Genomic DNA, 57,671 nt, shown 5'->3' with positions numbered 1-57,671 from the left:
TGTGGCAACCGTAAGTTTGAATACCAATAATGGGCAAATTACTGCAACTAAAGTATCCAATGGTACTTTTACGCTTTCTATAGTCCTACAAAATGCTTGTTCGCAACCGACTACTAAAACAAAAACTATCCAAGCCGGAGAGAACGCTAATGTGGATATTACAGGTCTTGAAAATGGAATCAATGCAGGTAGCTCTGTTAGTATTAGCCTAACAAACACTAATGGATGTGGTACAATATATTATACGAGCGCTTCAAGCGGACTAACATTTGATTATGTAGGACCGGATTATGCGGTTTTAAGTTCCACATCTTCAAATTCGGGTACAGGTTGGGTTTATATAAGCATAACAGGTGGAACGAGTATTTACAAAGAGTTTCCAATAAATGTGATACCACCACCTGTCTTGCCAAATGCAAATTATATTTCCGTAGCAAGAATTGCAAATAACTATAATGTTTACCCCTATAACCAATGGAAAATGGTAAAAGCCTATTATTACGGAAATAGCAGTGATGTGACCTATTGGGAATGGAACATTGGGAATAGTTATTATGCCAAACCGAACGACACCAGTGTTATTTTCTTGCCATCAACAAGCAGTAATGTAACTGTGAATGTGCGTGCTTGTAACAATAATGGTTGTAGTTCTTATGTTTCCACAGTCATTAATTGAATATAACATTGAGCCGATAGGAACAAAGGGTAGCTTACAACAATGTATATAAAAAATAGCAGTTAAGAGCTAAACTCAAAGTTTGGTTCTTTTCTGCTGTCTTTTGTTTTAAACTGAAAAATGGCACATATCTATCTGATACTTTTCATATACCAAAACGATAATGCGTTAAAAAGCGGTTCACAAAAAACCTTCAAAAATAATCAACAGGCAATGGTTGCAATTGCCATTAGTTTAAAAATTTAGGTTTTAGTACCAACATGGCCCACGCCCAGTTTTGGGTATTGGATGCGTTGGCTTTGGTTACACCTTTTAGCTCATACATACCATCGGCAGCAAATAGTTGCGAATACCCTAAAGCCAAACTATAACCTTTGAATTTTTTAGAGTACACCAAATCTACTTCAGTGGCCAACGATTTCTCGCCACTTGGCAATTCTTTTTGTCCGCTAAAATTTAAAGCCGTTACTGCTAAGCTAGAGGTTTCAGACAAGGTAAAATTGGCACTTACATGCACATCGAACAAGCCAATATTATTTACGTGGTTGCCCACATAGAAATAATCCATAAACCCGTTGAATTTATGATTTGTTCCAAATAAAGGGAAAAAGGCTTCGCTTTTTGCCGTTGACGTATCATTACCGCTAATAATTTCAAAACCTGCACCTACACCAACTTTTTGAGATGCTTTGTAGGTAACATCCAATCCTAAAAGATAAGCACTTTTAACTTGATCGCCCATTTGTAGATATGCATTTGCGGCCACACCAAAACTGTCTTTTTTATAATCTAAATGGGTGCCTAAGGTTTGCAAGCTATTTACGCCATCGGGTGTTACTGTGTCGGTTTCAAATTTTTGAAATCCATTGTTCAGCAATAAAAGGCTTCCTGTTACACTTTCCCATGCTTGTTTTAAATAGATATATTGCATGGTTTTATAGGTAAAAAAGCCCGTAGTATTGTAGCCTGTTCCTATGGAACGAAATCCTGTTGGATCTGAATAATCCTGACTAAAAGCAAGGCCCAAATCGAGCATAAACTTGTCTTTTTTGTACTGAAGCAATGCAGCATCGTGGTTACGGCCTTGTTGTGCCCAATCTAAACCACCGAAAATGCGCTGGTCATCATAAGAAATGACTTGACGCCCTAATTTTGTTGAAAATCCAGAGCCTAAATTAACATCGGCCCAGGCTTCAAAAATAGCGAACGAATTGTTTTGGTCGTAAGGCAAAATTTGTCTGTTTTCACCCCATACCATCACGTCCTGAAGGCTTAGGTAAAATTTGTACGTTTCGGTAGTGTATCCTGCATTTAACCGTGCCCGTGTTGAGATGCCAAATCCAGCATCGGCAGCATCGGGTATAATGCTTCCAAAGCCATTTCTATACTCTGCCCTTGGTCGAAATTCGCCATCTAAAGTAAATTGCGCATGTGCAAACTGAACCATTAAGGCCACAATAGCCACAAATACATAATGATTTTTCATAGTATTAAATTTCAAATTATGTTTAAATATTTTAGTTTTATCCGAACAAATATAAATGGGCTTGACTTATCAGTTTATGATAATTCTCATATAATGATATTTAAAATCGCTATATAAACCTGCATAAAAAAAACAATGGAAAAAAAACATTTTTAGTAAACTGTGGCCAATAATTTATAAATTTTGTTGGTTTTTATTCCTTAAAGCAGCCATAACGGCAATTATTACCATAAACGCTGCAAGCACGTACACAAAAGTTGGAATTGGCAACGGATCGCCAGCCGCATAACTATGCAAACCGGCCAAATAATAATTGACCCCAAAAGAAGTCATGATAATAGACCAAAACGCAAACATACTGGCCACATTAAGCACAAAAGGATTGTTTAATTTAGGTATAAAGCGCAAATGCAGTACGATGGCATATACTATAATACTAATTAGTGCCCAGGTTTCCTTTGGGTCCCATGCCCAATAACGCCCCCAAGATTCATTGGCCCACACACCTCCTAAAAAAGTGCCTACTGCCAGCACAAACAAACCTATGGTCATGGCAATTTCATTTATATAAGTTAGTTCTTTAATTTTAATTTCAATGATGCTTTTGTTTTTTGGTGTTTTAAATATATAAAGCAACAAAGCCATAATGCCCAGTATGGCCGACAAAGCTAATGGTGCATAACTACTTACTATGGTTGCAACATGTATTTTTAACCAATACGATTTTAAGACAGGCATTAAATTGGTGATTTCAGGACTTAACCAATCTAAATAACTTACAAACAACAGCGCGCCTGAGAACAGAGTGGCCAGTGGCAGCGAAAAATCAGATTTTCTAAATGTTAACAACCCGCACAAAACCAGCACCCAAGCCACAAAAATAAGCATTTCATACCCGTTGCTCCATGGTGCATGTTGTGCTACATACCACCGCAGTATTATGTTTCCCGCAAAACACAAAAAGAAAATTAAGGTTAATATGATGAATAGGTTGTTTAGTATTTCTACCCATTTTTTTTGTGAAAACATTTTAACAATGGCTAAAACCAAAAGTGCCAACCCAAGCATTAAAAAAACTTGGAACAGCCAAAAATTGATGTTAGCCTTATTATACCAAATTTCAGCTTCAATACGCTCGGGTGTTGGTATAATTTCAGCCCCTAAAACTTCTTGGTATTTTTTGATGTATAAAAGTTTTTCATGGGCATTTTCGTAATTATTACTGGCTATATCGTTAAAATATGAAGGTATCACTGTTTTTGCAAACTGTCCGTCTTCAGTAGGAAAATCATTAAAATTGTGGGTATAGCTAAACCAAGTGTTGTTTGTATCGTTTTTGTTTGGGAATATTTTTAAGTAATTCCCAATAAAAACATTGTACAGGATATTAAAGCGCTCATCAATTTTCAATATTTCCTTATCAAACTCGTTTCTTTCGGCGGGTTTCTTTTTATTGGCCTGTTCCACTTGGTTTGTTAAAAGGTAGTCCCCATTGGCCTCCAACAAATCTGTAAAGGCATATAAATTGTTTTTACCTTTTTGGATCGTATCAAATAGTTTGCCCGTTTTATCCGTATCCACTTTTATTATTGGAATACGTTGCCATACCTGAGGCATGATATGCATGGATAAAAAGGTTTGATTGGCATCGTAAACGACGGTCTCATTGTTTATTGGGTAAGTGAATTTCGATTTTCTTGAAATTTTTCTAAGAAATTCCGAAGCCAACGTATTGATGGGCTTGATGCGTCCGTCAATATCTTGCACTAAAAGCCTTCCGAATTCATCGGCATGGTTTTTATCAATCTGAAGGTTTTTGATTGCCGTTTCAATAGTACTTTGAGGCACTTTGTTGGGTTGCGTTTGCGCATAGCCTATTGATGTGCCCATTAGCAAAAAGGCCAAAGGTAAAACAGCTTTTTTCTTAATTTGATTTAGTTTTTTATTGATAACTGTAAAACGCGATGTTTTTCCAAAAAGCGTAAAAAACATGCCTACCGTCATTAATAAATAGCCCAAATAGGTTACCAAAGTGCCCATGCTATCATGATTTACGGAAAGCACGGTGCCTTTTTCATCGGTATCGTAACTGGCCTGAAAAAAACGATAGCCTTTGTAATCCAGTACATTGTTCATGTAAATTTTAAAGGGTATTTTATCCGTGTTATCTAAAATTGTTACTTCGCTTGCATAAGCCGAAGGACTTGAAGAACCGGGATACCTTTCCAACTGAAAATCGTTCAACTTAATAGAGAATGGGGTTTTTATGGCACCTGCACCATAAGATAATATTACTTTAACACCTTGTATTTCAACGTTATGGTGTGTTGGTAAAAATCCTTCCCTATACAATATATTTACAGGTTGTTCTTTTCCGTTCACGGATACGTTTACAATCAAGGCATCGTCCTTGGTTTTGTCGTTGTCCTTTAATTTTTCCGAGCTGCTTTTAAGTTCAAATTTCCCTTTTTCATAATAAGCCAAGGGCACGAACGAAATATCTCCTGCTCTATATAAAGTTCTTAAGGTAATGGCTTGCAAACTATCTTTATGCACTTTTCCTGCTTGTTGAGAGGACATGATGAAAAAATCCAGGTCGTGTGGTGCAAGGATGTTAAATAGGCCATCTTTTTCAATAATATTTATGATGCCCTTTTTATCAGAATTGAATCCTATTTCGTGTTGATGGTCTCCTATTTTTTCTATTTCACCCTTTTTAAGGTAAACGGTATTCCTGCCATCGCCATGGGTTACCACCATTTCTAATAATGGTTCGCCCGATACGGCATCATTCACCACTTTGGGAACAGCATCGGCTATATTACAGCTATTAAAAACACAGCGGTGGTGCGCCATCTTGATTTTTTATCGGGTAATATGTTTCTACTTAATTTCAATCTAAAGAATATTTTTTATTGGTTTACATTATATTTTGAACACAAAAATCTTTTAATTCTTGAATAAATAAACTGATATTTGTCATAATTAAGCAAATATAAATATTTATCCTTGCGAAAAAAATCAATAATTGTACTGATAAAAACTCAAAAAAATAAAAATTTAGGACGCGAGAAGAAATAAAAAAGTGGCCATTCCATAAAATTGAACAGCCACTTGCGGTAACCTACTTTATTAAGGTTGGGTTATTTTTTAAAGGTATATGAAATTCCTAGCATAACCATAGAAGTTGTCATATCATAAGACACGTTACTGCCAGAAATAGCGCCATAAGGCGGGTTGCTTGCCACAAACATGGGGTTTAACAACTTACCCGATGTTTTGCCGTCGCTTGCCCCATAATGATAAACTGCATCCATTTTCCAATGGTCGTTAGCTTCATAACTAAAACCAGCTTGATATGCATTTTTTATGATGGCCGTTGCGGGAATATTAAAAAATGCCACATCACTACTTATAGGGTTTGAGCTGTAGGTATAACCTATTCGCAGCGGCAATTTATTTATGGCCTTATACTGAAGACCTGCTGATAGAATACTGATATTTTTCCATCCAAACCCAGAAACGGATGCGGTTTGTGTCCATCCTGTTTTTGAAAACCCATCGGTGTTCTCATAATCAACCCTTCTAAAATCGAGCGCTAAATCCAATGCGTCGGTTGAATACCCAAATCCAAGTGAGAAAATCGCCGGATAATCCATTTGGAATTTATTTTTACTGGTGGCATTATCTAAATAGGTGTTATCGAATTCAAATTCGCTAAACTTCTGCGTCGTTTTGTATGAAGCACCCAGTTTTAGTCCGAAACCAGAATCATAAAACAACCCAAACTGTGCACCCAGACCCAAGGCGGTAGCCTTATCGGTTGAAGGATACCCAGCCATAGACGGATTTGCGGTAGGATTGGGCGCTAACTGTAAAGTAGCGTAATTGAAGGTTGGTTCAATACCTATTGAAATATTATCGGTAAGTTCATAAGCCCAGGTTAACCCTATTTGCATTAAAATATAATCGGATTCAATACGGCCAAAACCACCATTGCTTTGTGGCATATTGATAGGGTTTGTCATACTTTCTGGAAACGTAACCCCAAAACCACTAATTCCAAACGCCGAGGCACCAAAGGTACTCTTGCTACCTTCTTTACCCCAAACCATCGCTAGTGCTGGCATGGGCGAAACCCCTCGATCATCCTTGGTATTGCCACTAAATAGGCCACTAGGAGTAGGTGCGGTTGAATACAATTCGGGCGACGAATAAAACAACCCAATATCAAATTTCAAAATTTTATCATTGAACGTTGAAAGTGCTGCAGGATTCCATTGTAAAGCACCCGATATGTCGAGCGGTTGTGCAGTAGATGCGCCACCCATAGACATATTTACGGCTCCAACGCCCTGCATGATGTGTCCTGCTTGCGAAAAAACAGAAGTTGTAAAAAACAAAAACAAAAATTTAAAAAGGTTGGTTTTCATAATTAGATTTTTTATGCATCCGTTTATAGATGCCGATTAAAAAAATGAATAATACCAAATTAACTTTTAATGAGACACTTATCTATGACTTTTGTTAGGTTTTAAAAAAATAAAACCGCTGTAACCCCTTATGTAACCTATGTTACACAAGCATTTGGCTTTCTTGTTTATGTACTCTTTGAAGTTGGCTTTTAGAAGTTTTTTACATTGCATTTATGTAAGAAACAGCATTTAAGATGCATCAATAAGATGGCAATACACAAGATTTACTTATTTTTTTTAACATTGGGTTAATTCCTTGTTGTAGTGTATGGTTCATTACCTTAGAATCCTCTTTATGGCATTGTAAACAAGCGCCCACCAAAAGCATTTTCTTCTGCTCTTCTATATTGAAAGGCCTGTAATCTGTTCTTGTAGATTTTATTATGGATTTATGTTCTTTTTTCAAAAACGGTATCCATGCATCCTCAGGCAACCTATCATGCATGTTTAAGGCATATTCTGGAGTAAAGACCCATTTGCCTATATTGTTTTTAATATCATAAATTAAAGTGCCGTTTCCATACCCCATGGAAGCTGCATCTGCATGGCACGACTTACAATTACGAACGTTTTTTGTGGTGGTATGTGGCGCATTGGGTGCATACAACCGGTGAAACAACACGTCCTGCCCTACTTTTTTAGTTGAATAACTGCCTTTAGCGATGGTTAAAATCATACCGGGAATGGCGGGCTCTATCTTTTTGCCGTCTTCATTTTCCCGAACGCCCATGGCTGGTTGCGATGATGAAAATTCAGCAACATACTCTTTCCATTGGCCTTTTACAAATTTTTTATCCAACAAATCAAACCCTTGTGCTTCTTTATCAAATTGATTATGGCAACCAATACAACGCGGCGCCCATGAAGAATGACAGGCCGAACAACTCACGTTTTTATGGGCATTATCCCTAGAACACACCTCCGATTGTGGGTTTAATGGATGAAGTTTTCCATCCTTTTTTCCTATTAAATAGGCATTCCCTTTGGTGTCAACAAAAGTATTCACTAAAGGATTTTTGTCTTTTTTGGTGACTATAATTTCTTTATCGGTATGTTTATAATTTCGATGCAGAAATACTAATTTACTCTCAGTATCTAAATTTTTATAAGGAATGGTGTTTGGTTTTCCATTTACATGGCAATCTATACATTGTATTTTAACCGCTTGTTCTGCATGCGAATAGTTTTTTCCATCTCCCATAGCCTCATGCGACGAATGGCAGTCTATACATAACATCCCTTTGGTATGGTGCACATCTTCTTCAATAAATTTATAAACCCGACCATCTTCCATAACATTGTAATCGCTATTGTTTTTAACACTTTCTTCATCTAGCAAAGTTTCCTGCAACCCCATATAATTCGTTGAAATTCTACTGGAACGACTGTGGCAGCCAAAACAGTGGGTATCATTTACGAATATATTTGTTGAAGGATGAAATTTTGGAAGCATCTTTTTATTTGAAGCCAGATAGTTGTTTAAATCGGTTTTCGATTGCTTGGAATAGTTCAAATGGCAGGCATTACAACCTCCTCCCCTACTTAACTGATTAATTTCTCCGTATTGAGTTTTTTCGGCCCCTAAATGGCAATTGGCGCATAAATCGCGAAGATGTTTTTCAGAGGGCGAATTTTTTATATCCTTGATATGATAATGATAATTTGGGCTATCGGCTTCACCAAAAACAAATTTATCAACCGCCACAATGCCACTATTGGTGGTCATTAACGATTTATTTATTTTGTTCAATTCGTTTGGGTGGCAAGTGCCGCATGTTTCCTTGGCATCGGATAAATTTCCGGGAATTAAAACCATGCCATTATGGGCTCCATTTTTATCAAACGAATCCGTATTTCCTAAATGGCAACTCGCACAACCTATAAGCTCTGGATTGTGGTAATTTGAAAAACCCTTCATGTTGCTATGGCATGCAAAACAAGATTCAGACTGGGCGACTTCTGAACTTAATGCCCCATTTTCATAAATGTCTTCTGAAGTAAAATGAACCTTATTTCTAAAAACGAACAACAAAACGAATACCACGAAAAGTAATACCAAAATTCCTTTAAAATTGTTGCTGTGCTTCATGGTTTTAATCGTTGTTCAAAATTACATTATTTTCAAATGTTTTGGCATTATAAAACACAAATAAAAAAAACCTTATGTAACATTTGTTACATATAAAATGTTGATTACATGATATTTATCATATCATCACACGTTGATTTTAGATATTTTTAGTTCCGAAAAACAACGACATATATGACGACTTCAAGAAGAAAATTTATTAAAATTTCTGCCTTAGGTGTTGGAGGGTTGGCTACTGCTTCTGCCGCTTATAACATGTTTGGAACTACCTCATTTTTAAACACTTTTAGTGCACCAAATAATTCCAAAGCCCTTAAAAGAACAGCTACCTATTGCGAAGTTTGCTTTTGGAAATGTGCCGCTTGGGCCTATTCGGATGGCGAAGGGCATATCCAAAAAATAATTGGAAATGACGACGATCCGCACTGTAACGGCAGACTTTGCCCCCGCGGGACTGGTGGCGTAGGAATGTATAACGATGAAGACCGCTTAAAAACCCCTTTAATTAGAACAACCATAAACGGTGAACAAACCTTTCGGGAAGCCAGTTGGGACGAAGCATTGAATGTTGTGGCCTCAAAATTAAAAACTATTAAAGATAACCATGGAGCAGAATCCATTGCGTTGTTAAAACACGGGTGTCCCGGTTGGCATTTTGAGCACTTATTTAGAGCCTTTGGTTCAGACACTACTGCCGAACCTGCTTTTGCACAATGCCGTGGCCCACGGGAAACGGCTTTTGCCCTAACCTTTGGTTCGTGGGTAGGTTCTCCCGAGCCAACCGATATACGCGATACTAAATGTTTGGTACTTATTGGTTCGCATATTGGCGAAAACATGCACAATTCGCAAGTTCAAGAAATGTCCGATGCCATTGATAACGGTGCTACCATAATTACGGTGGACCCCCGTTTTTCAACGGCAGCTAGTAAATCACAACATTGGTTGGCCATTAAACCTGCAACTGATATTGCGCTGTTGCTTTCGTGGATGCACGTTTTAATTGAAGAAGAATTGTATGACAAAGCGTATGTTGAAAAATATGTTTATGGCTTTGATGAATTAAAAGCGCACGTGCGTGAATTTACCCCAGAATGGGCTTATGGTATAACCACCATAAAACCTGAAGAAATACGAAAAACGGCCAGGGCCATGGCGCATGCGGCTCCCGCTGTGATTGTGCACCCGGGGCGCCATGTAGTTTGGTACGGTGATGATACCCAACGTGAAAGAGCCATAGCCATTTTAAATGGATTATTGGGTTCGTGGGGGCGTCGTGGTGGTTTCTATCTTAAAGATAGCATTGCAATTCCCGATTTTCCGCATCCTGAATATCCAAAACCAAAATGGGACTGGAGAGACATTGGTGAAAATTACCCATTGGCCCAAATGGGACTTACCAATGAAATCATCAAAGCTTCCATACCAAGTGAAAATGCTAAATATCCCGTTAAGGCGTGGATGGTTGCGGGCACTAACCTTATAAAGTCCATTCCAGATACCATACAATTACAAAAAGCACTGGAAGCCCTCGAATTTTTAGTGGTGGTCGATACCATGCCTATGGATATTACGGGATATGCCGATGTAATTTTGCCCGAGTGCACCTATTTGGAACGTACCGATATTGTGCGTTCTGCCACCAACAGAGAACCTTCCATTGCTGTTAGGTTTGCAGCGGTACCACCCAAATACCAAACCAAACCGGGCGCTTGGATAGCTAAGGAAATTGGGATGCGCTTAGGGTTGGAAGCTTATTACCAGTATGATGATTTTGATGAGGTTGTTAATTGGCAGCTCAAGGAAATGGGCACCTCAAGAGAAGAAATGGAAAAAATAGGGGTGAAAAAATACCCACGACAATCGGGGTCTTTGTATTTGAATGAAGATGAAGTGCATCACTTTGGAACGGCTAGCGGGAAAATTGAGTTTTATTCGCACGAGTTGAAGGATTTAGGCTTTGATCCGATGCCAAAATATACCCCACATCCAGAACCTCCGCAAGGTTTCTATAGATTGAATTATGGCCGTTCGCCCATGCACACCTTTAGCAGAACTTCCAACAACCCCAATTTAACCGATTTAAAAAAGGAAAACGACCTTTGGGTAAACCCTAAGGTAGCGAGAATTATTGGTTTAAAGACCGGACAACGCGTTTGGTTGAAAAATCAAGATGATATTATCTCCACTTTTTCAATAAAAGTTAGGGTTACCGAACGCGTCCGTTGGGACTCGGTTTATATGGTTCATGGGTTTGGTAACGACAATAAAAAACTAACCCGTTCGTATGGCAAAGGTATTGACGATACCCAGATGATTTCAAGAGTATTTACAGACCCCATAATGGGCGGTACCGGTATGAGAGGCAATTATGTGTCCATAGTAACCGAAAACCCACATAAAAACGAAGCGATATGAGATACGCCATGGTAATAGACACCTTAAAATGTGTTGGATGTAGCGATTGCGTTGTTGCCTGCCAAACAGAAAACAACGTTCCCATTGGATATTGCAGGGACTGGATAACCGAAACAGTTGATGGCACTTACCCAAACATTGTTTTAGAATTAAAATCGGAACGTTGCAACCATTGCGATAATGCACCTTGTGTACGCTGTTGCCCAACGGGAGCCAGCCATATTGTTGAAGGTGGCATTGTTTTGGTTACAGCAAATGAATGTATTGGTTGTGGTGCCTGTATAGAATCTTGCCCGTATGATGCCCGTTACCAACATCCCGATGGGTATGTTGATAAATGCACCTTCTGCCATCACCGGTTACAAAAAGGCCAACTGCCCGCTTGTGTTTCGGTGTGCCCCACCAAGTGTATGTATTTTGGCGATTTGGACAACCCAAATAGCGAAGTTTCCCAATTATTAAAAAATAGAAAACACAAAACATTGGCGCCAGAGGCCGGCACAAATCCCCATGTGTTTTATCTCATTTAAAACAACCATCATGCAAGAAGAATTATTTACTAGCGGAAGAAACATTCCAAATATAGATCCTTCACTACAAATTTGGCATTGGCCCATATCATTATACTTGTTTTTAGGCGGACTCGCAGCAGGCATCCTGTTTTTTGCAGCTTTATTTTATATATTGAACAAGGAAAAAACCTACCCCACTGCCGTTAAGATAATTTCCGTTGTGCCGCCCATTGCATTGTCGTTGGGGCTTTTGGCACTGGTTTACGACTTGAACCACAAACTTTATACATGGCAACTCTATACAACCTTCAGGATAGAATCGCCTATGTCGTGGGGCGCATGGGTTTTATTGATTGTTACGCCATTATCGTTTATATGGACCTTTAGTTATTACAGAGAAGTGTATCCGGGGTTGGAATCTAAATTAAAATTATTCCAAAAGTTTAAATTCTTAAATACATTCGAGCATTTCATCATAAAAAACAGAAGGCATATCGCCTATGCCTTAATTCCATTAGCGTTGATATTGGGCGTTTATACCGGAATCCTATTATCTGCATTTAATGCCAGACCACTTTGGAACAATGCTATTTTAGGCCCCTTATTTTTAACTTCAGGACTTTCAACCGGGGCAGCGGCCATCATTTTACTTTCAAAAAACACCGCCGAACGCCACCTATTCGGAAAAATAGATTTAGCATTGATTGTTATTGAACTAGCATTAATAGCACACATGCTCATGGGCTATTATGCGGGCTCACAGGTTCAATTGGAAGCCATGCAATTATTGGTGGGTGGCGATTTTACCGTCATGTTCTTCGGTTTTGTGGTCATTCTTGGGCTTATTGTGCCGGCGGTTCTTGAGCTGATGGAACTTAAAGGCTATAAAGTGCCCGTAATCGTACCTGCCATGTTGGTATTGATTGGCGGACTCATCTTTAGGTTCGTTATGGTTGAAGCAGGACAACTAACGCGTTTTCTTTATTAAAAACTTTAAATTATGGATATAAAAAATCAAACAAATAGTCATGTTTACTGGAACCCGTATTTCGGCGGATTCATTTTAGGCATCATCATCATTTTTACTTTTTATGTTACAGGAAGAGGTTTAGGGGCCAGTGGCGCCATGAAAAGCAGCGTGGTTACCCTGGTTGATACCGTTGCCCCTACGCATGCCGAAAACAATGCCTATTACAGTACGTTTATAAGTGAAGACGATTCACCAATGAACACCTGGTTGGTTTATGAAGCTTTGGGCGTATTGATTGGGGCGTTCATTTCGGGCGGTTTAAACGGAAGGATACGTTGGCGCATACAACATTCGCCAAAAATTACCAGTCAACGCCGATTGGTTTTTGCCCTATTGGGCGGTATTTTGTTTGGTTTGGGTGCCCAAATAGCCCGTGGTTGTACCAGTGGTGCTGCTTTAAGTGGTATGGCAGTACTCTCAACCGGAGGTTTTATAACCATGCTTGCCATATTCGGTTCTGCCTATGCAACGGCTTATTTTTTTAGAAAAAATTGGATTTAATCAATAAAAAAACAACACTATGGGACCATTAATTCCTAATCATTTAATTCCAATTGAATGGAATAGTATCATCGCCATTATAATTGGTATTGCCTTTGGTTTTGTGCTCGAAGCTTCCGGCTTTTCTTCTTCCAGAAAACTTGCAGGCGTATTTTATGGCTATGATTTTGCAGTACTTAAAGTATTTTTTACCGCCGCCATAGTTTCGGTAATAGGCCTTTATTATATGGATTATTTAGGGTATTTGGATATTACACAGCTCTACGTGCACCCTACTTACTTATGGGCCGCCATTATAGGGGGCGTTATTATGGGCGTGGGGTTTGTTGCGGGCGGTTTTTGCCCCGGTACCAGTTTGTGCGCTGTGGCCATTGGTAAACTGGACGCTTGGGTGTATGTAGGCGGCATCTTGCTTGGTATTTTCATGTTTTCTGAGCTTTTCAATGTTATCGAGCCTATATACGATGGCTATTTTTTAGGAAATATAACGCTCATCGATTCCTTTGATTGGAACCCTTATTGGTTCATTTTTATATTTTCAATTATTGCCATTGTTGCTTTTGCAGTGGCAGACATGGTTCGGAAAAAAGTAAAAAAAGTGTTTTATTAATTAAACAGCCCATAAAATGATTAAAAAACAAACGGCAAAAATTCTAGCCTTCAGATATAAAATATTGGCACTTATACTCGTCATTCTTGCTGGCGGATTGGTTTTATTGCCAAAATACCAAAAGAATGAAGGCATTAAACCCGAGCAATTGCTTGCCAATGCCATAAGTTTGGAACGCTATATAGCAACCGATCAAATTGCCCATAAATTAATAAACCAAGATCCTTCGTTTATTTTAGTGGATGTTCGGGAGGAGGCCAGCTTCAAAAAGTATTCGTTGCCTAACGCTATAAATATTCCGTTAAAAAAAATATTGGATGCGGAATCTGGCGCGTTTCTTAACCAAAATCAATTTGATGTGGTGTTTTTCTCAAACGACAATTTTGAAGCAGATCAAGCGTGGATGCTATGCAATCGTTTAGATTATAAAAATCTGCGCGTTTTAAAAGGTGGCATCAATAGTTGGTTCAAAACCATCATCAATCCACCAAAACCAACCGAAGATATGCCCGAAGAAGCCCATAATTTATATACTGCCAGAAAAGCCGCAAGTATGTTTTTTGGTGTTGCATACCCCGACCAAGTGCAAACAGACCCTTTGGAAAAAACACAAACAGCCCCAAAACAAATAATTACGGTTAAAAAGAAAAAGAAAGCTGCAGAAGGCGGTTGCTAATTTTATAATAATGGTTTAAAAGTGTTCAATAAAAAATAAAACGTATGAAAGAATTAGAAAAAATACAGAACATATCGGTTGCTTCCACCCTATTTATACTGATGGTCATTATTGGACTTTTAACCTACAAAAAACCTAAAAACACTTTTAAGCTCAACACCAAAACAACCCTAGAGAACATAACAACTGGTCGTTTTTTTGTAAACCAAAACAATTTGGACCATCCCAACTATGCGCTTATAGATATACGAAGTCCTTATGAATTTCAAAAAGGCCATCTAAAAAACGCTAAAAACATCTATACGCCAGAGCTATTGAACGACACGCATTTGGACTATTTCAACAGTTTAAAAAACCAAGGAAAAACAGCCGTTTTATATGGTAATAACCCAGAGGAAGCCAATGCCCCTTTTTTGGTGCTTTACCAATTGGGCTACAACAACCTAAAGCTACTAAAGGCAGAACAGCACTATTTTCAAAATAAATTGATAACAACGCCCGTTGAAGTTGAATCATCGCAGGCCGATGTTGCTGCATTTATTAAAGAATCGGTAAAAAACAGCGATGCTAACGCCGAAATTAATGTGATTTCACCTATTAAAAAAGTTATTACCGTACAACCTAAAAAGAAAAAACACGCCGAAGGAGGCTGCTAAATGAAAGGGTTGCTCTTGAAAAGTTGACTAAATATTAAACAACGCATTGGTTGTTCCAAAGTTCTTTCGGCAAAAGTTAACTGGTATGTTTTCATTGCAATAATTGAATAGAAACTGATAATTGTCATACCCTTCAATCTTAAAATTTCGTTATATTTACAAATACATAACGACAGGTAAATGATAACCATTTCAGAAGCCATTCAAATAGTAGAAACCCATTGTGTCCCGCTTTTTAAAAGCAGCCTTAAACCTATTGAAAAAGCAGGTGGCTACCAATTGTTTTCAGATGTGATGTCGCCAATATCCATGCCTCCCTTCCGGCAATCGGCCATGGATGGTTATGCCGTTTGCCTGCACGATGGCCTTACCTACCGGCTTATTGGTGAAATTAAGGCGGGCGATTCACACCAAATCATTTTAAAAAAAGGGGAAGCCGTAAGAATATTTACGGGGGCTCCCGTTCCTGATACTGCAAATGCGGTAATTATGCAGGAAAAAGTTACGGTAAAAAATTTGCAGATAACACTTGCATCAAAAACCACTATAAACCATAACATTAGGCCTGTTGGCGAACAAGTAAAAAAAGGGGAATTAGCTTTAAAAAAAGGCACAAAATTAACTCCTGCCGCCATTGGGTATGCATGTTCGTTGGGCATTCAAAACGTGTCGGTTGTTAAAAAGCCCCATATCGCCATTGTAACAACGGGCAACGAGTTGGTAGAAGCTGGCAACCCATTATCGTATGGAAAAATATACGAGAGCAATTCCAAAATGCTTCAAAATGCGCTTTACAATCTGAAATTCTACGATGTAACCATTCATAAAGTGGAAGATGATTATGCAAAAACTCGGGATAAATTAGAAGAAGTCATTAACGAAAATGATTTGGTTATTATTTCAGGTGGCATTTCGGTGGGCGATTACGATTTTGTTGGAAAAGCCTTGGAAGCACTTAACGTTGAAACCCTTTTTTATCAAGTAAAACAAAAACCCGGAAAACCTTTGTTCTTCGGAAAAAAAGAAGATACCGTTGTTTTTGCGCTTCCAGGAAATCCTGCTGCGGCCCTTACCTGTTTTTATATTTATGTTTATATCGCATTGCAAAAAATGATGGGTAAAAATGAAGTGGAATTACCTAGGACAAAAGCTAAGTCGTTATCGAATTTCATTAAAAATGGCGACAGACCACAGTTTTTAAAAGCCATTTATCACCATGGAAACGTTGAAATTTTAGAAGGTCAAAGTTCGGCCATGTTGCAAACGTATGCATTAGCGAACGCCTTGGTATATATGCCAGAAAACGTTTCAAAAATAGAAATGGGCAACCCTGTTGAAGTTATTTTATTACCTGCATAAATAAGTGATGGATTAAAAATTATGAGCTATAAAATTAAAAGTCGGGTGTGGATTGAATACAACAATCATGTGTTTTTGGGCGAAGGGCGCGTGCAATTATTGAAAGCCATTAATGAAACCGGCTCACTATCAAAAGCTGCACAATCGTTAAACCTATCCTATAAAAAAGCATGGCATTTATTAAACTCGATAAACAAATCGGCTAAAAAACCAGTTACCATAAATAGTACTGGCGGCAAAGGTGGCGGTGGCACCCTATTAACCGATTATGGCAAATCATTAATCGATGTTTTTAACGACATCAACCAAAACTGTTGGAGATTTTTGGATGAACAACTTCAAAAAATTGACAATTTATAGATATGTAAAATACGCTAGACACTTATAAAATGTTACAAATTGAAAACCTATATCTATTCCTATTCATTTTACCCATCATCTCGTTTTTGTATGCTAGTGTAGGGCATGGTGGCGCCAGTGGGTATTTAGCGCTTATGGCATTATTTTCGTTTGCACCAGAAACCATGAAACCCACGGCCCTATTGCTTAATTTGTTTGTGGCGGGCATTTCGTTTTACTATTATTTTAAAGAAGGATTTTTCAATAAAAAATTATTTCTTTCATTTGCTGTCACTTCCATTCCCTTGGCTTTTCTTGGTGGCACTATTGAAATTGACGCCGCCATATATAAAAAAACATTGGCCGTTTTATTGGTGTTTGCCATCTTAAAAATGCTGAATGTATTTGGTAAGGAATCTGAAAACATAAACCAGGTAAAACTTTGGCACGGACTTCTGGCTGGGGGCATCATCGGGTTCTTTTCCGGATTAATCGGTATTGGTGGCGGCATTATTTTAACCCCGTTAATTTTACTGCTTCATTGGGGAAACATGAAAGAAGCGGCGGCCGTTTCAGCCTTATTTATCTGGGTAAACTCTGCAGCAGGATTGGTTGGTCAACTAAGTAGTGGTGTTACCTTGCAAACAGATATGTTTGTTTTAGTGGCCATTGCCTTAATTGGCGGTGTATTAGGAGGGTATTTAGGAAGCAAAAAACTTAACAACCGCAGTTTGCGTTACCTATTGGCCCTTGTTTTGGCAATAGCCTGCTCAAAATTATTTTTCACATAGCGATGATTGACAAAAAAAACATAACAGGTATTATACTTTCGGGTGGAAAAAGTTCGCGCATGGGCACCGATAAAGGGTTTTTATTGTTTAAGGGGAAACCGTTTATACATTACAGCATTGAGGCGTTAAAACCTTTTGTGTGCAATACAATCATCGTTTCTAACAATAAAGAGTACGACGTTTTTGGATTAAATCGTATTGAAGACATTTTTGAAAATGCGGGTCCGTTAGCAGGCATCTATTCCGGTTTGAAGCATGCTTCAACCGCCTACAATCTCGTTTTAAGTTGCGACATTCCGTTAATAAACAGTACCATTTTACAAAAACTGATAAATGCCGTAGATGCGGTTTCCAACGTCATTCAAATTCAAAGCCAAGGCAACAACATGCCACTTATTGCACTATACAAAAAACCGTGTGAGCACCAATTTTTAAAACTTTTAAATGAAGGCGAACGCCGATTGCAATTTGCGGTAAATCAATGCCAAGTTAAAAACGTGGTTTTGAGCAGCGAAGAAGAATTGTTTACAATGAATATCAATACTCCAGAAGCATTAAAAACTATTATAAAATGAGAATACCCATAAAATATTTTGGATTAATTGCAGAAATTACGAAATGCCAAGAGGAAACCATCTCTTTTTCCGGAAGCTTTATTTTTGAACTTTTGGAAACATTGCATTCAAAATATCCAGAACTAAAAAACAACGGTTTTCAAGTAGCTCAAGATCGGGCATTGGTTACGGTTGAAACCAGATTAACAGGAGAAGAAATAGCGTTATTGCCGCCTTTTTCGGGAGGTTAAAACAACCCGTAAGGTCTTTGAGACCTTGTAGTTTTAAAACAAATAATCATAATACCACAAGTTATTGAAAACCTTGCAGGCGTAAAACCAATAAATAGCAGGATGAAATTCCTGCCTTCATAGAGATTATGAGATACAACAGACAAATCATCCTTTCAGAAATCGGGCCATTGGGTCAGGAAAAAATTTCCAAAGCCAAGGTTCTGGTGGTTGGTGCAGGCGGTTTAGGTTGCCCAATTTTGCAATATCTAACAGCCGCAGGTATTGGAACGATTGGGATTATAGATTTTGATGTGGTTGAAGCATCCAATTTACAGCGTCAGGTTTTATTTGGCACTTCCAGCTTAGGGCAAAATAAAGCCGAAGCCGCAAAAAAACGCTTGGAAGATTTAAACAACACCATCAAAATCCAAGCATATCCGTATAAATTAAATTACCAAAATGCACTTGATTTGTTCCATCAATACGATATCATTGTAGATGGTTCCGACAATTTTGAAACACGCTATTTGGTAAACGATGCCTGTATTTTAACCAACAAACCACTAGTTTATGGTGCTATTTTTAAGTTTGAGGGTCAGGTATCGGTTTTTAATTATCAAAATGGGGCGAGTTATCGGTGCTTGTTTCCAAATATGCCAAAAAAAGAGGCGGTTCCCAATTGCTCACAACTGGGCGTTTTAGGGGTTTTACCCGGTATTATTGGAAGCATGCAAGCCAATGAGGTTTTAAAAATTATTTTAGGCATTGGAACGGTGCTTTCCGGAAAACTGCTATGCTTCAACGCTTTAACTAATGAAACATTAATTTTAAGAATTACAAAATCTGAAAAAACCATATTTGCGATATTAAACGCTAAAGATGAATTTCATAAAACACATTTGAATGTCGATTGTAAAACGGCACCCACTTCAATTTCCATAAATGATGTTTTCAACAAAAAAAACATTCAATTTATTGATGTTCGCGAAGCAGATGAGTTGCCAAAAATAGACCTTTTTGATGTTGTTGAAATTCCTTTAGGCGAATTGGAACATCGTTTGGATAAAATCAGTTTAGAAAAAGAAACATATTGTTTCTGCCAATCGGGAACGCGAAGCGAGCAAGCTGTTGCTGTTTTAAGGAAACATAACATTACCAATTGTTACAACATTCAAGAAGGTGCTTCGGAAATAATACAATCCTTGAAGGTCTAATTAAAATCATCATTATGGAAACCAGAACACCAAAAAACGTATTCAAACAAGGGGCTATTTCTTCAGGATTTATTGGAGATTCCATCGCAAAACACCAAGCCAAAACAAGCATTGGTGCCCACAACATTTTTTTAGGACAAGTAAGAGCAGATGTTATTGGTGGCAAAATAGTTTCGGCCATAGAATTCACCGCTTACGAAGCCATGGCAAACCAAAAGTTCGATGAAATTCGAGAAGCTGCTTTTCAAAAATTTGAACTCACTTGCATGCACATTTTTCATAGTTTGGGTACTGTAAAAGCAGGTGAAATTTGTTTGTTTGTGTTTGTTTCGGCACCACGGCGAAAAGTGGTTTATAAAGCGTTGGAACATATTGTGGAAGAAATTAAGGCCAACGTACCCGTGTTTGGAAAGGAAATTTTTGAAGATGAGACGCATCAATGGAAGAAAAACTAATGATTCGACATAAAGTATTTGCCCAAAACATTCAATACATACGAAACAATAAAAAACAATAAAAATCAATTTATAATCAATCCCGAAAATGGTCGATATTACACATAAAACCAGCACATTACGAACCGCCGTGGCCCAAGCGCTTGTAAAAGTGAGCAAACCCGAAACCATACTTGCCATTCAAACGGACACGGTTCCAAAAGGCAACGTATTTGCCATGAGTAAAGCTGCAGGGTTATTGGGCGTTAAGCGCACACCCGATATTTTACCCGATTGCCACCCCATACCCATTGAATTTACTGGGGTTGAATACGAAATAAACGGATTGGAAATTGCCATTTTGTTTACCGTAAAAACCATTTATAAAACGGGTGTCGAGGTTGAAGCAATGCACGGCGCCAGCGTAGTGGCCTTAAATATGTACGATATGCTTAAACCCATCGATAAAGGCATCGAAATTCAACATATTAAATTATTGAACAAAAAAGGGGGAAAATCAGACTTTAAGCACCGTTTTGTTAAAGATGTATCGGCGGCCGTTATTGTGTGTAGTGATAGCATATCGGGTGGCCATAAAGAAGACAAAGCGGGAAAAGCCATTATTAAAAAACTGGAAGCTTGTGAAGTAAAAATTGAAGCTTATGAAATTATTCCTGATGAGTTGGAGGTAATTCAATCGAAAACAAAGCAGTATCAAGAAAATGGCATTGACCTTATTATTTTTACGGGAGGCACCGGACTTTCGGGGCGCGATGTAACTCCAGAAGCACTTCTGCCATTGCTTGATAGACGCATTCCGGGTATTGAAGAAGCCATTCGTAATTACGGACAAGCACGCACGCCCTACTCCATGCTTTCAAGAAGTGTTGCGGGTACCATAAAAAACTCCCTAGTATTGGCATTACCGGGTTCCACAAACGGAGCAGGTGAATCGATGGATGCTATTTTTCCGTCTGTATTGCATATTTTCGGAATTTTAAAGGGCGCAAGACATGATTAATTTTTGTCGCTCAAAGACACAAAGTAATAGCATTGAATCGATAAAAAGCATGGCCCACAACAAAAACATATTACAAGATTCACACGGCAGAACCCATACCTACTTGCGCATCTCGTTAATTGAACGTTGCAATTTACGGTGTTCGTACTGCATGCCCGAAAAAGGTGTGCAACTCTCGCCCAAGAGTCATTTAATGACCTACGAGGAAATTTTTGAAATCGCGAAAACCTTTGTAAAACATGGGGTTAACAAAATAAGACTCACTGGCGGCGAACCCTTCATTAGAAAAGACATTCCCGTTATTTTAGAAAAGCTCGCATCGCTTCCTGCGGAGCTTTCCATTACTACAAACGCCATTATTATTGATAAATTTATGGATGTTCTAAAGTTGCATGGCGTAAAAAAAATCAATATCAGTTTAGATTCATTAAACCGTGAAAAGTTCAAACATATAACCCGTCGCGATCAATTCGACATTGTTTATAAAAACCTACTCCTTTTAGTTGAAGAAAATTTTAACGTAAAAGTAAATGTGGTATTAATAAAAGGGTTTAATGATGATGAAATCGTTCAGTTTATAAACCTTACCCAAAACCTGCCCATTACTGTTCGTTTTATTGAATTTATGCCCTTCGATGGCAACAAATGGGATATGGGTAAACTGGTGTCGTATGAAAAAATTATGGATTATGTTAACGTTTCATTTCCCAAAGAGAACATTCAACGGTTACAGGATGCACCAAACGACACCTCAAAAAACTATAAAATATCGGGTTACAAAGGCAGCTTTGCCATTATCAATTCGGTTACCAATCCGTTTTGCGATTCTTGCAACCGCCTGCGTTTAACAGCCAATGGGCAACTAAAAAACTGTTTGTTTTCTTCCACAGAATCAAATTTATTGGCCACTTTACGCGAAGGGAAATCCATAGAACCCATTATTCATAAAGCAGTCCAAACGAAACTTAAAATGCGCGGTGGCATGGACACTTTGGAAAAGCTTCAAGAACCAAAACGACATAACAACAACAGAAGTATGATTACTATTGGAGGGTAATATGTTCAACCCGACAGTTGTAAACCCTCTATAACACTTATGCGCACGAGCTTCTTACAGTACAATATAATTTTATATTAATTAGGATAAATTTGTCCGAAATAAAATTAAACCTTATATTTATACCCAATTAAAAATAAGGAGCATGCTTTTAAAATGAACTATGTAGTTAACATTGTTACGAGTGATAACCAATTATTTTCCATACCATTTAAACGCTTTGAATATCCCAATTTAATGGAATTGATTGTTGAAAACAACTTTGAAGATATTGGCGAATGTTTGGGACGTGGATTATGCGGTACTTGCCATGTAGTGTTAACTGAAGGCGCGTTAAATGACTTTATGGAACCCATTGAAAAAGAAACCATTAAAACACTAAACAACACACAACCAAACAGTCGTTTAGCTTGCCAAATAATGCTCGATGAAAAAATAAACAACCGCACATTTAAAATTATTACCGATAACAAAATAAACCCCTAGAAATATGAATACAGCATCATTGGTTGAAAACATAACCTACGAAGAAAACAAACCAGCAGTCACCGTTTTGCTCAAAACAAAAACCTCCAAAGAAATAAGGATTGTCATGAAACAAGGCCAAAGCATGAAAGAGCACAAAGCGCCCTACCCCATTGTAATAGAACTTTTTGAAGGCAGTATCGATTTTGGCGTTAATGGCGAAAAACAACTTTTAAAGAAAGGCGATTTAATAGCCTTGGATGAAAACGTTCCGCACGATTTAACCTGCGTTACCGATTGCATCATACGTTTATCGCTTTCAAACTACGATAGTGTGGAACGTGTTAAAAATGTAAATGACTGAGTAATTTGTTAAATCGGTTCTAAATAATGCCGAATGGAACAAAAAGAAACACCACTAATTTTTTAGTTAATGTACTGAAAAATAGTTGTTAAAATTTTGTTGTCATCTATTCTTAGCTTTATTCATATTTTCGTGGCAAAAATGTTTTTGAAATAAAAAGTATGATTTTGCCCTGGCCTATTGCCCCAAAAACCTCTTATTCCTTCATATCCTTCAACAAGCCCATTGCAAAATATCCAATCACACCAATACCTATGATGATGCATCCCCACATAAAAGCGTTGGTTTGCCAAAAGGCTTTTTTGGTCGCTGCTTGTGCTGTGCTTTCAAGTTGTATGAAGTTAGAAATGCTTGCCTCGGGAACATTGCTGGTAGTTGGCGATACAAAATTTACCAAATCGTAAGATGGTTTGCCGTAAGTACTATCAACTACCACGTGATACGGTTCGTTTGCTTTTAAGTTGGCAATTACATACAACGGTTTTTGCAATAAGGTAATGGAACTGATATCTAAGGGTTGATTATCTTGGTTTTGAATGTCGATAAAGAATGTTTTCTGTGAAAAATTATTCAGATCAATCGTACTTGATTGGGTTGAATTTAACTGAAAGTATAAATACACATCATCATATATAACTGTTTGTTTTTTAATTTTTTGCGATTTTTTTACAATCAATTGGGCATTGCGTAAATAATTGGGAGTTTTAATATTGAAAGCGATGGCATCTATGTGTTGGCTGTTTGCAGAGGTAAAAGCGATGGTGGTCACTTTTCGCTTGCTATCCTCACTTATTTTGTAGTTAAAACCAGTAAGCGGCATGGGTTGCTGCGTCTCGAATTTACTGGTGTACCTGCCAACCGCCAGTACATTTATGGGTAAGGATTTTTTGTTATTAATAGCAATTCGTAAAAATGCATATTGGTTTGAAGGGAACCTAATGGTTTTTTCTACAAACGTGCTGTCCGGATTATTTAAGTCGTTTAAAACAGCGTTAGAAATGAGCCCGAACCACTGTTTTTGGTCGTTGCTGCCACTTACATCAAACTGTTTGTTAACCGCCGTATTGGCAATTTGCAGGGTTAGATGGTCCAATAATTGTTTTGAAACGTTTGCAATAACCAAGGAGGTTACGGAATCCTTAATAACATCTGTTGAAAGTATGGTAAAGGGGTTAAATACCGAAAATTGGCGGTCGTTTACATCTAAAACCACATACGGTACTTCCTTGTTTTGGGCATTAAAAATTCGGAAACGCCCCATATCCTCCTTGCTTGCCGATCGTATCTCGGGCGAAAGTAATAGTTTGTGCAATCCGCTTTCTGAAATAGTATTTATGTTGCCTTTATAGCTTTGTGCTAAACCCAACTGCACAACGATCATGCAAATAAGGATGGGAAATTTAGTTTTCATGGGGTTCAATATTTTTAGGCATTTCATCAACCACCAATTTCTTTATTTTTTGGTAAACAAACGATATAATCAAAATCAATACCCCCAACAAAATAAAGGCAATGATTTTTCCGGTTTCAGAAACATTATTAATGTCGTACACAAAAAGCTTTACAATGGTTAATCCTAATAAAGATAATGCTATAATCCTCAAAGATTTCCACTGGCGCTTAATGCCGATAATTAGAAACACAAAGGCGAAAACGCCCCATAAAATGGGGTAACCAATTTTTATAATTTGCCTTTTAAAGGATGAAAATTGAACTTCAACAAAGTCTGTTTTGTCATAATTAAAATAATAATCAGTAGCATTTTCAACAGGAAAACGCTCTGCAAGTTCGGTTTTGTCCACTATTTGGGGTGCAAAATGCAAACTATGTACCATCACTTCATTGCTTAGCACATAAACAATGGCAAAAACAAACAGCCAAGGCATTATTTTCAAATGCAATAGGCGTCGTTTTGGTTCATTTTGGGTGCGTTTGTATAGTTGAAGGCCCGTAAAGACCAAACACGCCAAGATTAAATAATGGAAATAAAAGGCAAACGTTGTTGAGGTGTTTTCTACGATGTTCTCAACCAATTCGGTAGTCGGCAATTTATAGAAATACACAATATATAGTACCAAATTGAAGATGCCAACGGCGAGTAAAATATCCATCAAAACGATATTTTTTTGCTTGGAAATGAACCATAATACCACAGATGAAAATAAAAAATGGTAAGCAACAGAAAAGGACAATGCCGAAGCACTATTGCTTAAGTATTGGTTGGCCTGATAGCCTGTTTCTAAAAGGCCTGTAACATAACCGACTAAAACAGCACCAATCCATAAGATTTTTGAATAAGAGGACGGATGGAACGTGATGCCCAAAATTTTTGAAGGTGCCGACTCTTTTTTAAGAATGAATGTTGTTAAAACCAAAGATGCGCAAACCACAATGCCCGCAATAAACAACGGATTAAGAATGACGTTTAGAGGGTTTATTGGAAAATCATATTGGGTCCAATCCATTAACAAACTGAACAGGGTTAGTCCCTGAACAATAATAGCGCCCATTTTAAAGGAGTTTATTTTCGATTTTAGCGATAACCAAAACAACAGTACTGCTTCTGCTGCCCAAAACAAGGTTATTTGGTTGCCCTCAAATTGTATGGGAATGGTTAAGGTTACAAAGGTAAGCGCCAACCCAATAAGTAGGTAAATGGCGTTTTTATCCAACCCAAATTTTTTGTAAAGAATAAAGGCATATACCATATTATAAAGTGCGAGCAAAAGTGTGAACAGCCCTTTAAAATTAATGCCCCAACTATGGATGATGGTTAAACCCAAACTAAAAAACAAAAAGGTATTTGCCACTAAAATCAGGTATTCAATTACTGAAAGTGTGCCCTTATTTCGAATATTGTGAAGTACAATGGTGATACTAAAAATTAAATAGAATAACGTGGCAAACAAAAGGGCTCCTTGGTAGGGTAACTTGTGGTCCCACAGGGTAACAATCATCCAAATACTATATAATAAGCTAGTGAAAACAAAGGCCAGAACCGTTACCAGCTTCCATTTTTTAAAATAGGAAATGGCAAGAATACCCACATCTAAAATAGCGATATAAGTTAGCAAAACAACGTAATTGCCTTCGCCGGTGCTTACCATAAACGGAACGGCAAAACCACCTATAAGCGATAAAACGGCCAGTTCTTGTCGGTTATAAGATACCGATACCAACGTAGCAAACGCTGTAATAACCACCATTATTATGAAGGCTACCGTTTGACTGAATAACTGGTACTCATGAAACGCAATGGCTATGGTAAAATATAAAATACTAATAGCACCAGCAACCAATACCGAACTGAAGGCTGCATAGTTTTTTTTCAGCTTGTGCGCAACGCCCATTACCAAGGCACCACACAAAACGCCAATGCCTACACGGGCGGGTTCGTTGATCCAATCTTTATCGATGGCGTACTTCACAAAAAAGCTAATGCCCAAAACCAGAATAAGGATACCTATTTTATTGATAAGATTCTCCCCAATAAATTTTTCCAAATCCGGATTGTTCTCCTTAAAAGTTTCGTACCACGATTTTTTGGGTGCCTGCACCGGCCGTGGCGTGTTAATGGGCTGTGGCACTGGTTTTATAATGGATGGTGGCGGTGGCGCTATCGTTTCCTTTATTGATGGAGGTGTAATTGGTTTTTCAACTTCAACAGGTTTAATGACGTTTGCTTCGGTTTTTTTGATGGTCGCTTCCGAAGGCTTTGGGTCGCTTTTTAATTCATTTATTTTTTTGTGAAGGGCATGAATGCTGTCCTGGATTTCTTTAAATCGTGTATTGATTCTGGTAAAAACCATCACAACAATTACAAGAATGGCCAATAATAAAACAATTTCCATAAAGTGTACTTAAAGATTTACATCAAATGTAATTAAAATAAACCTTCAAATAAATAGGGGATGAAAATTACTGGTCCAGGGATGTATCTTTTTTAAGTATGATATCCTTGGTGGCCACAAACATATCGCCTTCTTTTTCAATTCTAAGCATGCTGTTTACAATTTGTGCACGACAAGCCAGTGTTAAATCGGGTATTAACGGGTCGTCGTTAAAAAAGAAAGGGTTCAGTTCGTATTCGGGCTTACCGGGTTCTTTGATGATGCGGTGTATTTGCTTCAGTTCCTTGGTGCGCTGAAATTTACCGGGCATAAAGGTATAAAAGGTATAGCGACCGTCGGCATCGGTTTTTATCCAACCGCGGTGGTACACGTAACGCTTTTGCCGGTCATCCTTTTTCATTACATAATTTCCGTCTTCATCAGGCTGATAAACATACAGCAGAACATCTTTAGCGGGAGTTATTTTGTCGCTTAAAAAAATAGTGCCAGAAATTTTAAGCTTGTTGGGTTTTGTTTCAAAATCGGGAATTGTATCGGTAGGGTTTAGTTGCAACTCGGAATAATCATAAATAGGACTGCGCTTTTTATAGTTTAGAGTCACATTGCCAGACGTATTTAAAAGCTCTTGGGAAATAGCACTAAAAAAAGTTAGAAAACATAAAAGGTAAAGCAGGGGCTGTAGATTTTTCATGATTTTGGGATTTAATGAGCTTAAAACTAATGGATTGCCCTCAATACTGCCTAAAAAACCTTATGAACTCTAAAAATTTTCGTTAAAGCGATGATTTATCGACGAACTACCTAAGGCAATTTCCATTTATACTTAACTGCCATTCTTTTTATTTTTTTCATATTTATATGATTTTAAACCTGTTAGTTCATTTCCAAATTATCAAGAACACCTGTCGGTTTGGTTTATCTGAAATCACTTTCACTTTTCATAATTTACACCCCCAACATAGTTATAAATAATTTATAATAGCTGATAAAAATCATTATTTAAGCGAAGATTAAGTAAGTATTTAGCGCGATTAAAAAAACAAACATGGATACTATAAAATTAGGAAATCCTGCCGTAGTAGGCTTATCGGGATTTGGATTGACGACATTATTATTACAATTTCACAATTTAGGATGGTGCGGTTTAGGGCCCGTGGTTGCCATGGGATTTATATTTGGTGGGCTCGCGCAACTTATTGCAGGTTTCATGGAACAAAAAACAGGCAATAATTTTGGTTTCGCAGCTTTTTCTAGTTACGGCGCATTTTGGATAGGCTTGGGCATAATCTGGATAATGAATTATTTTGAGCTATACACCTCTTCAAAAACAGATGTTGGGCTTTATTTAGTGGTATGGACGTTGCTTACCCTAATTTTTTGGGTGGGGTCTTTATTTATACATACTGCCATGGCCTTTACGTTTAGCACTTTGGCAATAGGCTTCCTTTTGTTGGATTTAGCGCATTTTGGTTTCCCCGAACTAACTACCTATGCAGCTTATGTTTTAATAGCCTGTGCTTTGGGCGCATGGTACATGATGGCTGCCATCGTGATAAACGATGTTTCTGGCAAGCCACTTTTAAAAGTTGGAAAACCTTGGATAAAAAAACGTCTATAAAATTGCTTATTGGTTATTTGATGGAATACCAATAACACGCTATTCCAAAGGAATTAGAATACCGGAATACGATATAGGGTTACGGGAAGCACCGCTAAGATGGATATTGCTCTTCATATTGGGACTTAGAATGAGCTGCACCTTAAAGTTCTCTGAATGGCTTACAGCATCAAATTTAATGGTAAAACCATCGTTTTTGTTTTTTTCAACCTTATAATTTTTAACAACACCGTTAAACTCGATAGCACTGTCTGTCCCACCGTAGCCTACTTGCATTTGGCGTTCGCCGAAATATGGTAAGTATGATGTGATACTATCACCCTTGATGGTTAAAAAATTTTGGTTTCCTATTAAGCTGATGGTGCCTGCGGAATTACCAGCCCCTAATACCCCGCTACTCGATAACTGTTGCATGGCGGCTGAAGCTTGCGGATAGGCTCGATCCGACTCAACACGGTACTTTTGGTTTAGCACTAGCGTATTGAACGCATCCTTATCTGCTTGGGTTAAAGTTGGCTGCTGTGATTTGCACGACATAAAAGCAACAACCAAAAGACCGATAAAAAAATAATGGTATTTCATGTTAATTTGAATAAAGATAGTTTCTAATTTACCATTTATTTTTAAAGTTACATAATAAAAAAAAGTTAAAAATACCGGTTGCTTAAAGTGCTTAATTTCAAATTGTAGTCATTAATAAGCTGAAGCGTCGTAGTATCGCTTTCAAAAACACTGTACCACCCTTGCGGTTCGTGCGCGGGGTCGCCAATAAATTCCATGTTATTATTTGAAACATTTCCCGGGGTATGTACCGCGCCTAATCCGCCCCATGCCCAAAAATTACAGCCAACAAAACCCGTGTTGTTCTCAATGTTTTCACAGAGAAAATCAAAAATAGCTTTAAAATATGTATCTCTATGGTTTACAGTAGCTTGCTTATAGTATTCTAAATTATCTCTTGAAATACCAAATTCTTCCAAAACTAATGGTTTATTCAAGGTATTTGCTATGGTTACATGGTCTTGGATGTAGTTCTTGGCTTTTTTTAACGCATTCTTATAGGTTTTTGCGTGATTGTTTGGGTGGTACCATTCCCAATTTTGTATCCAAATATGAATGGTGATATAGTCCAAACTATCAAATTGGTAATCGGTAAGGCCATGGTTGTTTGTAAACCATGGAAACGGGGTGGTGCCCTCCCCTCCTATGGTAACCAGTTGGTGGGGTGCCAACATTTTAATAAAGGCACTTGAATTCTCAATCCATTTAATATATGCTGCTTTATTTTGCATGGCATAAGGCTCGTTTGCCAGTTCCCAACACATAATGGTAACATCTTCAAAATAGGCCTTTTGGGTTAGTGTGTTTACACGGGTAATAATGGTTTCAACGTGTTTTTTATAAGCATTTAAGGCAACTTCATTTGTATAAAATGCCGCCGTAAAACGCATGTACCTTTCCCAATCGTTTGTGTCGTTGGGGTAAGGAATCGTTTCACCAGTAGCCCAAGACACATAGTGCGACATTCCACCAGACCAATACCAAAAATTGCTTAAACACAAAACGGCTTGCATGTCTCTTTTTTGCATTTCGGCAAGTAAAAAATCGAGGCCTTCCAAAACGTCGTCGTTATAAACCCCAGGTGCTGGTTGCATGGAAATAGGAATTCCGTAGGGTGCATGATTTTTCCCTTCAGAGCCAGCCATGATCCTTAAATTGGTCATGCCATTTTGCTTTAAAGTATCCAACTCTTTCAGTAAACGTTCCCTATCGCCCGATTGTTTTGCCGCTAAATGTGCACCGTACCAAAAATTGGTGCCTATAAAATAATAGGGGCGATTGTTTTTTATGAATTGGTTGCCTTCAACTTTTATGAACATATTTTCAGCCATTTAAAATTCCCTTTTACCAAATTCACTTTCAATAAATTTAGATTTGTTTTTCACGTTATTGAAGGTGTACGATAGGTTTAAACCAGCAGATGTTTTATTTTTTCTATCCAGTCCTCGATATGGGTGGTATTGGTGTTAATGGCTATACTTCCATTACCATAAGGCCCATACACATCCAAATTGGTTACCGAAAAGAACCCAACCGTGGGCGTTAATGAAGCGCTAGCCAAATGCATCACGCCATTATCGGCAGCAATAAATACCGATGTGTTTTTTATAATGGCACCCATTTCCCGAATATCCTTACTGTAAAATGTGGGGGCTTTAAAGTTTATTTTTGAAATGTTTTCGATGGGCAACATCTCAATAATATTATAGTGGGGAAATTCATCCTGTAAGCGTGCATAAAAAGTTTCCCACCAGGTTTCAGAGTAACACTTGTTGCCAGTAGCATTGGTATAGATACAAATGGTTTTCTTGGTGTTCTTAACGATACCATCCAAAATGACTTTGCCCTTTAGCACTTCATCCGCGCTTAACTTGATATCTAAAAGCGGTAATGGAGTGTCGTTTTTTGGAAACCCAATTTTTTCCAAATAATGCCTTAAATTATAAATGGGATATTTTGAAATATGCGCATGGTCGGTGAATTTTTTTTCGATGCTTTCATCTACATCGCCAAAAACCTTAATCCTAGAATTGGCAATTTGGGTTAGCAAACGACCAGACGACGAATTTTTATCGCCATTGATAACCAAGTCATACGATTTACTTTTTATGGAAATCCATCCTTTTGCGTAGTTTATTAAATTGCTGAATGGTTTTTTTGGAAGCTGAATAATCTTGTTGATATGCTTATAATTTTCAAAAACAGGATAGGCCACCCCACCTTTTACAAACAAATCGATTTTACAATCAGGAAACGTATTGATCACTTCTTGCACCAAAGGGGTTAACAATAATTGATTTCCAAGACGGTGATTGGGCCTAATTATCAATACATTTTTGATGGCTATTTGTTCACCTGCACCAAATTTTGGTTCGGAATAGGAACTACCAATTCCCTTTGTAATTTGACGCATCAATTTTCGGCGTAGATTGTTTATGCTTTTCTTAAAACCCATACACAAATATATCCTAATTTTTAGGAAGAAACCAAGCCATTAACCATTACATATTTTTTAACTCGCTTACCAAGGCTGTTAGTGCCGCTTTTGCATCGCCAAACAGCATTGAGGTTTTGGAATTATAGAACAATTCATTCTCAATACCTGCATAGCCCGCATTCATGCTTCGTTTATTAACCACAATATGTTTGGCGTTTTCTACATCCAAAATAGGCATGCCGTAAATGGGGCTTGAAGGATCGTTATGTGCCGCAGGGTTTACAACATCGTTAGCGCCTACCACCAAAACCACATCGGCGTTATTGAACTGCGGATTGATGTCTTCCATTTCAATAAGCAAATCGTAATCAACGTTTGATTCAGCCAACAAAACATTCATGTGCCCTGGCATGCGCCCCGCAACGGGATGAATCGCATATTTAACGTTTACGCCTTTTTTTACCAATAATTGTTCAAGCTCGTGTATAACATGTTGCGCTTGGGCAACTGCCAATCCGTAACCCGGAACAATTATTACGTTTGAAGCGTAATTCATCATAATCGCAGTATCACTGGCCGTGGTGCTTTTAATGGTTCCCAAGGCTTTGTTTACCCCTTCGGCAGCGTTATTTACCGTAAACGACCCAAAAATAACCGAAGCCAAGGTTCTGTTCATGGCTTTGCACATTACAATCGTTAAAATAATACCCGCAGATCCCACCAAAATACCACCAACAAGCATCACCATATTGTTATATAAAACACCGGTAATGGCCGCTGCGATACCCGTTAATGAGTTTAACAGTGAAATAACCACCGGCATATCGGCACCACCAATTGGCAGTACGAACAGAATTCCGTAAATTAAACCTCCAGCCAACAGGCCATATAATAAAAATGGATTATGAACGCCAGTGGCAATCATGTAAACAGCAAGCACGATAACCCCTAAAAAAAACAGGTTGTTGATGCTATTGTACTGCGGAATTTTAACCACACTTTTTAAGGAACCATTTAATTTTCCCCAGGCAATCAAACTTCCTGAAAACGTGATGGCCCCAATAATTATACCTGAAACAATAGTGGTTGCCTGCATGGTGTTATCGGCGTTTTTGCTAAATTCAACCAAACCGATAAGCATCGCACTGGCACCGCCAAAACCATTAAACAAGGATACCAATTCGGGCATTTTGGTCATTTCAACCTTAATGGCAATAATATAGCCCAAAATACTTCCAACCAAAATGGCAAGACCAATTAATACATAAATGATGGTAGGCACTTGCAGGTCGTGCAAGAAAATAGTGCCCACTATGGCAAGTCCCATACCTCCTGCCGCTATTAAATTGCCATTTTTTGCGGTTTCTGGGTGCCCTAATTTATTTAAGCCAACTACAAACGTTACAGTTGCTATAAGATATACAATACTTAATAAAACACTCATTACTTTTTCTTTTTAAACATTTGTAACATTCTGTGGGTTACGGCAAAACCGCCCACCACATTTAAAATTCCTAATACAACCGCCAAAAAACCTAGGGTTAATGCCAAATAATCTTCTGGGTTGGCATGTAGCATTACTAAAATGGCCCCAACAATTACAACGCCACTTAAAGCGTTGGCGCCCGACATTAAGGGTGTATGCAAAACCGCGGGGATGCTTTTTATGACTTCAATGCCGACAAAAGTTGACAGAATTAGGATGTAGATGATATTGATATTGTTTTCTATAAATGTTATGAGTAGATCCATGATTCAATTAGTTATTTCTGATGGTGCCATCTTTAATGATTAATGTTTCGTTGGTAATTTCCTCTTCCAAATCCCATTTAAACTGTGTTTCATTGGTAAGATGCATGATGAAATTATAAATGTTTTTTGCGAACAATTCACTGGCATTTGTAGAAACGCTTTCGGGCGCTATGGTGGTTCCAATTACCTTAACACCGTTAATAAGTATGGTTTCGTTTAATTTGCTTACCTCACAATTGCCTCCTTGTGCCGCAGCCAAATCGATAATAACAGCTCCGTGCTTCATTTGCAATACCTGTTCTTCGGTGATAAGGATGGGCGCCCTGCGCCCGGGAATATTAGCGGTTGTTATTACCAAATCCGCTTGAAATAAAGAATTGTTTACGGCTTCTTTCTGGCGTTTCGCATAATCTTCGGAAGCTTCTTTGGCATAACCGCCTTCCGATACTTCACCTTCATTATCAACCAGAATAAATTTGGCCCCCAACGATTCGGCTTGTTCTTTGGTTTCCGAACGAATATCGGTGGCTTCCACAACCGCCCCTAAACGTTTTGCCGTAGCAATGGCCTGCAAACCAGCAACCCCAACACCATAAATAAGCACTCTTGACGGTGTTATGGTACCGGCGGCCGTCATCATTAACGGGAATATTTTTGTCATTTCATAAGCCCCTAAAATTACTGCTTTATAGCCCGCCAAGTTGTTTTGCGAACTGAGAACGTCCATATCTTGGGCCCTGGAAATTCGGGGTATGGCATCCAAAGAAAAAGCCGAAGCCCCTTTTGCTGCAATGCGCGCAATAAGTTCGGGGTTCGATTTGTGGTACAATTGGCTTATTAAAACATGGCCTTTATCAACCAGTTTTAGGTCTTCGTCATCAAACGGATTGATTTTTAAGAGGATAGTGGCTTCTTTGTAAACTACGCCCCTTTTTTCAACATGAACCCCTGCGTTTTTGTAATCGTCGTTTTTATAGGATGAATTTGCACCAGCTTCTTCTTCAACAAGAATCTCAAAACCTTTGGATATCAATTGCTTTGCAATATTTGGTGACATTGAAACCCGCCTTTCGCCTATTTGGGTTTCTTTAAGTATGCCTATTTTCATTTGCGTAATACTGTTGTTTGTATGGTTGGAAAATTTCAATTTAGGGAATGTTTTTATTTAGCAAACTAGCCCTATTTAAGTTGGCAAATATATCCAAAAACAAGATTAAAATGAGCAGTTGAAATTACTTTTGCGAAAAGTTTACCATTCCTATAAAATCGTTGCACAGATTTTAAGTATATGGCGATATCGCCCAATTTTAATCATTACCAATGCCATTTAAAAGATAAAAAAAACCGAATTATTTCAATCTGCTTTTGTACCAAACATTCAATACAAGCCCAATAATGATTAAAGCGATACCCAACAAGCTCCAAAAAGTATAAATTTCATCAAACAGGGCAATTCCCAGCAATACGGTAAAAACAACTTCAATATACTTTAAAGGCGCGATTAAATTGGTAGAGGCTGTTTGGAAAGCTTTCGTCATGTAAATCTGTCCGAAATACCCAACCACGCCCAAACTTAGCAACAAGGGCCATTCCTTACCTGTTGGCGTAACCCAATTGCCTATAGATAGCACGCCGCCCAAAACCATGGCGGTAATCATAAAATAGTTTACCACAACTACGGGATGTTCGGTTTGTCCTATTTGGTTTATCATAATAAATACCAAGCCACTAAGCATAGCGGCAATTAACACCAGCAGCAACCCCAACGAATCAATTTGAGCATCAAGGCCTTTTAATACCAGTACGCCTATAAACGACACCACAAAAAACAACCACTGCACGGATTTTATTTTTTCCTTTAAAATGAAAACCGCAAAAATTGCCGCAAAAATAGGTGCAATATAGCGCAATGAAACCGCGGTACCCACCGATAAATATTTTATGGACATGAAAAAGAACAACATGGAAGCTGCACCCACAACCGACCGTAAAATGAGCAACTTGTTTTTGTTGCCAATGATGGGGATTTTATTTTTTAAAAGATACCCAAAGGAAAAGAATACCGACCCCAACGACCTAAAAAACACAATTTGATAGGAATTGACGTTGTTTAGATATTTTACGATAATATTCATAATTGCAAACGCCAATGCGCTAACAATCATGTGTTTAATGGCTATTTTAGCGTCCATGCATTCGGGGTCTTAGTGAACGTTTGAAATTGATAAAATACACACCCGTTAATAAAATAACCGCAGCCACAATGGATTGGCCCGTGATGTGTTCATCTAAAACATACCACCCTAAAATTAAGGCAATTACGGGATTAACAAATGCAGAAGTAGATACTTTTTCGGTGGAAACCTCTTTGAGCAAATAATTGAAAGCCGTAAAGGCCACAATACTTCCAAAAACGATAAGAAGTGCCATGGATAGTTGCGCAGAACCGCTCCATTGCAATGGCGAAGTCCATGGTTCACCAAGAAGTAAGCTTATCCCAAAAAGCAACATGCCCGAAAATAGCATTTGGTAGCCGGTGTTTACAAAATAGCTGGGGCCCAATTCGGCTCTGGCCACAAACAAACTGCCCCAACTCCAGCTTATAACACAGCTAAAAATCATGATGATGCCCAAAAGGCTCTCTTTTTTAAGTAACAGTTCCTGTTGGCTCACCAATAGGTACATTCCAAAAATTCCCAATGAAATACCAATAATGGAGTTGGTTTGTATTTTTTTGCCATCAACCAGTCGCATCATGGCCAAGACCATAAGCGGTTGAAACGACGCTTCCAAAGCGCCAAAACCACTGTCAACATATTTGAGCGCCCACACAAAAACGCCGTTGCCATAAACCAAAAACAAAAAACCGGCGAAGATATTATTTTTAAATTGTTTGCCGTTTATGGCCAGATTAAGTTTCATGGCTTTTGCAATGGCAAAAATTAAAAGGGAAGCTGTGGTAAACCGAATGGACGCTAGGTATAATGGCGCTACTTCGGTTACTACAATTTTATTAAGAAGGTACGTGGAGCCCCAAATAACATAAATAGCAAAAAATGCGGATATTATGAGGATTGTTTTACGAGAAATACTCATAAATTTTTATGTGCAAATTGAAACTATATTTTTTTTACGCGAACCGCGTTCATGCCTTTTTGCCCGCGTTCCAGCTCGTAAGTAACGGTATCGTTCTCTTTTATGGGTTCCAACAGGCCGCTTACGTGCACAAAATATTTTTCCTGACTGTTATTATCGATAATGAAGCCAAAACCTTTTGAGGTATCGAAGAAAGACACTTTGCCTTCGTTGGCCTTAAATTCTTCCTCGCCCCTATCCTCTTTTTTAGGAATTCCCAACTCAATACTTTCGGCCTCTACCTTAACTTTTAGGCTTGGGTCTGGTGGGGTATCGGTTAAATTCCCATTAAAATCAACATAGGCAAATTGAATGCCTTGAGGGTTTTCTTTAGCTTCCGCTTTGCGGGCATCCTTCTTTTTTTGTTTGTCCTCGCGTTTTTTTAAGCGCTTTTTCTCTTTTTCAATTTTATTAAATGTTACTTGCGATTTTGCCATTGTTTATGTTAACGGGATTAAATTAGTTAAATGATGATTTCTTTAATTTGAATGTTCAATGCTTTTTGAATATCGAGCAATTTTTGCAATTCTCCGGGAATAATTAAGGCGATGGAATGGCCTTTTTTTCCTGCTCTTGCCGTTCTTCCGCTTCTATGTGTGTAATATTCAAGCTGTTCTGGAAGCTGATGGTGGATAACAAACGATAAGTTATCAACATCAATACCCCTAGCAGATACATCGGTGGAAATTAAAATTTGTAACGAGCCGTTTTTAAAGGCACGCATTACCTTATCGCGTTCCTTTTGTTGCATATCGCCCTCTAAAGCAGCTACCGAAAAGCCTTCATCCTGTAATTTTTCGGTTAAATCTTTGGTGCCGGCTTTGGTTCTACAAAAAATAATGCCCCGTTCATGCTTCCTTTTTCCCAAAAGTGTTACTAAGATATTAAATTTTTCCTTAATATGGGTTGAAATGTATTGGTGCGTGATGTTGGCATTTATCAAATTTTCCTTGTTCACTTCCACCCTAACCGCTTTTGGCGACATATAGGTTTTGATGATGCGCTGGATTTCCTCGGGCATGGTTGCAGAAAACAGCCACGTGTTACGTTGGGTTGTATTATATTTTAATATCTTGTTTAAATCATCTTTAAAACCCATGCTCAACATTTCATCGGCTTCATCCAAAACCAGGGTTTTAACGTGCTTTATATTAACGTGGTCGCGCTCAATCAAGTCCAATAAACGACCGGGAGTGGCAATAACGATGTGGGTGGGCCTTCGTAGGGCAGAAATTTGCCTATCTATTTTTTCGCCGCCATATACGCCTTCAGCAAATATTTTTTCTTCGGAAAATTTGGTGAACTTAAACAGTTGCTTTTTAATCTGCTGTACCAACTCGCGGGTTGGTGCCAAAATTAAGGCCTGTACGTTTTTTGAAGCGGGATCGATGTGTTGCAGAATAGGCAACCCGTACGCGGCGGTTTTACCGGTGCCAGTTTGTGCTAATCCTATAAAATCGGTTGTGGTTTTTAACAGTACAGGAAGGGCTTGTTCCTGTATTTGGGTGGGTGTTATGATATGTAATTCTTTAAGTGCTTTTACAAAGTCTTTTTGAACCCCTAATTCTAAAAATGTTGGCATACTTGTTTTTACGATTTTACAAAGGTACGCCTATTTACTGAACAATTAGCAAAGAAGAATTAACAAATACTATTTTGCACCTGATTACTGGAATACAAAAAAACTAAAATGCCTTGGATTTAGTTAACAGGTTATTTGCTAGACCCATTCATATTTAAAAACAGGCAACCATTTGTTCTTTACACCTTCCCCATTTTTTTCAAAACAAATAATAGCACAATGGGAATTAATAACAGGCCAATCATTAATAAATTGGTTTGAAATAAATACGGAGCCAAAATCAAAGCAGTTACAAAACCGCCTATGGCACCACCAAAATGAGCGTCGTGCCCAATATTTCCTATTTGGTTTTTCATGCCGTAAATGGAATACAACAAATAGCCAATACCAAATAAATAAGCAGGAATGGGAATGGGAATAAAAAACAGATACAAGCTCATATCTGGACGTAATAATATAGCAGCATATAAAACGCCTGTTACCGCGCCACTGGCACCCACGGCCGTATAATGGTATTCGTTTCTGTGGAAATATAACGATAGTAAACTACCCGCAACCAAACTTACCAAATAAATAACCACAAAGCCAAACGCCTGAACATATTGAATAACCGGGCCCGCAAAAAAGTATAAGGTAATCATGTTGAACAATAAATGTTGTGTGTCAACATGCAGAAAACCAGAGCTAAACATACGCAACTTGTCACCTCTTTGAATGGCGCCTACCTGAAATTTATACCTATCAAAAAAGGCATAATCACTAAAGCCTTTATAGGAAATAATGACGTTGGAAGCAATAATAATGATAGTTATTAAGTCTAAATTACCCATGTACTTAAAAGTTTAATTTCAAATTAGCCTATATTTGTTGCAAATCTAAAATTAATTCATGCATTTTTTAGCATATATTCTTATTTATCCGCTTTTGTGGTTTATTTCCATTCTGCCTTTTCGGATTTTATATTTTATTTCCGATGGGCTATATATACTACTTTACCATGTTATTGGTTATCGTAAAACCGTAGTAACCAACAATTTAAAACTTGTTTTCCCTGAAAAGACTGAACATGACATTTTCACCATTAGAAAGAAATTCTACAAACATTTGTGCGACATGTTTTTGGAAATGGCTAAAACCATGACCATTTCTGAGAAAGAACTAAAAAAACGCTTTAAAATACAAAACCCCGAGGAGTTCCAGAGGTTGGAAGGTTTAAACAAAAGTGTCATTCTAATTTTTGGGCATTATGCCAGTTGGGAATGGTCCATCGTGATACAAAATTACATCAACTTTAAAGGCTTAGCCGTATATAAACGATTGGCAAACAGGTATTTTGATGCTCTGGTTAAAAATATACGCTCAAAGTTCAATACCAATTTGATAAGCACCAAGGAAACCATCCAAGTTATTAACGACATGGAAGCCAAGGGCATCAAAAGCATTACGGGTTTTTTAAGCGACCAATCGCCCCGACTCACCAAAGAGGTGTATTGGGGACAGTTTATGGGCATAGAAGTACCCTGTTTTACGGGTGCTGAACGCTTGGCCAAAAAGCTGGATTTAACCACCGTTTACTTAAAAGTAAATAAAGTAAAACGTGGCTTTTATGAAGCCGAAGTGATACTGCTTGCCGAAAACCCTAATGAATACAAGGATTATGAATTGACCGATATGTTTTTACGCGAAGTGGAAAAGCAAATATATGAAGCCCCAGAATACTATTTTTGGACGCATAAGCGGTGGAAGCATCGGAAAAAACTAAACCCTTAACGAACCCCGAAACCCACGGGCAGCATAGTAAGATTCTGCTCCATTGTGGTAAATAAATACGCTATCATATCGAAAATCGCCAAAAATGGCGCCACCCCTATTTCTAATACCATCGGGCGTTTTTAACCAACTCGATGTTTTAGTGTCAAAATTCCCTAATTGCTGTAAATATCTATACTCGTTTTCGTTTAAAAGCGCAAGGCCCATTTGGCGAGCCATAGCTTCTGCACTGCTTTTTGGTTTGTTTTCTTTTCTGGATTTTAAGGCTCCATCATCATAACAAAGGCTTCTGCGCCCGGAAGGACTTTCGGCAGAGCAATCATAAAAAATATAAGTGTCCGTAGTCTTTTCATAAGCAACCACATCCGGTTCGCCCCCAGTTATTTCCATTTCATGCAACGTTCCTAGTTTTTCAATATTGCTTTCAAGTTTAGCCTGTATTTTGGACCATTCCAGATTTTCATGACGCTTTTTGTTGTTCCCAAAACGTGTTTTAAGAATGTCCAGAAGCTCTAATTGCTTTTCGTCTGTTAGTTTTTTTAACATTACCTTTCCTAAAATTATTGGTTGTTAGGTTTTTGTTTAGTAAACCACCCCAAAAACAATTATACCTATATGCTGTTATAATTTACTTTTTGCAATTGTTCCGATTTCATCAATAAAATTATCTGCCAATGCATCGGCTTCCGTTTGCGATTTTGCTTCGGTGTAAATTCTAATGATGGGTTCGGTATTGCTTTTGCGAAGGTGTACCCAACTTTCAGCAAAATCTATCTTAACACCGTCAATAGTGGTTAATTGCTCGTTTTTATAGTTATTTTCAATGGTTTTTAAAATACCGTCCACATCCAAACCGGGTGTTAATTCTATTTTCTTTTTGCTCATAAAATAATTTGGATAGGTTTTTCTGAGCTCGCTGACCGAGATGTTCCTTTCGGCCAATAAACTTAAAAAAAGCGCTACACCCACAAGGGCATCACGCCCATAATGCGATTCGGGATAAATTATGCCGCCGTTACCTTCGCCACCAATTACAACCTTATTTTTCTTCATTAATTTAACCACGTTCACCTCGCCTACTGCACTGGCTTCATAGGTACCACCATGTTTTTCGGTAATGTCGCGCAACGCTCTGGTAGAACTCATATTGCTTACGGTGTTGCCTGGGGTTTTGCTTAATACATAATCGGCGCAGGCTACCAAGGTATATTCTTCACCAAACATTTCGCCGTTTTCATCCATAAACGCTAGTCTGTCCACATCTGGATCGACCACAATACCAAAATCGGCACGGTGTTTTTTTACAGCTTCCGATAAATCGGTTAAATGCTCTTTTAAAGGTTCTGGGTTATGCGGAAATTGCCCGTTGGGTTCGCAATATAATTTTACAACTTCTACGCCCAAGCGTTCCAAAAGCAACGGGATGGCAATGCCCCCGGTAGAATTTACGCCATCTACCACCACTTTAAACCGTGCTTCCTCAATGGCCTGAACGGTTACCAAGGGTAAATCGAGCACTTCAATTATATGCAAATCGATATAGGCTTTGTTCTTGGTTATTTTCCCTAAATGATCCACATCGGCAAAACTCATCTGGTCGCTTTCGGCTATTTCCAAAATTTTGGCACCTTCAACAGCATCCAAAAACTCGCCTTTGTCGTTCAATAGTTTTAAGGCATTCCATTGTTTGGGGTTGTGGCTTGCTGTTAAAATAATACCGCCATCGGCATGCTCCATGGGTACGGCCATTTCAACGGTTGGGGTTGTAGAAAGGCCTAAGTCAACCACATCAATGCCCAAGCCTACCAAGGTATTCATTACCAAGTTTTGAATCATGGCTCCCGAAATGCGCGCATCTCTGCCCACGACCACTTTATGCGTGTCTTTTTCGCGTTGTTGCTTTAGCCAAACGCCATAGGCTGCTGCAAATTTTACTGCATCAATAGGTGTTAAATTGTTTCCAACGGTTCCGCCAATGGTTCCTCTAATTCCTGAAATCGATTTTATGAGTGTCATAGTATGTTTTGAAATTACAAGGCAAATATAACATTTCAAAACCGTAAATCTTAACAAGGAATTCGTAAATTTCACAAATGAATTACTTAGCACATATTTATCTTTCAGGAGAAAACGAATTGGTTACCATTGGAAACTTTATTGCCGACGGTATTAAAGGGCAATCGTACAAAAAATATCCCGTGCCCATACAAATGGGCATTTTGTTGCACAGACATATTGATAGCTTTACCGATTCGCACGACATTGTTAGGCAAAGTACCAAACGGTTACATGAAAAATATGGGCATTATTCGGGCATTATCGTGGACATTCTTTACGACCATTTTTTGGCTAAAAACTGGAGCACCTATTGCGACATTCCATTAAAAACCTATGTTGAAAATTTTTATAGTTCTTTAGAAACACATTATGACCTGTTGCCATTGCGCATACAAAAAATGATGCCTTATATGATGACCGACAACTGGTTGCTAAGTTACGCGACCCTTGATGGGATTTCAAGAGTTTTAGAAGGCATGAATAGGCGTACCAAAAACCGTTCGGGCATGGACCAAGCTATTTTAGAACTAAAACAATTTTACGAGGAGTTTGAAACCGAGTTCTCTATTTTTTTTGATGCGCTGATTCAATATTCAAAACAAACATTAAACACATTGAATAACAGAAATATTTAACAATGTTACATGTGTAGTTTGCAATAATTTATTAGAAGCCGTAACATACCTGTAAAATATGAACCTGTAATTAGTGCGGTCGATAGAATACTTGTTTTAAAGGACGAACCGTTAGAAGGTGTTGCCGATTATCGAAAGGATGATACTGCTGTCGGTTTTTAATCTTTTTATTAGTTTAAAGAATTAGTAATTAATAATTTAGCTATTATATTTAGCATATTCATATAATATTTTTTTAATGAAACCTAAAAGACTCATAAAAATAATAGTAGGCGTTATTGTGTTTTTAACGCTACCCAGCCTCCTGTTTTTTGGGTTTGCTTATTTTAAATATAATGAAGAGTTACCCATTGGTGTTCAAGGGAAGCAGGCCGATAGTTTGGCAACCAACATGCTTGAAGCACTAAATTATAAAGCCTTTAAAGATACCAAATACTTGGAATGGACCTTTAAAAAAAAGCACCATTATAAATGGAAAAAAGCAAAAAAAACCTGTGATGTTTACTGGAAAGAATACAAGGTAAGCCTCAATTTTAACGATGCTTCGCAAAACAAAGCGTTTGTGCATAGTTTTAGGGTTGACGGCGAATTAGCAGAAGAACTTATTGCCAAAGCCATTACCTATTTTAACAACGACTCGTTTTGGTTGGTTGCACCCTACAAAGTATTTGATTCGGGTACCGAACGCCGCCTAGTAACTTTAGAAAACCAAAAAGAGGCCCTTTTGGTAACCTATAAAAGCGGCGGAACCACCCCCGGCGATTCCTATTTGTGGCACTTTGATGGTTCTGGCAAACCCATGAGTTTCCAAATGTGGGTTTCCATACTGCCCATTGATGGTTTAACGGCTACTTGGAGCGATTGGACCACTACCGAGAGCGGAGCTCAATTACCGGTATTCCATAAAATGGGTATTTTTGGTTTAGAAATAAGCCATATTAAAGGAACGTTTTAAAGCCATTAGTTGCAGTTTTTTGCAATTCAACATTCCGTCTTCACGGTCTAAATTTTTTTTTTTTTTGCGCCAAGATGCAAAGCAGCAAATAATAAAAATAGAAATAATTTTTATTCCTCTAAAAACGATACTAAAACTCTAAAATCTACCCCTTCTGCCCTACGAATTGTTGACTTTTAGATTTAAACAACACGTTAAAGCTGGTTAAACTGCCATAAATTCTGGTGATGTATTGTTGTAAGTCTATTTTTCCTTGTTCATCCAAATCGCTGGCATTTATGCGCTGTTCCATTACCCGTAACCGATCGCGTACCATGGTTATTTTATGAAAAAACGTGTCAATGGGCAGTTCATAGGGTTTTAAATTCGTATCCGCAGGTTCTAAAATTAGTTTTCCCTCTTTGTATTTATCGGCAATGGGCACAATTTCACTGGCATCACTCCATTTTTTTAAAATGTTTACCAAGCTACTTTCAATATCAAAAAAACTAACGGTATCCACATCGCCATCGGCTGCTTCAATAATTTCAAAAGAGCTATCCAAATCAATGGTTTCCAATCCATTATCAATAAAAGTTACCCAATAATGCTGGGATGTTACGTTGGTTACTACGCCTTTTCCAAATGTAGCATGATTAATTCTTGATCCTATTCCTAATAATTTCATAATTGTAATGTTGATTTTCTTCTGTTTTACAATTATAATAAATTATATCACACATCTCAAAAAACTTAAAATTTAATTGCCAATAAACACTCCGTTTTGTTAACATTTACATGGCCACAATACCATAGAATAGTTAAATATTTGCAAAGTAGCCCGAAAAATTAGGGTCATCCTACTATTTTAGCAAGCAACATTAATGACAACATAAAATTTTAGGTGATGAAAAAAATTATATTTTTATTGTGTGCATTTACCACTTTTGTTTTTGCAAACAACACAAAATCAATTGATAGCGTACAAAACGAACCACAAGTTGGCACTGTGTTAATTATTAATGCAACCTCAAACACTACCTACAACCACATTAAATTTCCGAAATTGAATACCATTGCAAAGCGAGGCCATCTAGCAAATTACAAAAGTGTGCACGGAAAACGTGTAGTAGTAAAGGAAATTATCAAAAACAACCAGGGCTTAACACACGTACTTTTAGAAAAAGAGGATAAAACCAAGTTTTTCGGATTTCAAAAACAGGTTAAAGCAAACTACACAAAGGCCATTGCCGCAGGTGAACTGTTACAAGCAAATTAGTAGTAACCATTTACAATAAATAATTGAAATGCTTTAAGCACGTTTTTTTTTGAAAAATCAAACGTCTAAAATATGCAATGGCCCGTATAAGTAAAATATATTGTTTTGATTGATAAGAAATTAAATAAAAAAAATGCATGAAGTTAGCTGCCCAAGTTATAGGTTTTATAGTATTGCTTATCTTTTTTAGCAGCTTTAAGTCTTCTTATATAATAAAGAAAAACAACACATTTTATCTGGGGGTGCAACAAGATTCGGTTTTAACCGATAGCATCGCGATAGACTCCTCGGTTGTATCCTACACGCTTTATAAAGAGGGTGTTCACGCCTCATACTATCACGATAAATTCAATGGCAGAAAAACCGCAAGTGGCGAAAAATTTGATAACAACTTGTACACCGCAGCCCATAAAACCCTGAAATTCGGCACCAAATTAAAAATTACAAACCCACTTAATAATGAATCTGTAATTGTTACCGTAAATGATCGTGGCCCATTTACAAAAGGCAGGGAAATAGACCTATCCAAAAAAGCCTTTATGGATATTGCCAACTGCAAACTCCCTGGTTTTTTAAACGTAACCATTGAAATTATTGAAGAGTAGCTGCTTTAAATTTTCACGATAAATCTTCACATCTTTTTAACAACTAAAACCGTAACTTTGCACTCCTGTCTGCAAAACAGGCAGTTTGTCTATAATTTATGAGCCAATTCGACGATTTTATTGAAGTAAAAGGAGCTAGAGTCCACAACCTAAAAAATATTGATGTATCCATTCCCCGCGAAAAACTGGTAGTTATCACTGGTTTATCGGGCAGTGGCAAATCGTCGTTGGCGTTTGATACTATTTATGCCGAAGGACAGCGCCGTTACATTGAAACCTTTTCAGCCTATGCGCGTCAGTTTTTAGGCGGTTTGGAACGTCCTGATGTAGATAAAATTGATGGTCTTTCGCCCGTTATTGCCATCGAGCAGAAAACCACCAGTAAATCACCCCGCTCAACGGTGGGCACCATTACCGAAATTTACGATTTTCTGCGGTTGCTCTACGCCCGTGCCAGTGATGCTTACAGTTATAACTCGGGCGAAAAAATGGTAAGCTATAACGATGAACAAATAAAAGAACTCATCATCAGCGATTTTAAGGGTAAACGCATCAATATTCTAGCCCCCGTGGTGCGTTCCAGAAAAGGGCATTACCGCGAACTGTTCGAGCAGATAGCCAAACAGGGCTTTGTAAAAGTAAGAACCGATGGCGAGATAAAAGACATTACCAAAGGCATGATGCTGGATCGGTACAAAATGCACGATATTGAAATTGTTATTGATAGATTGGTTGTTGATGATGCTTCGGAAAATGATAAACGCCTCACGGAAACCATTAATACTGCCATGTACCACGGTGAGGACGTGCTGATGGTTTTAGATCAGGACACCAACGAAACGCGCTATTTTAGTCGCAACTTAATGTGCCCTACTTCGGGCATTTCATATCCAAATCCTGAACCAAACAATTTTTCGTTCAACTCGCCCAAAGGTGCCTGCGACACCTGCAATGGCATAGGGACGCTTTATTTGGTCAACGAAAAGAAGATAGTTCCAGATGCATCGCTTTCCATTAAAGCCGGTGCCCTAGCGCCCCACGGGCCAGAAAAAAGCAGTTGGATTTTCAAACAGTTTGAAACCATTGCGCAACGCTTCAACTTCAAGTTAACCGATGCCTATAAAGATATTCCCGAAGCTGCAAAAAAAATGATCATGTATGGTGGCAATGAAAAGTTTTCGGTTGAAAGTAAAACATTGGGCGTAACCCGCGATTATAAAATAGATTTTGAAGGGGTTGCCAATTTTATTGAAAACCAATACAAAACGGCCGAATCGACTTCGTTAAAGCGTTGGGCAAAGGATTATATGGACAAGGTGAAATGTCCGGAATGTGATGGCGCACGATTAAAAAAAGAGTCGCTTTACTTCAAAATAAACAATAAAAATATCGCTGAACTTGCTAATGCCGATATTAGTGAACTCACCGCATGGTTTGATGATTTACATAACCATTTATCGGAAAAGCAATTTAAAATTGCCGAAGAGGTTTTAAAGGAAATTAAAGCCCGATTGCAGTTTCTGTTGGATGTTGGCTTGGATTATTTATCATTAAACCGAAGCTCAAAATCACTTTCAGGTGGCGAAGCACAGCGCATCAGGTTGGCAACACAAATAGGCTCGCAATTGGTGGGCGTTCTGTATATTTTAGACGAACCCAGTATTGGTTTGCACCAGCGCGATAACGAAAAACTGATTAATTCTTTAGCGTCACTTCGTGATATTGGCAACTCGGTTATTGTGGTCGAACACGACAAGGACATGATTGAACGTGCCGATTATGTTATCGATATTGGCCCCAGGGCAGGAAAACACGGTGGGGAAATTATCAGCATCGGCACGCCCAAGGAACTTTTAACGCACCATACCCTAACTGCCGATTATTTAAGTGGTGCAAAAAAGATTGAAATCCCAAAAAAACGGCGCGAAGGCAATGGCAAGTTCCTCGAACTTAAAGGCTGTACGGGCAATAATTTAAAAAACGTATCTGTAAAATTTCCTTTAGGAAAAATGATAGGCGTAACCGGAGTTTCGGGAAGTGGCAAATCGACCTTAATCAACGAAACCCTATATCCCATCCTCAACACCCATTATTTTAACGGGGTTAAAAAACCAATGCCCTATAAAAGCATTTCGGGCTTGGAGCATATCGATAAGGTGATTGATATTAACCAATCGCCCATTGGCAGAACGCCACGAAGTAATCCGGCAACCTATACCAAAACCTTCGATGAAATCCGCAGCTTGTTCGCAAAAATCCCCGAAGCCATGATACGTGGGTATAAAGCAGGCCGTTTCAGTTTTAATGTTCCGGGAGGCCGGTGCGAAACTTGCCAAGGTGGCGGTTTGCGTGTTATTGAAATGAATTTTCTGCCCGATGTGTATGTAGAGTGCGAAACCTGCCAAGGCAAACGTTTTAACCGAGAAACCCTAGAGATACGGTACAAAGGAAAAAGCATCAGCGATGTGTTGGACATGACCATTGATGAAGCCGTTTCGTTCTTTGAACATATTCCAAAAATACACAATAAGCTTAAAACCATCATGGATGTTGGTTTGGGCTACATCACCTTGGGGCAACAAAGCACCACGCTTTCCGGTGGGGAAGCACAACGGATTAAATTGGCTACCGAACTATCAAAAAGAGATACCGGCAACACCTTTTATATATTGGATGAACCAACAACAGGCCTGCATTTTGAGGATATCCGTGTGCTACTCATCGTACTGAACAAATTGGCCAATAAAGGCAATACCGTACTTATTATCGAACACAATTTAGACGTTATAAAAACCGTTGACCATGTTATTGATATTGGTTATGAAGGCGGAAATGGTGGCGGACAAATTATTGTGGAAGGAACACCAGAAGAAGTTGCAGGCCATAAAAAAAGCTATACGGCAAAATTTTTGAAGAAGGAATTAACGAATTAAAACTTATGAGCTTATTAACGGCAAAACCAAAACAACCAAACAACCAAACAGCCAAACAACTATGAGAAGAGAACAACATTCAAAAGCATGGAATGAAATAAAAACAAACGATTCCTGGGCCATTTTTAAAATTATGGGCGAATTCGTTAGCGGCTATGAAAAATTAAGTAAAATTGGACCTTGTGTTTCCATATTTGGTTCCGCTAGAACAAAACCAGACCACGCCAACTATAAACTAGCTGAAAGTATTGCAAAACGCATCGTAGAAGCAGGCTACGGCATAATAACGGGTGGCGGTCCGGGCATTATGGAAGCTGGCAACAAGGGAGCGCATATTGCTGGCGGTACCTCGGTAGGTTTAAATATAGAACTGCCTTTTGAACAGCACGACAATCCGTATATCGATTCGGATAAAAGCTTGGATTTTGATTATTTCTTTGTACGAAAGGTCATGTTTGTTAAATACTCGCAAGGTTTTGTGGTCATGCCCGGTGGTTTTGGCACATTAGACGAGTTGTTTGAAGCCATCACCTTGATACAAACCCATAAAATTGAAAAATTCCCAATTATTTTAGTGGGAACCTCGTTTTGGAAAGGGCTTTTGGACTGGATAAAAACGACCCTACTGGATTCGTTTGCAAACATTAGCGCAGGCGATATGGATTTGATCCATTTGGTTGATACTGAAGATGAAGTTATCGAAATATTGGATGCCTTCTACAAAGAATCTGGTTTAAGCCCCAATTTTTAACGTATCCCAACCACGTTATTTTACTATATTGCAGCGCCTTATGAATTATTAACCTTTAATGTTTAAACTATAAATTGAATTTTCGTCTCTTAAGTTGTTTTCTGTGTGTTTTTGTGTGTTGTGCTGGCTTTAGTCAAAATAAATTGGACATAAAGGCTGTTTTTGATATTGAAAACAAGCAAATTAAGATAGTACAGACCATACAGTACCAAAACACCACCCAAGACGAATTACAGACCATATACTTAAACGATTGGAACAACAGTTATGCCACCAAAAAAACACCCCTTGCTTTAAGAATTGCCGATGAATACAAAAACGATTTTCACTTGGCAAAGAACAATGAACGCGGTTTTTCGGTTATAACCGCCATCAAACAACAAGGGAAAGATCTGGAGTTCCATCAGCTTAAAAACCAAGGAGATGTGGTTCAGGTTGAACTTTTGGAACCTTTAAAGCCTAATGCAAATTACAGCCTCCAACTTGAATACTTGGTACAAATACCCAGCGATAAATTTACGGGCTACGGAATAACAAATACTGGCGATTTGAATTTAAGGTATTGGTACATTACGCCCGCTGTTTATAACGGCAAATGGCATTATTACAGCAATAAGGATTTGGACGACCTTTTCATTCCGCCTTCCGATGTTACCATTGAAATTGAATTTCCCAAAGGTTACAAATTAACCTCTGAATTGGATATTAGCAACGAGACGAAGCTTGACAATAAACACATCGTAACACTCCAAGCAAAAAAAAGCATCAACAGTAAATTGTTTTTAAGCAAAGTTTCCAATTTCAATACCATTGAGTCTGATGGCTTTTCAATTATTTCCAATATCAACGATGAAGGTCTGGAAATGATAGAAAAAGTTTTAATCACTGAAAAAATAACTAAGTTTATTCATAAAAACTTTGGCAATTACCCACAAAACAAACTTCTTTTGACCGAGATTGATTATGAAAAAGACCCCGTTTACGGACTAAATTTTCTGCCCAACTTTATAAAGCCCTATCCCAACCACTTTCAATACGAGCTTAAATTGTTAAAAGTGGCACTTCATAATTACTTGGAAAACACGCTATTAGTTAACCCAAGAACCGATCAATGGCTGCTCGATGGCATCCAAATATATTTTATGATGAATTATGTGAACGAGCATTACCCAAACATGAAGTTTTTAGGCTCGTTGGCAAAAATTTGGGGCATTCGCTCATTCCATGCCGCCGATATGGATTTTAACGACAAGTACATTTTGGGATATATGATGATGGCAAGAACCAACCAAGACCAGCCTTTAACCATGGCAAAAGATTCGTTGTTAAAATTCAATTATAGCATTGCCAACAAATATAAAGCTGGAGTGGGTTTAAAATATTTGGGCGATTTTATCAACCATGATATTGTGGCCAACGGTTTATCAAACTTTGTTATCGAAAACAAGCTGAAACCGGTATCAACAACCGATTTTGAAACCTTTTTAAAGGCCAGAACCGATAAAAATATCGATTGGTTTTTTTCCGATTATCTGAATACCCGAAAAAAAATTGACTTCAAAATAAAAAATGTTGTAAAAACACCCGATTCCATAACGCTAACCGTTAAGAACAAACGCGATAATAGCATGCCAATTTCGCTATACACGCTAAAAAACGACAGCATTATTTCAAAAATATGGATTGAAAACATTTCAAATAGCAAAACATTCACCATCCCTAGAAACGAAGCCAACAAACTGGTTTTAAACTATAACAACGTTATTCCCGAAATTAATGAGCGCGATAATTGGAAATCGCTAAAAGGCTTCTTTTTTAACAACAAACCTTTGCAGTTCAGACTGTTTAAGGACATGGAAGACCCCAATTACAACCAAGTGTTCTTAATGCCCATACTGCAATTCAACAATATTTACGATGGTGTAAACCTGGGCGTTAAAATGTACAACAAAACCATTTTAAGAAAACTTTTCAATTATAAATTTGAACCGCAGTATTCACTAAAATCCAGAACCATCACAGGTTCGGCGTTTGTGTCCATGTCTCATCATTTAGAGAATACGAGCTCGCTCTATTCCATAAATTACGGCATTGGTACTGCTTATGTTTCGTATGCCCCCGACCTTTTTGTGCGCCAAATAATACCATCCTTAAGTTTTATGTTTCGCGAAAACAACGACCTGCGTTCAAACAAAAAGCAAGCACTAACTTTCAGGTATATTGATATTAACAGGGACAAAGACCTTAACAACGTATTTACAACCACCGAGCCCAACTACAATGTTTTTAACGCACGCTATATTGATTCGGATGACAACTTAATAAATTTCAGCAAATGGTACACCGATTTACAAATTGCCAAAACATTCAGCAAACTATCCTTCAATTATGAATACCGACGCTTGTTTGAGAGCAACAGGCAATTAAACCTGCGTTTTTTTACGGGCGCATTTTTAAGTAACCGCAACAATCCCAACTCTTCATATTTTAGTTTTGCTTTGGATAGGCCCACCGATTATTTATTTGAATATCCCTACTTAGGTCGTTCTGAAGCATCCGGTATTTTCAGTCAGCAATTCATCGATGCCGAAGGTGGCTTTAAGTCAAAACTAGAAACCCCTTATGCAAACCAATGGATTTCAACCGCAAATATTAGCACAACCTTATGGAAATACGTGCTGCTTTACGGCGATATGGGCCTTGTTAAAAGTAAAAATGAAGATGCCAAATTTGTTTACGATTCGGGCATTCGGGTTAATTTAGTAACCGATTATTTTGAAATATATTTCCCATTGTATTCCAATTTAGGTTGGGAAATAGGTCAACCCCACTACGACCAAAAAATACGTTTTAAATTCACCGTCGATCCACAGGCCCTTTTTGGTTTGTTTAGAAGGCGCTGGTATTAACCGCAATCTATTGTATTATTGTTTTTAAATACTGTTTTTTATTAAATATTTATTAGTTGATATTAAAAAACACCGCATATTTTTTAATTATACGGAATCACTTGTTCTTAAATTTAATTGTGAAAACCGCAAACTTTAACTATTTTTGTAAAAGCTAAAGCACACGGTACATGCAAACAGTTCCAGATTTGAAAAACAATATCTCTTTTGACGATTTTAAAACCGAGGTTTTAAACGATTACAAAATAGCTTTAAAAAGCAGGGAATGTAGTTTGTTGGGGAGGCGCGAGGTATTAACAGGAAAAGCAAAATTCGGAATTTTTGGCGATGGTAAAGAAATACCGCAATTAGCCATGGCCAAAGCCTTTAAAAAAGGCGATTGGCGCTCGGGCTACTACCGCGACCAAACCTTTATGATGGCTATTGATGGCCTTACCATCGAGCAATTTTTTTCAGGATTATACGCAAACACCGATTTAGAACTAGAACCCATGTCGGCAGGACGCCAAATGGGCGGGCACTTTGTAACCCATAGTTTAAATACCGATGGTAGCTGGAAAGACTTAACCAAACAATATAACTCAAGTGCCGATATTTCGCCCACAGCGGGCCAAATGCCCAGGTTGTTGGGGTTGGCACAAGCTTCAAAAATATTTAGGGAAGTTGAAGGCATCAACACAACAAATTTTTCAGTAAACGGCAACGAAGTAGCTTGGGGCACCATTGGCAATGCCAGTACCAGCGAGGGCTTGTTTTTTGAGACCATTAATGCTGCAGGCGTACTTCAAGTACCCATGGTTATTAGTATCTGGGACGATGAATATGGTATTTCGGTACATGCCAAACATCAAACAACCAAGGAAAATATCTCAGAAATATTAAAAGGATTTCAAAGAGAACATGGTGCAAATGGTTTTGAAATACTCCGTGTAAAAGGATGGGATTATCCAAATTTAATTGAAACCTACCAAGAAGCTGCCAGTATAGCCAGGGAAGAACATGTACCTGTATTGATTCACGTTTTAGAGCTCACACAGCCTCAAGGGCACTCTACTTCTGGCTCGCATGAACGCTACAAAAGTACCGATCGTTTAGCTTGGGAAACCGAGCACGATTGCAACACCAAAATGCGCGAATGGATTATTGAAAGCGGCATTGCTACTAATGAAGTACTGCTTGAAATTGAAAGAACCATCAAGCGTGAAGTTAGGGAAGCCAAAAAGAACGCATGGAACTTGTATTTAAAACCCATTTTAAAAGACCAAAGCGAACTGGTAATCCTGCTCAAGCAACTGGCAAGCACCAGTGTTAACGGTGTTTTTATTGAAAAGATAAAAAACAGCCTCTTGGCACTTGACGAGCCCAACCGAAAGGATATTTTATCGAATGCCCGAAAAGCGCTCATGCTCACTATTGGTGAAACTTCCGCAGAAAAAGAACAACTCGCCAATTGGATTACAAAAAAAATTGAAACCATTCAGCCGCTATATAGCTCACATTTATATTCTGAAACCTATCGCTCAAACAATCTTATTAAAGAGGTTAAAGCTAATTACGACCAAGATGCCGAACAAGTTGATGGCCGAATTATTCTGCGGAATAACTTTGAAAACATCTTCAACAACTATCCTGAAGCACTCGTTTTTGGGGAAGATACTGGTAATATTGGCGACGTAAACCAAGGTTTGGAAGGACTGCAGGAAAAATTTGGGGAACTCAGGGTTTCCGATGCAGGCATTCGGGAAGCCACCATTATTGGCCAAGGCATTGGCATGGCGTTACGCGGGTTGCGACCCATTGCCGAAATTCAATATCTGGATTATATTCTATATGCTTTACAGATAATAAGCGACGATTTGGCAACGACCCATTACCGTACCAAAGGCAAACAAAAAGCACCTTTAATCATTAGAACCCGTGGACACCGGTTAGAAGGTATATGGCATTCCGGATCGCAAATGGGCGGCATTTTAAATTTGGTTAGAGGCGTAAATGTGTTGGTGCCTAGAAACATGACCAAGGCCGCTGGTTTTTATAACACCCTTTTAAAAGGTGATGATCCCGCCATTGTTGTTGAATGTTTAAATGGCTACAGGTTAAAAGAAAAAATGCCCAACAACCTACATGCCATCCAAACCCCTATTGGCGTTGTTGAAACCCTAAAGGAAGGTACCGATATCACACTGGTATCGTACGGTTCAACGTTGCGCATCGTAGAACAGGTAGCTAAAGAGTTGGTTGCCTATGGTATTGACGCAGAAGTGATTGACGTACAGTCCTTACTACCCTTCGACCTACAACACGACATTGCAAAAAGCATCAAAAAAACCAACAGAGTAATGATTATTGATGAAGATGTTCCCGGGGGCGCTTCAGCATACATTTTAAATGAAGTTTTAAACGTTCAAAACGCTTTTCAATATTTAGATAGCCAACCCAAAACACTTACCGCCAAAGCACACAGACCCGCGTATGGCAATGATGGCGATTATTTCTCAAAACCATCTGCCGAAGATATTTTTGAGGCTATTTATGGAGTTATGCACGAAGCAAACCCAACCTTATACCCAAAACTGCGATAATACTTTAACGATATAAAGCTATGAAAAAAAATGTTTCAGACTGGAGCCTGTTGATATTAAGAATTGGATTTGCGGGCATGATGCTTACCCATGGAATTCCTAAAATTAACATGCTTTTTGAAAGTCCCATAAAATTCGCAGACCCCCTTGGCCTAGGCGAAACCACAACTTTAGTGCTGACCATAATTGGCGAAGTGATTGCCCCTGTTTTGATATTGATAGGTTTTAAAACCAAACTCGCTTCAATTCCCGCCATTATCACCATGGTTGTGGCTGCATTCGTGGTACATGCCAACGACCCCATTGATGTGAAAGAAAAAGCACTGCTTTATTTAATCGCTTTCATCGCTATATTTTTGCAAGGTGCCGGTAAATATTCGGTTGATGGTTATAAAAAATAAATGGCTTTTAGGAACTAGTAATCGTTTCCTAACCCCAAAAAAAAAACAAATCTAGGATGCCTTTGCGCCAATTTGTACTTTTTAATGTTCACTACTGAAAATCAATAAACTAACCCGTTTGAAAACAGCATCAATTGTTGAAATAAAAAAGGAACTAACCCATTTATCCTACGACGAATTAGCAGACCTCTGTTTACGACTTTCCAAATTCAAAAAAGAAAATAAGGAACTCCTCACCTATTTGCTGTTTGAATCGCACGATGAAGATGAATACATCCAAAACGTAAAAAAACATATAGACGAAGAATTTGCCTCCATAAATACAGCAAGTTATTTCTATATAAAGAAAAGTGTTCGTAAAATATTGCGTAACATAAAAAAATACACGCGCTATTCCCAAAAAAAAGAAACCGAGGCAGCACTTTTAATTTACTTCTGCCTAAAACTAAAAGCTTTTAAACCTTCCATAAAGCACAATGTAACCTTAACGAATATTTACGAAAGGCAATTGCTTTTAGCAAAAAAAACAATAGCTACCCTGCATGAAGACCTACAATACGATTTTAATTTAAAGTTGGAAAACTTGTGAATTGTTAAATATTGCTTGCCAACATCAAGAAATTAGTTGAAATTACATAAAAATACCTTTATTTAGAATATTGAATAAAATTTCATTGGACATAGTTAACCTTTATGTTTTGTGAGGATGGTAAATAATCAACCAACAAAAAAGATTAACTTTGCTTAACAAAATTTTACTATACAAAAGCAGATGACTTATTACGACAGAATTAGAGAATTGACTAAAAATGTTCCTGTTGAATTGGTTGACTTTGAACAACCAAGAGATTTGGCAAGAACACCAACACAAGCATCTTCAAACTTTATTACAAATAAAGAACAAGGTGATTGGGCTGAAAACCTTGTCACAAGAGCAATAAATGAAAATTCTAAAAACTTTGCCGCAGTAAAATATGGCAAATCTGATGATTTAGTAGCTGGAGAAGATGGATTTGATACTTTTTATCAAGATTTCCAAACAGAACTTGACACAATTGGAAAACGACCTGATTTACTTATTTTTAAGAAATCTGATTTTGACGATAATTTAGGATTTGACATTAGCCAAATTCCACATAATCATATTACAGATTATGTAAAAAAAGCAATAGCTGGAATTGAAGTTCGTTCAAGTGCTTTTTTAATTGACAAATATGAAGAAGCAATGCAAATAAGAACTCAAAAGTTCACTGAAATTGCTTTTCAAACTAGAGATATAATACTAGCAGAATTTATAGATGTTTTAGAACATCCAAGTAGAACAAAATACATTACTTTATTAAACACATTAACTCCTGAAACTATTTCTATTTTTGATTTCAAAGTTCCAGGTTGGAGGTCAAATGAAAGACTTATAGAAGTAAATAATTTATTCAAAAGATTAAAAGTTGCTATAAAAGAAATTCAAAAAAGGGACTATCTTTCAATAACTCCAAAAGTTGAAGACATTAAAGTTGTTTACAAATGGATAGAAACATTCAATGTACCACATTTTTATTTCCAAGTATTTTTTGATAAGGTATTTGGTATTTCATTTGAACAAATTCTAACAATTATCTCCAATTCTGATAATGATGGCGTAATTTTTTCGGTTGAAAAAGATGTGCAAAATCAAAATAAAACAACAATAAAAATCAACTCAAAAACTGGTTATCCGATTGCTTCAAAGGTTGATGAACCAACTCACGAAAGCATCAGAAAAGAAATGGACAGAGGTCGTTTATTGTTTTATGTAACATTTAAAGGAGGAACTGCATATCTTGATTTAGATAATTTACGAAATATTTTAGGAATAAAAGAAGCTGAATTTTAATGATAGAAACAACGGAACATATTGTTAATAATTCCATTGAAAGTGATTACTCAAAATCAATTTCTTTAGAGCATCGTAAAAAATTTGCACAATTTTTTACACCTTTTCCTATTGCTAACGCAATGGCTAAATGGATTTTAGGTAACAAACAATTGGAAACGGTTCTTGAACCAGCTTTTGGTCTTGGTGTTTTTTCAAGAGCTATATTAAACCAACAAAAAAAAATCAATATAAAAGGTTTTGAAGTAGATGAAATTATTCTTGGAAATGCAAAAGAATATTTTGATGATTTTGAAAATGTAAATCTTCAGTTACAAGATTATATGTACAATGATTGGAAAAACAAATATGATGGGATTATTTGTAATCCGCCCTACTTTAAATTTCACGATTACGACAATAAAAATATTTTAAAAGAAATTGAAACTAATCTTAAATGTAAGTTGAATGGCTTTACAAACCTTTACACACTATTTTTATTAAAATCAATTCATCAATTAAGTAAAAATGGACGTTGTGCCTATATAATTCCTTCGGAATTTTTGAATTCTGATTACGGAAAATTGGTAAAAACTTATTTAATAAAAAGTAAAACATTAAGACATATTATTGTAATTGACTTTGAAGAAAACGTATTTGATGACGCTTTAACAACTGCATCAATTATACTTTGTGCAAATGACAATTTAAAAGATAAAGTTCAGTTTAGTAATATCCATTCATTACAAGATTTAAGTAAGATAGATGAAATAATCAATAAATATCCTAACCTTTCAGAAACAGAACAGACATATAGTTTTACTGAATTAAATCCAGAGATTAAATGGAAAGCTTACTATCAAAAGCAAAATAGCATTAAATTTAAAAATCTTGTTCCATTTTCGACTTATGCAAAAGTAGTTCGTGGCATTGCAACAGGTTCTAATGAATATTTTACTTTTAATCTTTCAAAAGCCAAGGAATTTAATATTGACGAACAATATTTATTACCTTGTATTTGCAGTGCAAAAGATGCCAAAACATCATTTTTCACTAAACAAGATTT

The 57,671-nt window shown here is 37.7% G+C and carries 54 protein-coding genes (2 of these 54 cut by a window edge); 33 read left to right on the top strand and 21 right to left on the bottom strand.

The window, feature by feature from the left end; genetic code table 11:
- Positions 1-676 carry the 3' portion of a hypothetical protein gene (locus tag GQO80_RS01710; RefSeq protein ID WP_157206468.1) on the top strand. 668 nt of this gene lie to the left of the window's left edge, so only the last 676 of its 1,344 coding nucleotides appear in the window; its start codon lies beyond the left edge, outside the window; its stop codon occupies positions 674-676.
- 229 nt (positions 677-905) lie between these two features.
- Here the strand turns inward: GQO80_RS01710 and GQO80_RS01705 are convergent, their stop codons facing one another.
- The 4 genes from GQO80_RS01705 to GQO80_RS01690 form a co-directional block, all read right to left on the bottom strand.
- Positions 906-2,162 (bottom strand): alginate export family protein, encoded by a 1,257-nt coding sequence (locus GQO80_RS01705; RefSeq protein ID WP_157206467.1) that lies wholly within the window; start codon positions 2,160-2,162, stop codon positions 906-908.
- 174 nt (positions 2,163-2,336) lie between these two features.
- The gene (gene ccsA / locus GQO80_RS01700; RefSeq protein ID WP_157206466.1) at positions 2,337-5,018 is read right to left on the bottom strand and encodes a cytochrome c biogenesis protein; all 2,682 of its coding nucleotides are present in this window, start codon (positions 5,016-5,018) and stop codon (positions 2,337-2,339) included.
- A gap of 287 nt (positions 5,019-5,305) precedes the next feature.
- On the bottom strand, positions 5,306-6,595 hold the full coding sequence (locus GQO80_RS01695; RefSeq protein ID WP_157206465.1) for an OmpP1/FadL family transporter: 1,290 nt from the start codon (positions 6,593-6,595) through the stop codon (positions 5,306-5,308).
- A gap of 241 nt (positions 6,596-6,836) precedes the next feature.
- Positions 6,837-8,726: a hypothetical protein gene (locus GQO80_RS01690; protein WP_157206464.1), complete on the bottom strand. Its 1,890-nt coding sequence runs from the start codon at positions 8,724-8,726 to the stop codon at positions 6,837-6,839.
- Positions 8,727-8,900: 174 nt separating this feature from the next.
- Between GQO80_RS01690 and GQO80_RS01685 the strand changes: the two genes are divergently transcribed.
- From GQO80_RS01685 to GQO80_RS01600, 18 genes are all read left to right on the top strand, one after another.
- Positions 8,901-11,144 (top strand): molybdopterin-containing oxidoreductase family protein, encoded by a 2,244-nt coding sequence (locus GQO80_RS01685; RefSeq protein ID WP_157206463.1) that lies wholly within the window; start codon positions 8,901-8,903, stop codon positions 11,142-11,144.
- Positions 11,141-11,674: a 4Fe-4S dicluster domain-containing protein gene (locus GQO80_RS01680; protein ID WP_157206462.1), complete on the top strand. Its 534-nt coding sequence runs from the start codon at positions 11,141-11,143 to the stop codon at positions 11,672-11,674. Before GQO80_RS01685 ends, GQO80_RS01680 begins: the two co-directional genes overlap by 4 nt.
- Before the next feature lie 10 nt (positions 11,675-11,684).
- Complete coding sequence (gene nrfD, locus GQO80_RS01675; RefSeq protein WP_157206461.1) at positions 11,685-12,644, top strand: NrfD/PsrC family molybdoenzyme membrane anchor subunit; 960 nt, start codon at positions 11,685-11,687, stop codon at positions 12,642-12,644.
- 12 nt (positions 12,645-12,656) lie between these two features.
- Entirely contained in the window at positions 12,657-13,187 is a 531-nt protein-coding gene (locus GQO80_RS01670) for a YeeE/YedE thiosulfate transporter family protein (protein ID WP_157206460.1), read from the top strand.
- Between the two features lie 19 nt (positions 13,188-13,206).
- Positions 13,207-13,797, top strand: coding sequence for a YeeE/YedE thiosulfate transporter family protein (locus tag GQO80_RS01665; protein ID WP_157206459.1), 591 nt, complete (start codon positions 13,207-13,209; stop codon positions 13,795-13,797).
- 16 nt (positions 13,798-13,813) lie between these two features.
- Entirely contained in the window at positions 13,814-14,473 is a 660-nt protein-coding gene (locus GQO80_RS01660) for a rhodanese-like domain-containing protein (protein WP_157206458.1), read from the top strand.
- Between the two features lie 44 nt (positions 14,474-14,517).
- Positions 14,518-15,129 (top strand): rhodanese-like domain-containing protein, encoded by a 612-nt coding sequence (locus tag GQO80_RS01655; protein ID WP_157206457.1) that lies wholly within the window; start codon positions 14,518-14,520, stop codon positions 15,127-15,129.
- Between the two features lie 180 nt (positions 15,130-15,309).
- On the top strand, positions 15,310-16,488 hold the full coding sequence (locus tag GQO80_RS01650; protein WP_157206456.1) for a molybdopterin molybdotransferase MoeA: 1,179 nt from the start codon (positions 15,310-15,312) through the stop codon (positions 16,486-16,488).
- A 21-nt stretch (positions 16,489-16,509) separates the two neighbouring features.
- Positions 16,510-16,848: a winged helix-turn-helix domain-containing protein gene (locus GQO80_RS01645; RefSeq protein WP_157206455.1), complete on the top strand. Its 339-nt coding sequence runs from the start codon at positions 16,510-16,512 to the stop codon at positions 16,846-16,848.
- A gap of 29 nt (positions 16,849-16,877) precedes the next feature.
- Positions 16,878-17,618 carry a sulfite exporter TauE/SafE family protein gene (locus GQO80_RS01640; protein WP_157206454.1) on the top strand — a complete coding sequence of 247 codons (741 nt, stop codon included), beginning with the start codon at positions 16,878-16,880 and terminating at the stop codon, positions 17,616-17,618.
- Between the two features lie 2 nt (positions 17,619-17,620).
- Positions 17,621-18,193 (top strand): molybdenum cofactor guanylyltransferase, encoded by a 573-nt coding sequence (gene mobA / locus GQO80_RS01635; RefSeq protein WP_157206453.1) that lies wholly within the window; start codon positions 17,621-17,623, stop codon positions 18,191-18,193.
- The gene (locus GQO80_RS01630) at positions 18,190-18,423 is read left to right on the top strand and encodes a MoaD/ThiS family protein (RefSeq protein ID WP_157206452.1); all 234 of its coding nucleotides are present in this window, start codon (positions 18,190-18,192) and stop codon (positions 18,421-18,423) included. Before mobA ends, GQO80_RS01630 begins: the two co-directional genes overlap by 4 nt.
- 128 nt (positions 18,424-18,551) lie before the next feature.
- A complete protein-coding gene (gene moeB, locus GQO80_RS01625) occupies positions 18,552-19,619 on the top strand; it encodes a HesA/MoeB/ThiF family protein (protein WP_157206451.1) in 1,068 nt (355 codons plus the stop codon).
- Between the two features lie 14 nt (positions 19,620-19,633).
- The gene (locus GQO80_RS01620; RefSeq protein WP_157206450.1) at positions 19,634-20,074 is read left to right on the top strand and encodes a molybdenum cofactor biosynthesis protein MoaE; all 441 of its coding nucleotides are present in this window, start codon (positions 19,634-19,636) and stop codon (positions 20,072-20,074) included.
- Between the two features lie 88 nt (positions 20,075-20,162).
- Complete coding sequence (moaCB, locus tag GQO80_RS01615) at positions 20,163-21,074, top strand: bifunctional molybdenum cofactor biosynthesis protein MoaC/MoaB (RefSeq protein WP_157206449.1); 912 nt, start codon at positions 20,163-20,165, stop codon at positions 21,072-21,074.
- A 49-nt stretch (positions 21,075-21,123) separates the two neighbouring features.
- A complete protein-coding gene (gene moaA, locus GQO80_RS01610) occupies positions 21,124-22,131 on the top strand; it encodes a GTP 3',8-cyclase MoaA (RefSeq protein ID WP_157206448.1) in 1,008 nt (335 codons plus the stop codon).
- Positions 22,132-22,287: 156 nt separating this feature from the next.
- Complete coding sequence (locus GQO80_RS01605) at positions 22,288-22,617, top strand: 2Fe-2S iron-sulfur cluster-binding protein (RefSeq protein WP_157206447.1); 330 nt, start codon at positions 22,288-22,290, stop codon at positions 22,615-22,617.
- A 4-nt stretch (positions 22,618-22,621) separates the two neighbouring features.
- On the top strand, positions 22,622-22,960 hold the full coding sequence (locus tag GQO80_RS01600) for a cupin domain-containing protein (RefSeq protein ID WP_157206446.1): 339 nt from the start codon (positions 22,622-22,624) through the stop codon (positions 22,958-22,960).
- A gap of 196 nt (positions 22,961-23,156) precedes the next feature.
- Here GQO80_RS01600 and GQO80_RS01595 read toward each other — a convergent pair whose 3' ends face one another.
- The 3 genes from GQO80_RS01595 to GQO80_RS01585 all read right to left on the bottom strand — a co-directional run bounded on the left by GQO80_RS01595 (position 23,157) and on the right by GQO80_RS01585 (position 27,502).
- Complete coding sequence (locus tag GQO80_RS01595) at positions 23,157-24,371, bottom strand: DUF3999 family protein (protein WP_198037709.1); 1,215 nt, start codon at positions 24,369-24,371, stop codon at positions 23,157-23,159.
- Positions 24,361-26,811: a DUF2339 domain-containing protein gene (locus GQO80_RS01590; RefSeq protein WP_157206444.1), complete on the bottom strand. Its 2,451-nt coding sequence runs from the start codon at positions 26,809-26,811 to the stop codon at positions 24,361-24,363. Before GQO80_RS01590 ends, GQO80_RS01595 begins: the two co-directional genes overlap by 11 nt.
- A gap of 67 nt (positions 26,812-26,878) precedes the next feature.
- Positions 26,879-27,502, bottom strand: a complete 624-nt coding sequence (locus GQO80_RS01585; protein WP_157206443.1) for a hypothetical protein — start codon at positions 27,500-27,502, stop codon at positions 26,879-26,881.
- A gap of 354 nt (positions 27,503-27,856) precedes the next feature.
- Here GQO80_RS01585 and GQO80_RS01580 point away from each other — a divergent pair, with 354 nt between their 5' ends.
- Positions 27,857-28,429, top strand: coding sequence for an acetate uptake transporter (locus GQO80_RS01580; RefSeq protein WP_157206442.1), 573 nt, complete (start codon positions 27,857-27,859; stop codon positions 28,427-28,429).
- A 39-nt stretch (positions 28,430-28,468) separates the two neighbouring features.
- Here GQO80_RS01580 and GQO80_RS01575 read toward each other — a convergent pair whose 3' ends face one another.
- The 11 genes from GQO80_RS01575 to GQO80_RS01525 all read right to left on the bottom strand — a co-directional run bounded on the left by GQO80_RS01575 (position 28,469) and on the right by GQO80_RS01525 (position 38,726).
- Positions 28,469-29,011, bottom strand: coding sequence for a DUF4251 domain-containing protein (locus GQO80_RS01575; RefSeq protein WP_157206441.1), 543 nt, complete (start codon positions 29,009-29,011; stop codon positions 28,469-28,471).
- Between the two features lie 65 nt (positions 29,012-29,076).
- Positions 29,077-30,309 (bottom strand): glycoside hydrolase 5 family protein, encoded by a 1,233-nt coding sequence (locus GQO80_RS01570; protein WP_198037708.1) that lies wholly within the window; start codon positions 30,307-30,309, stop codon positions 29,077-29,079.
- 89 nt (positions 30,310-30,398) lie between these two features.
- Positions 30,399-31,403 carry a glycosyltransferase family 9 protein gene (locus tag GQO80_RS01565; protein ID WP_317163201.1) on the bottom strand — a complete coding sequence of 335 codons (1,005 nt, stop codon included), beginning with the start codon at positions 31,401-31,403 and terminating at the stop codon, positions 30,399-30,401.
- 88 nt (positions 31,404-31,491) lie between these two features.
- Entirely contained in the window at positions 31,492-32,871 is a 1,380-nt protein-coding gene (locus GQO80_RS01560; RefSeq protein ID WP_157206438.1) for an NAD(P)(+) transhydrogenase (Re/Si-specific) subunit beta, read from the bottom strand.
- Positions 32,871-33,179, bottom strand: a complete 309-nt coding sequence (locus tag GQO80_RS01555; RefSeq protein ID WP_157206437.1) for an NAD(P) transhydrogenase subunit alpha — start codon at positions 33,177-33,179, stop codon at positions 32,871-32,873. The genes GQO80_RS01560 and GQO80_RS01555 overlap by 1 nt, the downstream gene beginning before the upstream one ends.
- A 7-nt stretch (positions 33,180-33,186) precedes the next feature.
- On the bottom strand, positions 33,187-34,287 hold the full coding sequence (locus tag GQO80_RS01550) for a Re/Si-specific NAD(P)(+) transhydrogenase subunit alpha (RefSeq protein WP_157206436.1): 1,101 nt from the start codon (positions 34,285-34,287) through the stop codon (positions 33,187-33,189).
- Positions 34,288-34,528: 241 nt separating this feature from the next.
- Complete coding sequence (locus GQO80_RS01545; protein ID WP_157206435.1) at positions 34,529-35,371, bottom strand: DMT family transporter; 843 nt, start codon at positions 35,369-35,371, stop codon at positions 34,529-34,531.
- Positions 35,361-36,275 carry an EamA family transporter gene (locus GQO80_RS01540; protein ID WP_157206434.1) on the bottom strand — a complete coding sequence of 305 codons (915 nt, stop codon included), beginning with the start codon at positions 36,273-36,275 and terminating at the stop codon, positions 35,361-35,363. The genes GQO80_RS01545 and GQO80_RS01540 overlap by 11 nt, the downstream gene beginning before the upstream one ends.
- 23 nt (positions 36,276-36,298) lie before the next feature.
- A complete protein-coding gene (locus GQO80_RS01535) occupies positions 36,299-36,751 on the bottom strand; it encodes a cold-shock protein (protein WP_157206433.1) in 453 nt (150 codons plus the stop codon).
- 26 nt (positions 36,752-36,777) lie between these two features.
- Positions 36,778-37,896 carry a DEAD/DEAH box helicase gene (locus GQO80_RS01530; protein ID WP_157206432.1) on the bottom strand — a complete coding sequence of 373 codons (1,119 nt, stop codon included), beginning with the start codon at positions 37,894-37,896 and terminating at the stop codon, positions 36,778-36,780.
- A 179-nt stretch (positions 37,897-38,075) separates the two neighbouring features.
- Positions 38,076-38,726: a rhomboid family intramembrane serine protease gene (locus tag GQO80_RS01525; RefSeq protein ID WP_157206431.1), complete on the bottom strand. Its 651-nt coding sequence runs from the start codon at positions 38,724-38,726 to the stop codon at positions 38,076-38,078.
- 58 nt (positions 38,727-38,784) lie between these two features.
- Between GQO80_RS01525 and GQO80_RS01520 the strand changes: the two genes are divergently transcribed.
- The gene (locus GQO80_RS01520; RefSeq protein WP_157206430.1) at positions 38,785-39,666 is read left to right on the top strand and encodes a lysophospholipid acyltransferase family protein; all 882 of its coding nucleotides are present in this window, start codon (positions 38,785-38,787) and stop codon (positions 39,664-39,666) included.
- Here GQO80_RS01520 and GQO80_RS01515 read toward each other — a convergent pair.
- Together GQO80_RS01515 and glmM are read right to left on the bottom strand one after the other, a co-directional pair.
- The gene (locus GQO80_RS01515) at positions 39,655-40,212 is read right to left on the bottom strand and encodes a DUF4256 domain-containing protein (protein ID WP_157206429.1); all 558 of its coding nucleotides are present in this window, start codon (positions 40,210-40,212) and stop codon (positions 39,655-39,657) included. The genes GQO80_RS01520 and GQO80_RS01515 overlap by 12 nt on opposite strands.
- Before the next feature lie 75 nt (positions 40,213-40,287).
- Positions 40,288-41,682, bottom strand: a complete 1,395-nt coding sequence (gene glmM, locus GQO80_RS01510) for a phosphoglucosamine mutase (RefSeq protein WP_157206428.1) — start codon at positions 41,680-41,682, stop codon at positions 40,288-40,290.
- 77 nt (positions 41,683-41,759) lie between these two features.
- Between glmM and GQO80_RS01505 the strand changes: the two genes are divergently transcribed.
- Entirely contained in the window at positions 41,760-42,359 is a 600-nt protein-coding gene (locus tag GQO80_RS01505) for an acyl carrier protein phosphodiesterase (protein WP_157206427.1), read from the top strand.
- Between the two features lie 238 nt (positions 42,360-42,597).
- Positions 42,598-43,314, top strand: a complete 717-nt coding sequence (locus GQO80_RS01500; protein WP_157206426.1) for a hypothetical protein — start codon at positions 42,598-42,600, stop codon at positions 43,312-43,314.
- Positions 43,315-43,459: 145 nt separating this feature from the next.
- On the opposite strand, the gene GQO80_RS01495 is transcribed toward GQO80_RS01500, so the two are convergent.
- Positions 43,460-43,981 carry a hypothetical protein gene (locus GQO80_RS01495; RefSeq protein ID WP_157206425.1) on the bottom strand — a complete coding sequence of 174 codons (522 nt, stop codon included), beginning with the start codon at positions 43,979-43,981 and terminating at the stop codon, positions 43,460-43,462.
- A 219-nt stretch (positions 43,982-44,200) separates the two neighbouring features.
- Between GQO80_RS01495 and GQO80_RS01490 the strand changes: the two genes are divergently transcribed.
- From GQO80_RS01490 to GQO80_RS01445, 10 genes are all read left to right on the top strand, one after another.
- A complete protein-coding gene (locus tag GQO80_RS01490) occupies positions 44,201-44,572 on the top strand; it encodes a hypothetical protein (protein ID WP_157206424.1) in 372 nt (123 codons plus the stop codon).
- Between the two features lie 137 nt (positions 44,573-44,709).
- The gene (locus GQO80_RS01485; protein WP_157206423.1) at positions 44,710-45,177 is read left to right on the top strand and encodes a septal ring lytic transglycosylase RlpA family protein; all 468 of its coding nucleotides are present in this window, start codon (positions 44,710-44,712) and stop codon (positions 45,175-45,177) included.
- Between the two features lie 98 nt (positions 45,178-45,275).
- Entirely contained in the window at positions 45,276-48,110 is a 2,835-nt protein-coding gene (gene uvrA, locus GQO80_RS01480) for an excinuclease ABC subunit UvrA (protein WP_157206422.1), read from the top strand.
- 61 nt (positions 48,111-48,171) lie between these two features.
- Positions 48,172-48,861, top strand: coding sequence for an LOG family protein (locus tag GQO80_RS01475; RefSeq protein ID WP_157206421.1), 690 nt, complete (start codon positions 48,172-48,174; stop codon positions 48,859-48,861).
- Positions 48,862-49,004: 143 nt separating this feature from the next.
- The gene (locus GQO80_RS01470; protein ID WP_232333094.1) at positions 49,005-51,770 is read left to right on the top strand and encodes a gluzincin family metallopeptidase; all 2,766 of its coding nucleotides are present in this window, start codon (positions 49,005-49,007) and stop codon (positions 51,768-51,770) included.
- Positions 51,771-51,940: 170 nt separating this feature from the next.
- Positions 51,941-54,352, top strand: a complete 2,412-nt coding sequence (locus GQO80_RS01465) for an alpha-ketoacid dehydrogenase subunit alpha/beta (RefSeq protein ID WP_157206419.1) — start codon at positions 51,941-51,943, stop codon at positions 54,350-54,352.
- A gap of 20 nt (positions 54,353-54,372) precedes the next feature.
- Entirely contained in the window at positions 54,373-54,753 is a 381-nt protein-coding gene (locus GQO80_RS01460; RefSeq protein WP_157206418.1) for a DoxX family protein, read from the top strand.
- A 118-nt stretch (positions 54,754-54,871) separates the two neighbouring features.
- Positions 54,872-55,342 carry a hypothetical protein gene (locus tag GQO80_RS01455; RefSeq protein ID WP_157206417.1) on the top strand — a complete coding sequence of 157 codons (471 nt, stop codon included), beginning with the start codon at positions 54,872-54,874 and terminating at the stop codon, positions 55,340-55,342.
- Between the two features lie 183 nt (positions 55,343-55,525).
- Positions 55,526-56,626 (top strand): AccI family restriction endonuclease, encoded by a 1,101-nt coding sequence (locus GQO80_RS01450; RefSeq protein WP_157206416.1) that lies wholly within the window; start codon positions 55,526-55,528, stop codon positions 56,624-56,626.
- A protein-coding gene (locus GQO80_RS01445) for an HsdM family class I SAM-dependent methyltransferase (protein ID WP_157206415.1) crosses the window boundary here: on the top strand, positions 56,626-57,671 show its 5' portion. The gene runs 580 nt beyond the window's last position; only the first 1,046 of its 1,626 coding nucleotides appear in the window; the start codon lies at positions 56,626-56,628; its stop codon lies off the right edge, out of view. The genes GQO80_RS01450 and GQO80_RS01445 overlap by 1 nt, the downstream gene beginning before the upstream one ends.

The sequence above is a fragment of the Mariniflexile maritimum genome, assembly GCF_009746565.1.
In the GTDB taxonomy this organism is placed as follows: Bacteria; Bacteroidota; Bacteroidia; order Flavobacteriales; family Flavobacteriaceae; genus Mariniflexile; species Mariniflexile maritimum.
This window is presented reverse-complemented; position numbering and strand designations above follow the sequence as displayed.

Bases quoted from the DNA above. Each gene is read 5' to 3' on its own strand.
- GQO80_RS01650 (WP_157206456.1), top strand. From the start codon at position 15,310: ATGATAACCATTTCAGAAGCCATTCAAATAGTAGAAACCCATTGTGTC.
- GQO80_RS01580 (WP_157206442.1), top strand. From the start codon at position 27,857: ATGGATACTATAAAATTAGGAAATCCTGCCGTAGTAGGCTTATCGGGA.
- GQO80_RS01620 (WP_157206450.1), top strand. From the start codon at position 19,634: ATGGAAACCAGAACACCAAAAAACGTATTCAAACAAGGGGCTATTTCT.
- moeB (WP_157206451.1), top strand. From the start codon at position 18,552: ATGAGATACAACAGACAAATCATCCTTTCAGAAATCGGGCCATTGGGT.
- moaA (WP_157206448.1), top strand. From the start codon at position 21,124: ATGGCCCACAACAAAAACATATTACAAGATTCACACGGCAGAACCCAT.
- GQO80_RS01565 (WP_317163201.1), bottom strand. From the start codon at position 31,403: ATGCGTCAAATTACAAAGGGAATTGGTAGTTCCTATTCCGAACCAAAA.
- GQO80_RS01460 (WP_157206418.1), top strand. From the start codon at position 54,373: ATGAAAAAAAATGTTTCAGACTGGAGCCTGTTGATATTAAGAATTGGA.
- GQO80_RS01500 (WP_157206426.1), top strand. From the start codon at position 42,598: ATGAAACCTAAAAGACTCATAAAAATAATAGTAGGCGTTATTGTGTTT.
- GQO80_RS01530 (WP_157206432.1), bottom strand. From the start codon at position 37,896: ATGCCAACATTTTTAGAATTAGGGGTTCAAAAAGACTTTGTAAAAGCA.
- GQO80_RS01555 (WP_157206437.1), bottom strand. From the start codon at position 33,179: ATGGATCTACTCATAACATTTATAGAAAACAATATCAATATCATCTAC.
- nrfD (WP_157206461.1), top strand. From the start codon at position 11,685: ATGCAAGAAGAATTATTTACTAGCGGAAGAAACATTCCAAATATAGAT.
- GQO80_RS01670 (WP_157206460.1), top strand. From the start codon at position 12,657: ATGGATATAAAAAATCAAACAAATAGTCATGTTTACTGGAACCCGTAT.
- GQO80_RS01535 (WP_157206433.1), bottom strand. From the start codon at position 36,751: ATGGCAAAATCGCAAGTAACATTTAATAAAATTGAAAAAGAGAAAAAG.
- GQO80_RS01575 (WP_157206441.1), bottom strand. From the start codon at position 29,011: ATGAAATACCATTATTTTTTTATCGGTCTTTTGGTTGTTGCTTTTATG.
- GQO80_RS01505 (WP_157206427.1), top strand. From the start codon at position 41,760: ATGAATTACTTAGCACATATTTATCTTTCAGGAGAAAACGAATTGGTT.
- mobA (WP_157206453.1), top strand. From the start codon at position 17,621: ATGATTGACAAAAAAAACATAACAGGTATTATACTTTCGGGTGGAAAA.
- GQO80_RS01515 (WP_157206429.1), bottom strand. From the start codon at position 40,212: ATGTTAAAAAAACTAACAGACGAAAAGCAATTAGAGCTTCTGGACATT.
- GQO80_RS01465 (WP_157206419.1), top strand. From the start codon at position 51,941: ATGCAAACAGTTCCAGATTTGAAAAACAATATCTCTTTTGACGATTTT.
- GQO80_RS01600 (WP_157206446.1), top strand. From the start codon at position 22,622: ATGAATACAGCATCATTGGTTGAAAACATAACCTACGAAGAAAACAAA.
- glmM (WP_157206428.1), bottom strand. From the start codon at position 41,682: ATGACACTCATAAAATCGATTTCAGGAATTAGAGGAACCATTGGCGGA.
- GQO80_RS01520 (WP_157206430.1), top strand. From the start codon at position 38,785: ATGCATTTTTTAGCATATATTCTTATTTATCCGCTTTTGTGGTTTATT.
- GQO80_RS01490 (WP_157206424.1), top strand. From the start codon at position 44,201: ATGAAAAAAATTATATTTTTATTGTGTGCATTTACCACTTTTGTTTTT.
- GQO80_RS01525 (WP_157206431.1), bottom strand. From the start codon at position 38,726: ATGGGTAATTTAGACTTAATAACTATCATTATTATTGCTTCCAACGTC.
- GQO80_RS01655 (WP_157206457.1), top strand. From the start codon at position 14,518: ATGAAAGAATTAGAAAAAATACAGAACATATCGGTTGCTTCCACCCTA.
- GQO80_RS01690 (WP_157206464.1), bottom strand. From the start codon at position 8,726: ATGAAGCACAGCAACAATTTTAAAGGAATTTTGGTATTACTTTTCGTG.
- GQO80_RS01545 (WP_157206435.1), bottom strand. From the start codon at position 35,371: ATGGACGCTAAAATAGCCATTAAACACATGATTGTTAGCGCATTGGCG.
- GQO80_RS01540 (WP_157206434.1), bottom strand. From the start codon at position 36,275: ATGAGTATTTCTCGTAAAACAATCCTCATAATATCCGCATTTTTTGCT.
- GQO80_RS01630 (WP_157206452.1), top strand. From the start codon at position 18,190: ATGAGAATACCCATAAAATATTTTGGATTAATTGCAGAAATTACGAAA.
- moaCB (WP_157206449.1), top strand. From the start codon at position 20,163: ATGGTCGATATTACACATAAAACCAGCACATTACGAACCGCCGTGGCC.
- GQO80_RS01640 (WP_157206454.1), top strand. From the start codon at position 16,878: ATGTTACAAATTGAAAACCTATATCTATTCCTATTCATTTTACCCATC.
- GQO80_RS01595 (WP_198037709.1), bottom strand. From the start codon at position 24,371: ATGAAAACTAAATTTCCCATCCTTATTTGCATGATCGTTGTGCAGTTG.
- GQO80_RS01685 (WP_157206463.1), top strand. From the start codon at position 8,901: ATGACGACTTCAAGAAGAAAATTTATTAAAATTTCTGCCTTAGGTGTT.
- GQO80_RS01645 (WP_157206455.1), top strand. From the start codon at position 16,510: ATGAGCTATAAAATTAAAAGTCGGGTGTGGATTGAATACAACAATCAT.
- GQO80_RS01660 (WP_157206458.1), top strand. From the start codon at position 13,814: ATGATTAAAAAACAAACGGCAAAAATTCTAGCCTTCAGATATAAAATA.
- GQO80_RS01665 (WP_157206459.1), top strand. From the start codon at position 13,207: ATGGGACCATTAATTCCTAATCATTTAATTCCAATTGAATGGAATAGT.
- GQO80_RS01495 (WP_157206425.1), bottom strand. From the start codon at position 43,981: ATGAAATTATTAGGAATAGGATCAAGAATTAATCATGCTACATTTGGA.
- GQO80_RS01585 (WP_157206443.1), bottom strand. From the start codon at position 27,502: ATGAAAAATCTACAGCCCCTGCTTTACCTTTTATGTTTTCTAACTTTT.
- GQO80_RS01605 (WP_157206447.1), top strand. From the start codon at position 22,288: ATGAACTATGTAGTTAACATTGTTACGAGTGATAACCAATTATTTTCC.
- ccsA (WP_157206466.1), bottom strand. From the start codon at position 5,018: ATGGCGCACCACCGCTGTGTTTTTAATAGCTGTAATATAGCCGATGCT.
- uvrA (WP_157206422.1), top strand. From the start codon at position 45,276: ATGAGCCAATTCGACGATTTTATTGAAGTAAAAGGAGCTAGAGTCCAC.
- GQO80_RS01695 (WP_157206465.1), bottom strand. From the start codon at position 6,595: ATGAAAACCAACCTTTTTAAATTTTTGTTTTTGTTTTTTACAACTTCT.
- GQO80_RS01450 (WP_157206416.1), top strand. From the start codon at position 55,526: ATGACTTATTACGACAGAATTAGAGAATTGACTAAAAATGTTCCTGTT.
- GQO80_RS01560 (WP_157206438.1), bottom strand. From the start codon at position 32,871: ATGAGTGTTTTATTAAGTATTGTATATCTTATAGCAACTGTAACGTTT.
- GQO80_RS01590 (WP_157206444.1), bottom strand. From the start codon at position 26,811: ATGGAAATTGTTTTATTATTGGCCATTCTTGTAATTGTTGTGATGGTT.
- GQO80_RS01680 (WP_157206462.1), top strand. From the start codon at position 11,141: ATGAGATACGCCATGGTAATAGACACCTTAAAATGTGTTGGATGTAGC.
- GQO80_RS01570 (WP_198037708.1), bottom strand. From the start codon at position 30,309: ATGTTCATAAAAGTTGAAGGCAACCAATTCATAAAAAACAATCGCCCC.
- GQO80_RS01485 (WP_157206423.1), top strand. From the start codon at position 44,710: ATGAAGTTAGCTGCCCAAGTTATAGGTTTTATAGTATTGCTTATCTTT.
- GQO80_RS01475 (WP_157206421.1), top strand. From the start codon at position 48,172: ATGAGAAGAGAACAACATTCAAAAGCATGGAATGAAATAAAAACAAAC.
- GQO80_RS01550 (WP_157206436.1), bottom strand. From the start codon at position 34,287: ATGAAAATAGGCATACTTAAAGAAACCCAAATAGGCGAAAGGCGGGTT.
- GQO80_RS01705 (WP_157206467.1), bottom strand. From the start codon at position 2,162: ATGAAAAATCATTATGTATTTGTGGCTATTGTGGCCTTAATGGTTCAG.